The organism is Pseudomonas sp. D2002 (assembly GCF_013385735.1).
Taxonomy (GTDB): domain Bacteria; phylum Pseudomonadota; class Gammaproteobacteria; order Pseudomonadales; family Pseudomonadaceae; genus Aquipseudomonas.
This window is the reverse complement of the sequence record NZ_JACAPL010000003.1, coordinates 204,476-262,146: the sequence shown is the minus strand read 5'-3', so window position 1 is coordinate 262,146 and position 57,671 is coordinate 204,476. Positions and strand designations below refer to the sequence as shown.

Sequence of the window (57,671 nt, the reverse complement as noted above, 5' to 3'; positions counted from 1 at the left end):
CCGACAACGAAAACTGGACCCGCTACGAACCGGGCCAATGGAGCCTGTGGCGACGCGGTGAATGCGTCAGCCAGGGCATTACCGAGTAAGGATATCGACCATGCTGCTCAGTTATCTGCGGTTGGTGCTGTTTGCGATTGGCTTGTTGGTCGGTGTGCAAGTGCCGGGGTTTATCAACGACTACGCCAAGCGCGTCGAAGCCCACCTGATCGAGGCCCAGACCGGCCTCAGCGGGTTTGAAACCACCGCGCGGCAGTTCTTCAATGGTGATTTGAAGGCGCTGGTGGCGCATTACCGCGCCAGCGATGACCCGGTGTTCCAGAGCGACGCCAACAGCCTGGGCAGCATGCTTGATCGCCAGGTCGCGTTGGACAAGCAGTTCCAGGCCATGCAAGGCCCGTGGTACATCCGCGCGTTGCAAGTGGCGGTGGCCGCCGACCCGGCGATTCGCCTGGAAACCTGGAATGGCTACAGCTACCAGATTCTGCTGACGCCTGAGGCCATGGGCTGGGGCTTGGGCGGGGCGATGCTGTTGTCGTTCGGCATTGAATGCCTGTTCCGCTTGATCGACTGGGTGGTGTTGGGCGGCAAGCGCCTGCGTCAGAGCCGGCCGATTGAAGAGCGAGACCTCAAAGGCCTTTGATGATGATCGTTCCCACGCTCCGCGTGGGGATGCCTCTTGTGACGCTCCGCGTCACGTTTTGGGACGCGGAGCGTCCTGGGCCGCATTCCCACGCAGAGCGTGGGAACGATCAATCCGGTTTCGTCAGTAGCATGTGCTCTTCGCCGACCTCTTCGGCATACCTTGCCACCACCTTCTGGCACAGCCCGACAATCTCCTCCACCAACTCCACGCCCACACGCCATGACACCACCACCTGCAAATTCGGCAGTTTCTGCGCCATCGGCAACATCACCAATTCCCCGCGCGCCAATTCCTCCATCACCAGCACCGGCGGCAGGGCGCCGATGCCGAAGCCATCACGCAGCAAGCGCGTAATCGCCGACACCGAATTCACACAGTTCATGCGCGGCGCGGCAACGCCGTTGGCCTGCATCAGGCTCAGCACGTCCTGGTGCGGGTGGGAGTTTTTCGAATAGGTGATGATGCGCTCACGGGCCACTTCGGCGAGGGAGGCGTAGTCGCGGTTGTAGATCGAATGGCTGGCGACGATCCAGGCCATCGGGTGGCTGGCCAGCTCCAGGCTGCGCACGGTTTCGAGGCGCAGCAGGTCGGTTTGCAGGATCAGGTCGAGGAAGCCTTTTTGCAGTTGATCGCTCAAGTTCAGCGCGGTATCGGCGACCAACTCGATTTCTACCAGTGGGAAGTGGTCCATCAATTCGGCGACCAGCGGGCTGAGCCAGGTGTGAATCACGGTGTCCATCGCCCCGATGCGGATCCGCCCGACCTTGCTGCTGGTGGTCTCCAGGGACTGCTTCAAACCCTGCATAGTCACCATCATCTGCTCGGCATAATCGAGCACCTTCAAGCCTTCCGGGGTCAGGCTCACCCCACGTGAGTCGCGCAGAAACAGCTTCACACCCAACTCGCTTTCCAGCACCGCAATGCGGCTGGAAATCGAGGCCTGGGTGGTGAACAGCTTCTCGGCGGTCAGGCGAAAGCTCTTGAGCTTGGCCACCCAGACGAAGGTTTCGAGGAACTTCAAATTCATGGGATCAACTTTTCTTATGCATGGATCGGTTTTTATTAGTTGGACGCCGCACCGGGCAAACGCCAAAAATCGAGGCATTCCACGATAAGCGTCGTTGGGGTGTCAGGACAAGTTGCCAGTTCTGTGCGAAAAATCCCACACTACAAAAAAATACAACGCCTGGAGGTACACCGACCGTGAACCGTCTTCTATTGAATTGCGACATTGGCGAAAGTTTTGGCAATTGGACCATGGGTCTGGACGCCGAGGTTATGCCGTTCATTGATTGCGCCAACGTCGCCTGCGGCTTTCATGCCGGTGACCCGAGCATCATGCGCAAGACCGTCACCCTGGCCTTGAAGCACGGCGTGCAAGTGGGCGCACACCCGGCGTACCAGGACCTGCAAGGGTTCGGCCGCCGCTCCATGGCCTACACGCCGCAGGAAATCCAGGACCTGTTGCACTATCAGATCGGCGCCCTCGACGGCATCTGCCGCGCGCAAGGCGCGCGGGTCAGCTACGTCAAACCCCATGGCGCGATGTACAACGACATGATGGCCAACCCCACGCAATTGCGCGCGGTGATCCAGGCCGTCGCCGCTTATGGCGACCTGCCGTTGATGCTGCTGGCCACCCGCGACAACAGCGCGGCCCAGGCCTTGGGCGATGAATACGGGGTGACGCTGTGGTTCGAGGCCTTCGCCGACCGCGCCTACGACCACAAAGGGCACCTGGTGTCGCGCCAGTTGCCGGGTGCCGTGCACCATGACTCCGAAACCATCGTGCAACAGGCCCTGACTATTTCCCGTGGTGAAGCCCTGACCGCCAGCGACGGCAGCGCCTTGGTGTTGCAGGCCAACACCCTGTGTGTGCATGGCGACAACGCCAGTTCGATTGCCGCCGTGCAGCGTATCCGCGAGGCGTTGAAGCCAGCATGAAGCCACGCATTGAAGTGGTAGCGATCGACTGCCTGATGGTGCGTCTGTTTGATCTGATTGCCGAAGCCAACATGCCGTGGATGCTCGCCGCCACTCAACGCCTGCGCGAAGGCTTTGGCTCGGCACTGGTGGATTTGGTGCCGTCCTACACCACGCTGATGGTGCATTACGACCTCACCGTGTTGAGCCCGGCCCAGGCCAGGGAGTTGATCGGCCAGGTGCTGGCCGACCTGCAGCCTCAGGCCCAGGGCAGCGGCCAGTGTCACGTGTTGCCGGTGTGGTACGACCTGAGTGTCGGCCCGGAGCTGACATTGCTCAGCCAGCGCAGCGGCCTGTCGGTAGACGAAGTGATCCGCCGCCACAGCGCCCACGAATACCAAGTGTTCGCCCTGGGTTTCGCCCCCGGCTTTGCCTTTATGGGGCTGGTGGATGAAGCCCTCGCCACGCCACGCCTGAATACCCCGCGCAAACGCGTGGCGGCCGGCAGCGTCGGCATCGCCGAACGGCAAACCGCCGCGTACCCGGTGGTCTCGCCGGGCGGCTGGAACCTGATCGGTCGCACCCCGGCCAAACCGTTCGACCGTCAACGCGACGGCTACAGCCTGATGCAGCCCGGCGATACGGTGCGGTTCGAAGCCGTTGATCACGCTGAATTTATTCACTTGGGTGGCGATGACACGCCGTTGGAGGCGCACGCATGAGCCGCTTGTTGATCGAGGCCAGCACGCCGCTGTGCCTGTTGCAGGACGCCGGTCGCTTTGGCGTGCGGCACCTGGGCGTGACTCAGGGCGGCGCGCTGGATTGGGTGTCGATGTCGTGGGCCAACTGGCTGCTGGACAATGCGCTGGACGCGCCGGTGGTGGAAATCACCTTGGGCGGGTTTACCGTCCAGGCTGAAGATTATTGCTTGCTGGCGCTGGCCGGTGCGGATTTGGGCGCCTACATCGATGAGCGCGCGATCAGCCCGGGGCGCAGTTTTATCCTGCAAAAGGGCCAGCGGCTGCGCTTTACCCAGCCGTTCAGTGGTGCGCGGGCTTACCTGGCGGCGCCGGGCGGCTTTGATGCGCCGGCGGTGCTGGGCAGTTGTGCCACGGTGGTGCGTGAAGCGTTGGGTGGGCTGGACGGTTTCGGCAAAGCCTTGGTCGAAGGCGGGCGCCTGGCGTATTCCGGGGTGGGCGGTGCGATGAAGGTGCTGAGCGCGCCACACTTGCCTGCCAAGGCTCCCTTGGACGTGATTGTCGGTGCACAGATCGGCCAGTTCAGCGGGCAGAGTTTGTTTGATGCGTTCAACACCGAATGGGCGCTGGACAGCCGCGCCGACCGCATGGGCATGCGCCTGCTGGGCACGCCGTTGCAATACCAGGGGCCATCGTTGATCTCCGAAGGCATTCCGCTGGGAGCGATCCAGGTGCCGCCGGATGGGCAGCCGATTGTATTGCTCAATGATCGGCAGACCATCGGCGGTTACCCACGCTTGGGCGCGTTGACGCCCTTGGCGCTGGCGCGGCTGGCGCAGTGTTTGCCGGGAGAGAAGGTCAGGTTGGCGCCGGTGGTGCAGGAGACGGCGCATCGGCAGCATTTCGACTTTTTGCAGCGGTTCTGATCGTTCCCACGCTCTGCGTGGGAACGCCTCTTGTGACGCTCTGCGTCACGCTTTGGGACGCAGAGCGTCCTGGGCTGCATTCCCACGCGAAGCGTGGGAACGATCTATTTACTTGGAGAGAAAGCGCATCCCTTCTTCCAACCCACGCAGCGTCAGCGGATACATCTGGTCTTCCACCAACTCGCGCACTATCCCCGTCGACGCCGTGTAGCCCCAGGTGTCCTTCGGGTACGGGTTAATCCAGATCAGCTTTTTGTACTTGGCCATGAAGCGCTGCATCCACACATACCCAGGCTCTTCATTCCAGTGCTCAACACTGCCGCCGGCCTGGGTGATCTCGTACGGCGCCATTGACGCATCGCCGATAAAGATCACTTTGTAGTCGGCGCCGTACTTGTGCAGTAAATCCTGGGTGGAGGTGCGTTCCGAGGTGCGGCGTTGGTTGTTCTTCCATACCGACTCGTACACAAAGTTGTGGAAGTAGAAATACTCCAGGTGCTTGAACTCGGTCTTGCACGCAGAAAACAGCTCTTCGCAGATCTTCACATGGGCGTCCATCGAGCCGCCAATGTCGAACAGCAGCAACAGCTTGATGGTGTTACGCCGCTCCGGACGCATCTGGATGTTCAGCAGCCCGGCATCCCGTGCCGTGTGGTCGATGGTGCCGTCGATGTCCAGCTCTTCCGCCGCACCCTGGCGCACGAACTTGCGCAGGCGGCGCAGGGCGATTTTGATGTTGCGCGTGCCCAACTCGACCTGATCGTCGAGGTTTTTGTACTCGCGCTGGTCCCACACTTTCACCGCCTTGCCCTGGCGCTTGCCGGCATCGCCCACGCGAATGCCTTCCGGGTTATAGCCGCCCGAGCCGAACGGGCTGGTGCCGCCGGTGCCAATCCACTTGTTGCCGCCAGCGTGGCGTTCCTTTTGTTCTTCCAGGCGTTTCTTGAATTCTTCGATCAGCTTGTCCAGGCCGCCGAGGGACTGGATCTGCGCACGCTCTTCATCGCTCAGCGAGCGTTCGAATTCCTTGCGCAGCCAGTCTTCGGGGATCAGCGCCTGCAGGTGATCGTCGAGTTTTTCCAGGCCGTTGAAATAGGCACCGAACGCACGGTCGAACTTGTCGAAATGCCGTTCATCCTTGACCAGGATCGCGCGGGCCAAGTAGTAAAACTCGTCCATGTCGGCGAAGACCACGCGCTGTTTCAGCGCGTTGATCAGGTCGAGCAGTTCACGCACCGACACCGGCACCTTGGCGGCGCGCATCTCGTTGAACAGGTTGAGCAACATTATCGATTACCGCGACGGCTCATGAATGCCAGGCGTTCCAGCAACTGAACGTCTTGTTCATTCTTCACCAGAGCGCCAGCCAGCGGCGGGATGGCCTTGGTCGGGTCGCGTTCGCGCAGCACGGCTTCGCCGATGTTGTCGGCCATCAGCAATTTGAGCCAGTCGACCAGCTCGGACGTGGAGGGCTTTTTCTTCAGGCCCGGCACTTTGCGCACGTCGAAGAACACGTCCAGCGCTTCGCTGACCAAGTCTTTCTTGATGTCGGGGTAGTGCACATCGACGATCTTTTGCAGGGTGGTGCGGTCGGGGAAGGCGATGTAGTGGAAGAAGCAGCGGCGCAGGAACGCGTCCGGCAGCTCTTTTTCGTTGTTGGAGGTAATGATGATGATCGGGCGCTTCTTGGCCTTGATGGTCTCGTCGATTTCGTAGACGTAGAACTCCATCTTGTCGAGTTCTTGCAGCAAGTCGTTGGGGAACTCGATGTCGGCCTTGTCGATTTCATCGATCAGCAGAATCACCCGTTCCTCGGACTCGAAAGCCTCCCAGAGCTTGCCCTTCTTCAGGTAATTGCGCACGTCGTGGACCTTGTCCACGCCCAGCTGCGAGTCGCGCAGGCGGCTGACGGCGTCGTACTCGTAAAGGCCTTGATGCGCCTTGGTGGTGGACTTGATGTGCCAGGTGATCAACTTGGCGCCAAAGGATTCGGCCAGTTGCTCGGCGAGCATGGTCTTGCCGGTGCCGGGCTCGCCCTTGACCAGCAGCGGCCGCTCCAGGGTGATGGCGGCGTTGACGGCCAGTTTCAGGTCATCGGTAGCCACATAGGCCTGGGTGCCTTCGAACTTCATCGGTCATTCCTCGAATTCATCAATGCCCGGACTATACCGCGCAGCCCCGGCGACTGTGAACGCAGACGGGTTATTCAGTCTCTGAATGGCCGGTCACATCGCCGTCCAGCTGCGGGGGCATACTTATGCTTATGTGGGAGCTGGCTCCCACACTAATCTGCGGAAGGCTTGGGCTGCTCATACCGTGCATTGAACGCCTGGATAAACCCATTACGCAAAATCGACAAAAACGCCGAAAACGCGCTGACATTTTGCTGATGCACGCTGCCGCTGAGTTCGACGCGGGTGGCAAACTGGTTTTTGTTCTGGTTCTTCAGCACGGTCTCGCTGGTACCGACCACGGCTTCCCAGATCGAGCGGAAGATGTTTTTGTCTTTGTTCTCAACGTCTTGCTTCCAATCAAAGACTTCCACGTCGCGCAGCAGCGGCTTGATGTAGCCGCTCAACTGGCCTTTTTCGGCCTGGGCTTCGATCACCACGGCGCCAGTGCCGGCCTTGAAGTCGAATTTGCCGTAGGCCGAGGCGAAGTCGTTCAGGCGCTTGAGTTGAATATCCTTGGCGCGAAAGCGGAATTCGAAATCTTCAAAGTTGCTCAGCGGGTCGAACGCCGCCGTGGCTTCCAGTGGCGCCTGGCCGAGTAACTGCGCCTTGCCTTCAAAGGTGGCGTCGCGCTTGCCTTTGATGTCCACCACGTTGGTCAGGTTATAGAAGCTGGCGTTGACCTGGGTGGCGTAGATATTCACCGGTGGCTTGGAATTGAAGTTGTGGAAGGCGATCTTGCCGTCCTGAATTCGCACTTCGTTGAGGGTGATCGGCAGTAATTTGCTCAGTTGTTCGCGCCAGTCGGTGCCCTTACCGGTCTGGGATGCCTGCTGGTTGCCGCCGTCGACGAAGTTCAGCTCCGGCTGAAAGAACTGTGCCTCGGCGACCACCGCGTGGTCGTACCACAGCGAATGCCAGCTCACCGACAGGTCGATCACCGGCACTTTGACGAACGGCACCGGCACCTTGCCGTCGACCTTGACGATCTGCAGGCCGTTGATCTTATAGGCGCCACGCCAAAGGGCCACGTCTACATCGGTGATTTGGCCACGGTAGTCGCCCATGTCGGCGAGCTTGTCGTTCAGGTAGTTGCGCACCAGATAGGGCAGGGCGAGGTCCAGGGCAATCAGTACTACCACCAGTACGGCGACGATCCATAGCAGCCCACTGTAGCGACGTTTCATGTTCAGGTTCTCCAACGGTATAGGCGATGGACCGCGCGCGCAGGCGCAACGTTCCTCTGACTGGACGCCCAAAGGCCTGAGGCATACCCTTGGGGCCTTGTTGAAATTGCCTTAAGGACCCGTCATGAGCCGTATCTTTGCAGACAACGCGCACTCCATCGGCAACACGCCCCTGGTGCAGATCAACCGCATCGCACCGCGTGGCGTGACCATCCTGGCCAAGATCGAGGGGCGAAACCCAGGCTATTCGGTGAAGTGCCGCATTGGCGCGAACATGATCTGGGACGCTGAAAGCAGCGGCAAACTCAAACCGGGCATGACCATTGTAGAACCGACCTCCGGCAACACCGGCATCGGCCTTGCTTTTGTTGCCGCCGCCCGTGGCTACAAGCTGCTGCTGACCATGCCGGCGTCGATGAGCATCGAACGGCGTAAAGTGCTCAAGGCCCTGGGCGCCGAGCTGGTGCTGACCGAGCCGGCCAAGGGCATGCCAGGCGCCATCGCCAAAGCTGCTGAGATCGTCGCCAGCGACTCGGCCACCTACTTTATGCCAGGCCAGTTCGAAAACCCGGCCAACCCGGCGATTCACGAAAAAACCACTGGCCCGGAAATCTGGAACGACACCGCCGGCGCCGTGGATGTGCTGGTCGCAGGCGTGGGCACCGGCGGCACCATTACCGGCGTGTCGCGCTATATCAAGAACATTGCCGGCAAGCCGATTCTGTCGGTGGCGGTGGAGCCGATGGTGTCGCCGGTGATCACCCAGGCACTGGCGGGTGAAGAGATCAAGCCGAGCTCGCACAAGATCCAGGGGATTGGCGCCGGGTTTGTGCCGAAAAACCTCGATTTGTCGATGGTTGACCGCGTAGAGCTGGTGACCGATGAAGAATCCAAGGCCATGGCCCTGCGCCTGATGCAGGAAGAAGGCATTTTGTGCGGTATTTCCTGCGGTGCGGCCATGGCCGTGGCCGTGCGTCTGGCCGAGAAGCCGGAAATGCAGGGCAAGACCATCGTGGTGATCCTGCCGGACTCCGGTGAGCGCTACCTGTCGAGCATGCTGTTCAGTGATTTGTTTACCGAGCAGGAAAACCAGGCTTGATTGTTCGCCACAGGCTTTGATGCAGGTCAGCCGGTCGGCCTGGGCCTTCTGCATAATGGCTCAAGTGTTTATCATGGCCGGCTGTTACGTCTGGTTTCCCGTTGATGGGAGGCTGTTGGCCAGGCGCTTATTTCCAGGAGTTGCTGCATGACCTTTTCTTTGGCCGCCAAACTGTCGGTGTTGCTGCTGTTTATCGGCAGCACGCTGTATGTGCACCTGCGTGGCAAGGCCCGTTTGCCGATGCTGCGCCAGTTCGTCAACCATTCGGCGCTGTTCGCCCCGTATAACGCCCTGATGTACCTGTTTTCGGCTGTGCCGTCCAAGCCGTACCTGGACCGCAGCAAGTTCCCGGAACTGGATGTGCTCAAGGACAACTGGGAAGTGATCCGCGAAGAGGCCATGCACCTGTTCGACGAGGGTTACATCCGCGCCGCCGAAAAGAACAACGACGCCGGTTTCGGTTCGTTCTTCAAGAAAGGCTGGAAGCGTTTCTACCTCAAGTGGTACGACAAACCGCTGCCGTCGGCCGAGGCGCTGTGCCCGAAAACCGTGGCCTTGGTCAGCAGCATTCCGAACGTCAAGGGCGCGATGTTCGCGCTGTTGCCGGGTGGCAGCCACCTCAACCCGCACCGTGACCCGTTTGCCGGTTCCCTGCGCTATCACCTGGGCCTGTCCACGCCGAATTCCGACGACTGCCGCATCTTCGTCGACGGCCAGGTCTACGCCTGGCGCGACGGTGAAGACGTGATGTTCGACGAAACCTACGTGCACTGGGTGAAGAATGAAACCGACCAGACCCGCGTGATCCTGTTCTGTGACATCGAACGCCCGTTGAGCAACCGCATCATGACCCGCGTCAACCGCTGGGTCAGCAAGCAACTGGGCCGCGCAACGGCGCCGCAGAACCTGGATGACGAGCGTGTGGGTGGGATTAACCAGGCGTATGCCTGGAGCAAAACCTTCAGCGACAAGTTCAGCGGTGTGGTCAAGCAATGGAAGCGCAAGCATCCCAAGGCCTACCGCATTGCACGGCCGGTGCTGGCTGTAGTCGTGCTGGTGTTGTTGTGGAAGTGGTTGTTCGCCTGATTTGAAATGCAGTCAAAACTGTGGGAGCGGGCTTGCTCGCGAAGGCGAAGTGTCAGTCGATGCATTCTTGACTGATCCACCGCATTCGCGAGCAAGCCCGCTCCCACATTGGTTTTGCAGTGTTGCTTAGGACGCGATCAACTGGCGCAGTACATAGTGCAAGATGCCGCCCGCCTTGAAGTATTCCACTTCATTGAGCGTATCAATCCGGCACAGCACCTCGACCTTCTCGCTGCTGCCATCCTCGCGCGTAATCACCAGCGTCAGGTTCATCCGCGGTTCGATCTCGGCGTGGGTCAGCCCAAGGATGTCGATTTTCTCTTTGCCGGTGAGTTTGAGCGCCTTGCGGTTCTGGTCCAGCTTGAACTGCAACGGCAGCACGCCCATGCCCACCAGGTTGGAACGGTGGATGCGCTCGAAGCTCTCGGCGATCACCGCCTTGACCCCCAGCAGGTTAGTGCCCTTGGCCGCCCAGTCGCGGCTTGAGCCGGTGCCGTATTCCTGGCCTGCAATCACCACCAGCGGCGTGCCCGACGCCTGGTATTTCATGGCGGCGTCGTAGATCGGCATTTTCTCGCCGGTGGGAATGTACAGCGTGTTGCCGCCTTCTTCGCCGCCGAGCATTTCATTGCGGATACGGATATTGGCAAAGGTGCCGCGCATCATCACTTCATGGTTGCCCCGGCGTGAGCCGTAGGAGTTGAAGTCACGCGGTTCCACGCCTTGCTCGCGCAGGTAACGGCCGGCGGGGCTGTCGGCCTTGATGTTGCCGGCCGGGGAGATGTGGTCGGTAGTCACCGAGTCGCCCAGCAAGGCCAGCACGTTGGCGCCCTGGACGTCTTTGATCACCGGCAATGGCCCGGCAATGTCATCGAAGAACGGTGGGTGCTGGATGTAAGTGGAATCCTTCTGCCACACATAAGTCGCCGCCTGCGGCACTTCAATTGCTTGCCACTGCTCGTCACCGGCAAATACCTCGGCGTATTCCTTGTGGAACATGCCGGTGCTGACCTGCGCCACGGCGTCGGCGATTTCCTGGCTGCTTGGCCAGATGTCTTTCAGGTACACCGGCTTGCCGTCTTTGCCTTCGCCCAGCGGCTCGCTGCTGATATCGATGCGCACGGTGCCGGCCAGCGCATAGGCGACCACCAGTGGTGGCGAGGCCAGCCAGTTGGTTTTCACCAGCGGGTGCACGCGGCCTTCAAAGTTGCGGTTGCCGGACAGCACCGAGGCCACGGCGAGGTCGGCTTTCTGGATGGCTTTTTCGATGGGCTCCGGCAGTGGGCCGGAGTTGCCGATGCACGTGGTGCAGCCATAGCCGACCAGGTCGAAGCCGAGCTGGTCGAGGTATTGCGTCAGGCCTGCGGCCTTGTAGTAGTCGGTAACCACTTTGGAGCCGGGCGCCAGCGAGGTTTTCACCCAAGGTTTGCTGGTAAGGCCCTTTTCCACGGCTTTTTTCGCCACCAGGCCTGCGGCCATCATCACGCTGGGGTTGGAGGTGTTGGTGCACGAGGTAATCGCGGCGATCACCACCGCGCCGTTTTTCAGGCGATAGGTGTGGCCGTCGTATTCATAATCGGTTTCGCCGACCAGGTCGGCATTGCCCACGGCCACACCGCCGCCACCTTCGCTTTCCAGGCGGCCTTCTTCTTTGTTGGTCGGTTTGAATTGCAGGTCGAGGAAGTCGCTGAAGGCTTGGCCGACGTTTGGCAGCGAAACACGGTCCTGCGGGCGTTTTGGCCCGGCGAGGCTGGCTTCGACACTGCCCATGTCCAGGGCCAGGGTGTCAGTGAACACCGGTTCCTGGCCGGCGTTACGCCACAAACCCTGCGCCTTGGTGTAGGCCTCCACCAGCTTGACGGTTTCTGCCGGGCGACCGGACAGGCGCAGGTAGTCCAGCGTCACCTCATCCACCGGGAAGAACCCGCAGGTGGCGCCGTATTCCGGGGCCATGTTGGCGATGGTGGCTCGGTCGGCCAACGGCAAGTCGGCCAGGCCGTCGCCGTAGAACTCGACGAATTTGCCCACCACGCCTTTCTTACGCAGCATCTGCGTGACGGTCAGCACCAGGTCGGTGGCGGTAATCCCTTCTTTCAATTTGCCGGTGAGCTTGAAGCCGATCACTTCCGGGATCAGCATCGACACCGGCTGGCCGAGCATCGCCGCTTCCGCTTCGATCCCGCCCACGCCCCAGCCGAGTACGCCGAGGCCGTTGATCATGGTGGTGTGCGAGTCGGTGCCGACCAAGGTGTCGGGGAAGGCGTAAGTGCGGCCGTCTTCGTCCTTGGTCCAGACGGTGCGGCCGAGGTATTCGAGGTTGACCTGGTGGCAGATGCCGGTGCCCGGTGGCACCACGCTGAAGTTGTCGAAGGCGCTCTGGCCCCAACGCAGGAAGGCGTAGCGCTCGCCGTTGCGCTGCATTTCGATGTCGACGTTCTGCTCGAAGGCGCTGGTGGTGCCGAACTTGTCGACCATCACCGAGTGGTCGATCACCAAGTCCACGGGGGAGAGTGGGTTGATGCGCTGCGGGTCGCCACCGGCCTTGGCCACGGCGGCGCGCATGGCGGCCAGGTCGACCACGGCGGGTACGCCGGTAAAGTCTTGCATCAGCACGCGGGCCGGGCGGTATTGGATCTCACGGTCAGACTGGCGTTCTTTGAGCCAGGCGGCGATGGCCTTGAGGTCGGTGCCGGTGACGGTCTTGTTGTCTTCCCAGCGCAGCAGGTTTTCCAGCAGCACCTTGAGGGACATCGGCAGCTTGTCCAGGTCACCGAGGCTCTTGGCGGCTTCGGGCAAGCTGAAGTAATGGTAGGTTTTGGCGTCGATTTGCAGGGTTTTAAGGGTTCTCAGGCTATCAAGGGATGACATTACATGACTCCTTATGGTCCGCACGGCTACGGACCTGACGGGACGAACAGAGCTTTCAACTTAGCCCTGTTTTCATTAGCAGGCTAATAACTGGACTCTATCGTTAAGTCCAAGGTTCCGAACTCGGCTATCATGCGCGCGTTTTCATGACAGGCATTGCGCTACAGCAAGCCAGTTGCCAGGAGATTCAATGAACACCCTTTTTATGCACTGCCGCCCGGGTTTTGAAGGCGAAGTCTGTTCCGAGATCGCGGAACACGCCGCGCGCCTGAACGTTTCCGGCTATGCCAAGACCAAGACCGGCAGCGCCTGCGCCGAATTTGTCTGCACCGAAGAAGACGGCGCCCAGCGCCTGATGCACGGCCAGCGCTTTGCCGAGCTTATCTTCCCGCGGCAGTGGGCGCGCGGGGTGTTTATCGACCTGCCGGAAACCGACCGTATCAGCGTGATCCTTGCGCACCTGCAAGGCTTCCCGGTGTGCGGCAGCCTGTGGCTGGAAATGGTCGACACCAACGACGGCAAGGAGCTGTCGAACTTCTGCAAAAAATTCGAAGTGCACCTGCGCAAAGCCTTGTTGAACGCCGGCAAGCTGGTCGACGACCCAAGCAAGCCGCGCCTGCTGCTGACCTTCAAGAGCGGCCGCGAGGTGTTCATGGGCCTTGCCGAGTCGAACAACTCGGCGATGTGGCCGATGGGCATCCCGCGTCTCAAGTTTCCGCGTGAAGCGCCCAGCCGTTCGACCCTGAAGCTGGAAGAAGCCTGGCATCACTTTATCCCCCGCGACCAGTGGGACGAGCGCCTGCACAGCGACATGACCGGCGTCGATCTCGGCGCAGCGCCGGGCGGCTGGACCTGGCAGCTGGTCAACCGTGGCATGCTGGTGACCGCCATCGACAACGGCCCGATGGCTGAAAGCCTGATGGACACCGGCCTGGTGCAGCACTTGATGGCCGATGGTTTTACCTTCGTGCCCAAGCAGCCGGTGGACTGGATGGTCTGCGATATCGTGGAGAAACCCGCGCGCAACGCGGCGCTGCTGGAAACCTGGATCGGCGAAGGTTATTGCCGTGAAGCGGTGGTGAACCTGAAGTTGCCGATGAAACAGCGTTACGCCGAAGTGAAGCGTTTGCTGGAGCGCATCGAAGACGGCTTCAAGGCGCGCGGTATTCGTGTTGAGATCGGCTGCAAGCAGCTGTACCACGACCGTGAGGAAGTGACCTGCCATTTGCGCCGGTTGGTGGATGTGAAGAAATCGAAATCACGCTGACACCTTGAGGTATCCACAGGACCAATGTGGGAGCGGGCTTGCTCGCGAAAGCGGTATAACAGTCAAAATTTATGTTGAATGTGCTTGCGTCTTCGCGAGCAAGTCGAACCGCCGCTCCCACATTTTGAGCGGTGCACGTTTCAGGAGTCATGTATGAATCAGCCCCTCGATTTGCCTACAGACGCGGTGCTCGACGCCACCGGCCTCAATTGCCCCGAGCCCGTGATGATGCTGCACCAGCACATCCGTGACCTGCCGCCCGGCGGCTTGCTCAAGGTGATTGCGACCGACCCGTCGACCCGCCGCGATATCCCCAAGTTCTGCGTGTTTCTTGACCACGAACTGGTGGATCAGCAGGAGCAGGCCGGTACGTACCTGTACTGGATTCGCAAGAAGGCCGTTTAAACCAGGCGAATCCGCCGGCGCGCGCTGCGTGTCAGGCGGATCACCAGCATCGCGGCGGCGCAGCTCAGGCCCACGATCAGCCCCTGCCACAGGCCGCTCGGCCCGCTGGCTGCGCCCAGCCAGTCGGTCAGCCCCAGGGCGTAACCCACCGGCAAGCCCACGCCCCAGTAAGCAAACAAGGTCAGCACCATGGTCACCCGCGTGTCCTGGTAGCCGCGCAATGCGCCGGCGGCCGTGACCTGGATCGCGTCGGAGAACTGGAACAACGCCGCAAACACAATCAGCATCGACGCCACGTGGATCACTGACGGGTCAGGCGTATAGATCGTGGCAATCTGTTCGCGAAACAGCAGCATCAGGCTGCAGGACAGGCAGGCGTACGTCAGCGCCGTGCCCATGCCGACCCCGGCGGCAAAGCGTGCTTCACGCGGTTCGCCACGGCCCAGGGCCTGGCCGACACGTACGGTGACGGCCATGCTCAGCGAGTAAGGGATCATGAACACCAGCGAGCTGAAGTTCAGCGCAATCTGGTGCCCGGCCACCACGTTGGCGCCCAGGCTGCCGATCAGCAGCGCGATCACCGCAAAAATGCTCGATTCGGCAAATACCGCGATGCCAATCGGCAGGCCGATGCCCAACACGCGCTTGATCACCGACCATTTTGGCCAGTCGAATCGCTTGAACAACTCGCTGCTCTGGTAGGCCGGTGCCCAGCGGGTCCAGGCGGCCAGGCCGAGCATCATCACCCACATCACAATGGCCGTGGCCCAGCCACAGCCCACACCGCCCATGGCCGGCACGCCGAAATGGCCATAAATGAACACGTAGTTCAGCGGAATGTTCAACGCCAGGCCGCACAGGCCCATGACCATGCTCGGCCGCGTACGGCCCAGGCCATCGCTGAAGCAGCGCAGCACGTAATACAGGGCGATGGCCGGCATGCCCGAGGCGATGCCGTGCAGGTAGGCCATGCACGGCTTGATCAGCTCGGGGTCGACCTTCATCGCATGCAGGATCGGCTCGGCGCTGACCAGCATCAGCAGCGCGGTGAGCCCCACCACCACGGCCAGCCACAAGGATTGGCGCACCAGCGGGCCGATCTCGGTGTGGTTGCCGGCGCCGAAGCGCTGGGCGACTTTAGGTGTGGTGGCCAGCAAGGTGCCGGTCATCAGCAGGTACACCGGAATCCAGATCGAGTTGCCCAGCGCCACCGCCGCCAGGTCTCGCGGGCTCACACGCCCGGCCATCACCGCATCGACGAAGCCCATGGCCGTGGTCGCCAATTGGCCGATCATGATCGGCAGGGCCAGGGTCAGCAGGCTGCGCACCTCACGGCTGACGCGGGCGGGGCGGGAGAGGGCGGTGGTGGCGGTGTTCACGTGCGGGTGTCCATTTAAAAGCATCACAAAGGACGGCGCAGTCTACGCGCTGACGCAACGGTCAGGAAAAAACCTGTGTTGCTGATTTGTAATGCAATCGCCACTGGCGACCGATGTCCCCTGTGGGAGCTGGAACCCAGATCGCATCCCTGTACACTGCTGGTCCGCGAAAGGAGCCTGCCATGCTGATTGTTGCCGACGAAAATATCCCGCTGCTCGATGCATTCTTCGAAGGGTTTGGCGAGATTCGCCGGGTGCCCGGCCGTTCCATCGATCGCGCCACGGTCGAGCAGGCCGATGTGCTGCTGGTGCGCTCGGTGACCAACGTCAACCGCGCCTTGCTGGAAGGCACACAGGTACGTTTTGTCGGCACCTGCACCATCGGCACCGATCACCTGGACCTCGACTATTTCAAGCAGGCCGGGATCAGCTGGTCCAGCGCACCCGGCTGCAATGCGCGCGGCGTGGTCGACTATGTGCTGGGCAGCCTGCAGACCCTGGCCGAAATCGAAGGCGCCGACCTCAATCAGCGCACCTACGGCGTCGTCGGTGCCGGTGAAGTCGGTGGGCGGCTGGTCAAGGTGCTCAAGGGCCTGGGCTGGAACGTGCTGGTCTGCGACCCGCCACGCCAGATCGTCGAAGACGGTGACTACGTCAGCCTGGAGCAGATCATCCAGCAATGCGATGTGATCAGCCTGCACACGCCGCTGACCAAATCCGGCAATGGCTCCACCTGGCACCTGTTTGACCGTGAGCGCCTCAATCGCCTCAAGCCCGGCACTTGGCTGATCAATGCCAGCCGTGGCCCGGTGGTGGATAACGCCGCTCTGCGCGAGGTGCTGCTGGAACGCGAGGACCTGCAGGCGGTGTTGGACGTGTGGGAAGGTGAGCCCGAAGTGGACGTCGACCTGGCCGACCTGTGCGTGCTGGCGACCCCGCATATCGCCGGTTACAGCCTTGACGGCAAACAACGCGGCACCGCGCAGATTTACCAGGCGTTCTGCGCCCACCTGGGCCAGGAACCCGGCATCCATTTAAGTGACCTGCTGCCGCAACCGTGGTTGGCCGAGGTGCACTTGAACGCGTCCACCGATCCGGCCTGGGCGCTGGCGACCCTGTGTCGCAGCGTGTACGACCCGCGCCGCGATGACGCGGATTTCCGCCGCAGCCTGGTAGGCACCGTGCAAGAGCAGCGCAAGGCATTCGACCTGCTGCGCAAGCATTACCCGCAGCGCCGTGAGATTGATGGCTTGAAGGTGCGCATCCATGGCGAGTCGGCGGTGTTGTCGACTATTGTCTCGGCATTGGGCGCGGTCACCCTCTAAGCCGGCATAAAAAAACCGGCCATCAAGGCCGGTTTTAAACGAGCTTAGGCGCTTCAGCCTTGCTTGGCAGGCTTGACCAGTCGCTGTTCCAGTTCGCTGCACGCTTGCTGGATCATCTCTTCGGTAATCTGCACTTCGCGGCCCTTTGCATCGAAGTACGAGCAAGGCAACTGCTGCGGCTGGCGGATTACTTCAATCTTGGCTTCGCTGCTATGTTGCAAGGTCATGGCCTGTCTCCTCATCAGGTTGTGTACCTACTATTCTTTCTACTCTAAGCCGCCCGCGTGACCGAGCTATTACAACTCCTTACAAAGTCACCGGTTCGAACACCCAGTCCACCAGAAACCGATACAAATTTCCAGCCGGGGGTTAGACCGATAGCCTCTAGGGGTCAGCATCGGCGGGCATAATTAACCTGACTCATTGTTATTTACCCAAGTTCCCCCAATGTTGGGTGTAGATATCTATCTTCCCCTACCTATCTTCCCCTGTGCAGGTGATGCCCTCCATGTTCTCAGTCCGACAACGCCGTGCGATTCGCCTGGCCAGCCGCTTCATCGCGCCCTACCGTTGGCAGGCGCTGGGCGCCTTGTTGGCGTTGATCGTCACGGCGGGCATCACCTTGTCCATGGGGCAGGGCATTCGCCTGTTGGTGGATCAGGGTTTCATGACCCAGTCGCCGCACCTGCTCAACCAGTCTATCGGCCTGTTCATGATTCTGGTGCTGGGCCTGGCGGTGGGTACATTTGCGCGGTTTTACCTGGTGTCGTGGATCGGCGAGCGGGTCGTAGCGGACATCCGCCGGCAAGTGTTCAACCACCTGATCTACCTGCACCCCGGCTTTTACGAAAACAACCGCAGCTCGGAAATCCAGTCACGCCTGACCACCGACACCACCTTGCTGCAATCGGTGATCGGCTCGTCACTGTCGCTGTTCCTGCGCAACGCCTTGATGGTCATCGGCGGCATCGTGTTGCTGTTTGTCACCAACCCCAAACTCACCAGCATCGTGGTGATTGCGCTGCCGCTGGTGCTGGCGCCGATCCTGATCTTCGGGCGTCGCGTACGCAGCCTGTCGCGCCTGAGCCAGGACCGTATCGCCGACGTCGGCAGTTATGTGTCCGAGACCCTCGGCCAGATCAAGACCGTACAGGCCTACAACCATCAGGTGCAGGACGAACAGCGTTTCGCTGTCACCGTGGAAGAAGCCTTTGCCACCGCGCGCAAACGTATCGTGCAGCGCGCCTGGCTGATTACCCTGGTGATCATGCTGGTGCTCGGCGCTGTCGGCGTGATGCTGTGGGTCGGTGGGATGGACGTGATCGGCGGGCGCATTTCCGGTGGTGAGCTCGCCGCGTTCGTGTTTTACAGCTTGATCGTCGGCAGCGCCGTCGGCACCTTGAGCGAAGTGCTCGGCGAACTGCAGCGCGCTGCCGGCGCCGCCGAACGGATTGGCGAGTTGCTGCAGTCGAGCAACGAAATCCAGGCGCCCGTTGCCGGCACCGTGCAGTTGCCGGCGCGGGTCAGTGGTCGCATGGAACTGCAAGACCTGCGCTTTTCCTACCCGTCGAGGCCGGACAGCTACGCCATCGACGGCCTGAGCCTGACCATCAATCCCGGCGAAACCCTGGCATTGGTCGGCCCGTCCGGCGCGGGTAAATCGACAATCTTTGACCTGCTGCTGCGTTTCTACGACCCCCAGCAAGGCCGCATCCTGCTGGAAGGCCACGCGCTGACCGATCTCGACCCCATGGACCTGCGCCGCCACTTCGCCCTGGTGTCCCAAAGCCCGGCGCTATTTTTTGGCAGCGTTGAAGAGAACATCCGCTACGGCAACCCGTCCGCCACGCGCGAACAGGTGGAAGCCGCCGCGCGTATCGCCCACGCCCACGACTTCATCCTGCAAATGCCCGACGGCTACCAAACCCACCTGGGAGACGGCGGCATGGGCCTTTCCGGCGGCCAGCGCCAACGCCTGGCCATCGCCCGCGCGTTGCTGGTGGACGCGCCGATCCTGCTGCTGGACGAAGCCACCAGCGCCCTCGATGCCCAGAGCGAACACTTGATCCAGCAGGCGTTGCCGCAGTTGATGCAGGGCCGTACCACGCTGGTGATTGCGCACAGGTTGGCGACGGTGAAGAACGCCGACCGCATTGCGGTGATGGACCAGGGCAAGCTGGTGGCGGTGGGCACGCACCAGCAGTTGATTGCGAGCAACCCGCTGTATGCGCGGTTGGCGGCGTTGCAGTTCAGTGATGGAGTGGACATTGAATGAAGCTGCGGTAGGCCTGCTCCTTAAGGCATTATGTGATCTTTCGTTATTGATCTGGATGAGGACATGAGCCGTTATCAACCCCCGTTGACGCTGACTACAAAAATGCTGGCCTTGGTCGCTGACATTAGTGAGCAGATCGGTCAGCTTTCAGTCGGTGGCGATAATCGGCAAACGCCCCAGCTAAGGCGCGGCAATCGTATCCGTACAATCCAGGCTTCGCTGGCTATCGAGAACAATACCCTCAGCGTCGAGCAAGTGACCGCCGTTCTAGAGGGTAAGCGAGTGTTAGGCTTGCCTCGGGAAATCCAGGAAGTGCGTAATGCATTTACGGCTTACGAGGCGATGCCGCAATGGGCGCCGGGTGATCGGGCGGACTTGCTGAAAGCACACGACCTCCTGATGTTCGGTTTGATTGATGATGCAGGACGGTTTCGCCAGGCGGGCGTCGGAATTTATCGTGGGGAGCAGTTGGTCCATATGGCTCCTCCTGCAAGTCGCGTGACGCATCTGGTGGATGACTTGCTGCAATGGCTGTCGGTTTCTGATTGGCACCCGCTGATCGCCAGCTGTGTATTCCATTACGAATTTGAATTTATCCACCCCTTCGCAGACGGCAATGGGCGGATGGGGCGCCTTTGGCAAACCTTGATCCTTAGCCAATGGCGCCCTGTGTTGGCTTATCTACCGGTAGAAGCGGTGATACGCGAACAACAGGATGCCTATTACGCGGCGCTGTCGGCTGCTGACAAGCAGGCGGAGGCGACGCCCTTCGTCGAGTTCATGTTGCAAGCCTTGAGTCTGGCCTTGGCTGAGGCTGTGCAAAGCGAGCGCCCGAGCGCCCCATAAAAAATGCCCGCATCTCTCAATGCGGGCATTTTCATCTCTGCTTCAAACCTTACTGATCATCAAAATACCGCTCATGCCAATCCACCAGCGGCTGCGGTGAGTTGAGCTTCTGTCCATAGATCACCGAATAAGACAGCACGTTCTGCACGTACTGACGGGTTTCGTCGAACGGGATGCTTTCCACCCACACGTCGAAACTCAGGTGGTCGGCACCGCGCAGCCACTGGCGTACGCGGCCGGGGCCGGCGTTGTAGGCGGCCGAGGCGAGTACGCGGTTGCCGTTGAACTGGCTGTGCACCTGGCTCAGGTAGGCGGCGCCGAGTTGGATGTTTTTGTCCGGGTCCAGCACCTGGGCCGGGGAGGCCAGCGGGATGCTGAATTTGCGCGCGGTTTCCTTGGCGGTGCCGGGCATCAATTGCATCAGGCCACTGGCGCCAACGCCGGAGCGGGCGTCGTCCATGAACGCACTTTCCTGGCGGGTGATGGCGAATACCCAGCTCGAATGCAGGCCACGCACCTTGGCTTCGCGCACCAGAGTGTCGCGGTGCGCCATCGGGAAGCGGATATCCAAGTCATCCCAATACTGCGCCTGGCTGATGGTACGGATCGCCGGGAAGTACCACTTCATGTCATAGGCCAGTTTGGCCTGGGCGACCATTTCATCACGGTTGAAGTGGCGGCTGACGTGATACCACTCGCGCCGGCCATCGACGATCTGGCCACGTGCATAGAACTCCAGCGCACGGCGTACACCGGGGGTGTTGCGGACCTTGTTGACCAGCGCCTGGCTCATCACCAGCGGTTTGTTTTTCAGCTGATACGGCGCTTTGGAGCGATCCGCCGCCAGGAAACCGTAGAAATCACGTTCCTGGGCGAGGTTTTTGTACAGCGCCAGCGGTTGCGGGTTCTTCGGCTCAGCCAGTTCCAGGCTGCGCGCCTGCCAGTAACGCCAGCGGTTGGTGGTCGCCAGGTCTTGTGGGAGTTTGCGGGTCAACTGGTAGGCATCTTCCCAGCGCGCCAGGCGCAACAGCAGGCGCAGGCGCCATTCAGAAACGGTGTTGTCACGCAGCTCGGGATCGTATTGGGTCATTACGTCCAATGCGCGCGGGTCATAGCGGCGAGCCAGGGTCAGGCCGATTTCGCGGGCGATCGACACTTTTTCGTCACGGGAGAAGTGCATGCTGCTGGCGTAACCGTCGAGCAGGGCCATGGCCTTGTCCGGGTCCTGGCGTGCCAGGCGGCGCAGACCCAGGCCGACGGCGTCGGACATGGCCTCGTTGGCCGGCAGGAAGCGCGACGGGTCGCTGAGCATGTCGGGCTTTTGCGCCACGTCAACCATCAGGCGGCCTTGGGCGCCGAGGGTTGGCAGGGTTTTTACCAGGCTGTTGGCCAGCGCGTAGTTGCGCGCTTCGGCGGCGAGTTTGGCGCGGTCCCAGATTTTCTGTTCGGTGAGTTGGCCATCGGCGGCCCACTGGCCGAAGGTGGCGTCGCACGCGGCAGGCTGGGATTTACCGGTCAGCCAGAGTTTTTCGGTGGTCTTGTAGCCTTCGGCTTTGAGGTTGTGGGTGAGCTGGTATTGACCATGCAGGCAGTCCAGTTCGACGAAATTGAGTTTGGCATCGTAGTACTTTTCAAATGTCTGCCAGTCGCCACGGTCGGCCAGCCAGCGCAGCCAACGCAGTTTCATCCAGTTGGCCTGGGGCAGGTCGCCGTTTTTGGCGAGGAACTGTTCGATTTCCTCGTTGCTTGCGGTTTTCAGGCGCGCGGTCAGTTCGTCATAGGCCAGGTAGGGCGTCAGCGGGTAGTCGGCCAGGGCCTGGCTGTATTGCATGTACGGGCCGCTGTCGCCCTTGGCGAGGGCGCGTTTGGCTTCATCGTAATATTGACGTTGGGTGGTGAGGTCCACGGCCTGGGCGGATTGAACGGCGGTGGCGGAAAGAAGCAGGCAAGATAAAAAGTTGAAAAGGCGACTGCGCATGAGACGTCCGTGCAGAGAAATCACGACTAGCACCGGCTCTGCCGACACTGATTGCCCCTAGCTTAGCCTTTTGCCAGCGACTGGTGAAAGGTTTGCCGGCCGGTTGGCAGAAGTTCATTGGAAATGTCCTTCAGAACGTGTCCATGGCGAAAATGCCGACCGCATCCCACCCTCAAGTCAGGTAGAATGCGCGCCCAGTTTTTGGAGAAGCGTATGACCCTGCTCAAATTCAGCGATGTGTCCCTTGCTTTCGGCGCTATGCCGTTGTTGGACAAGGTGTCCTGGCAGATCGCCCGTGGTGAGCGGGTGTGCATCATCGGCCGCAACGGCACCGGCAAGTCCAGCATGATGAAGCTGGTCAAAGGCGACCAGAAGCCCGATGACGGCTCTGTTTGGCGCGCCCCGGGCCTGAAGATCGGCGAATTGCCGCAAGAATTGCCGGTGGCCGACGGACGGACAGTGTTCGACGTGGTCGCCGAAGGCCTCGACGGCGTTGGCGAGTTGCTCGCGCAATACCATCACCTGGCGCAGAACTGCGTTACCGAGGAAGACCTGGACAAGCTGATGCACGTCCAGCAAGACCTCGAAGCCCGTGATGGCTGGCGCTTGCAGCAACTGGTCGACAGCACCCTGAGCCGCCTGCAACTGCCGGCCGACAAGACCCTCGCCGAGTTGTCCGGCGGCTGGCGTCGTCGCGTGCTGCTGGCCCAGGCGCTGGTGTCCGAGCCGGACCTGCTGCTGCTCGACGAACCAACCAACCACCTGGACATCGGCGCAATCGCCTGGCTTGAAGAAGCCCTCAAGGATTTCCAGGGCGCCGTGCTGTTCATCACGCACGACCGTTCCTTCCTGCAGAACCTGGCCACGCGCATCCTCGAACTGGACCGTGGCGGCCTGATCGACTGGAACGGCGACTACGCCAGCTTCCTGGTGCACAAAGAGGCCACGCTGGCCGCTGAAGAAACCGCCAACGCGCTGTTCGACAAAAAGCTGGCCCAGGAAGAAGTCTGGATCCGCCAGGGCATCAAGGCCCGTCGCACCCGTAACGAAGGCCGTGTACGCGCGCTGAAAGCCCTTCGGGTTGAGCGCAGCGAACGTCGCGAGCGCACCGGCAAGGCCAATATCCAGCTGGATACCGCCGATAAGTCGGGCAAGCAGGTGATGGTGCTGGAGAACGTCAGCTTCCATCACCCGGACGGTCCGTTCCTGATCAAGGACTTCTCGATGGTCCTGCAGCGCGGCGACCGGATCGGCCTGCTGGGCGCCAACGGCACCGGCAAGACCACCTTGCTCAAGCTGATGCTCAATGGTCTGCAACCGACCAGCGGCACTGTGGAAGAGGGCACGCGCATCGACGTGGCGTACTTCGACCAGTTGCGCCACCAGCTGGACCTGGAAAAAACCGTGATCGACAACGTCGCCGAAGGTCGCGACTTTATCGACATCGACGGCCAGAGCCGCCACGTGCTGAGCTACCTGGGCGACTTCCTGTTCAGCCCGCAGCGTGCGCGGACGCCGGTCAAAGCCTTGTCTGGTGGTGAGCGTGCGCGCCTGCTGCTGGCCAAGCTGTTCAGCAAACCAGCCAACCTGCTGGTACTCGACGAACCGACCAACGACCTCGACGTGGAAACCCTCGAGCTGCTGGAAGAGGTCTTGCTGACCTTCAACGGCACCGTGCTGATGGTCAGCCACGACCGGGCATTCCTCGACAACGTGGTCACCAGCACCCTGGTCTTCGAAGGCGAAGGCAAGGTGCGTGAATACGTCGGTGGTTATCAGGACTGGCTGCGCCAGGGCGGCTCGCCGCGCCTGCTGGGCGTGACCGAGAGCAAGTCCGGCAAGGCCGACCTGACCTCGGCAGTGGTGGCGCCGGTTGCCGCTGCCGCGGCACCGGTCCAGGAAGCTGCGCCGTCTGCGAAGAAGAAGCTCAGCTACAAACTGCAGCGTGAACTGGAAGCCTTGCCGGGTGATATCGACGCCAAGGAACAGCAGATCGCGGCCGTAGAAGCAGAAATGGCTGACGCGGGTTTCTACCTGCGTCCGGCGGCGGAAACCGCCAAGGTCATCGCTTCCCTGGAAACGTTGAACCAGGAGCTGGAAGTGTTGGTTGAGCGTTGGGCTGAGCTGGATGCCTGAGTGATTCAAGCGCATTAAAAAACCCGGTGTTCATCTGATGAATACCGGGTTTTTTATATGAAATGCGATTCAAAATGTGCTTAAGAGGATTTGACCAGCTTCACCGCCAGCACATCACACGGCGCGCCGTGCAGCACATCATTGGCGGTAGAACCCAGCAGCAGCGCCAGGCCGTGTCGGCCATGGCTGCCAACCACGATCAGGTCGCAAGCCTTTTCCTTGGCAAGATGGTGGATCTCCTGGCGCGGTTGGCCGTACGTGAGGTGGCAGTCGTCTTTTTGCAGATGCGGGTACTTGAGGATCAAGCGATCCAGGCGCTCTTTGGCCTGATCAAATTGTTGTTGCTGCAACTGGGAAAGGTCCATGGGCACGTCGCCACCAAAGGCCATCGCCATAGGCTCGACGATATGCACGAGTGACAGCTTGGCGCCGTTAGCGATTGCTGAAGCCTGCGCGCGCTTGATCACTGGGTCGCACTCTTCGGTCAGATCGACAGCGACCAGGATATGTTTGTAGGAATGTTCGTTGGGCATGGCGCGTTCCTCCAGGGGACTGCAATAGGTTCAGTATGGCTGGTTTCAAGCGGATGGGGTTGCGTCAGCTCAAACCCGCTCATCTAGAAATTCGGGAGTACACATATGACGGTCTGGATAGTGGTGTCAATCCTTCTGGTGGTTCTGAGCCCTCTGGCCTGGCTGCGCCCGTCGCGCCATCAGAGCGGGCGCATGGCCCTGCGGATGGAGGCACGCCGCATCGGCCTGGCCATGCAACTGGCGCCGCAGGAGTGGCCGCACTGGCTCAAGCAGGAGCCGCCAAGCCCGTGCGCGCAGTATTGCCGGCCGCGACGCGGGAGTACGCCGGCCCTCTGGTGTTACTGGCAGTCGGAACCGGGGGTTTGGCTCAATCAGTGGCGCGAAGTGTGCGTCGATGAAAAGTTGTTGCCGCATTTTGCGACGCTGCCGGACAACGTCTACAAGGTCGAGGCCGACAAGCAAATGATCGCCCTGTACTGGGGCGAGAAGGGCGAGGCGAGCGTCTTGCAAGCCATCGATAAATTACTCAAAGCCCTAGCCTGACGCCGGGTGGTAAAAGCCAGGCAATAAAAAGCCCGATATCATCATCGGGCTGGAGTTGGCCAGGCAGGCCGGTAATTCTGTGATTCACGCGTCGGATGTTCATCCAGGCGCATCAAGCTTGTCGCTAGCCTAGCGGCATATCCCGTTCTGTACAGCCTTTTCCCACAAATTTTCCATTATTGATTTCGTGAATAATTCAATATTGATGAATCACGGGCAATGGGTGGGGGTTCTGAAATGACTGGAAAGTCGCGTTTTCCCTAGCCTTTCGAGCGATTGACAATTGCCCGGAATTGGATGAAGGTGGCGTACCCAAATCAAACGGGCGTATGAATTGAGCGTTTGTCTGTCAGACCGCTCATACAGAACCCCGACTAGCGCATTGGCGGGTGTGCCTGGCGGATTGGCGTGAACATTGAGCAAATCTTCAATGTCCAACCAGAGGCCAGCGTCCAGTGTGTACTGTTCAGCTTCCATATCGTGGAGATCAGTTGATGATTTACGAAGGTAAAGCCATCACGGTTAAGGCTCTTGAAAGTGGCATCGTCGAATTGAAATTCGACCTCAAGGGTGAGTCCGTCAACAAGTTCAACCGTCTAACCCTGAACGAACTGCGTCAGGCCGTAGACACCATCAAAGCAGATGCATCGGTCAAGGGCGTGATCGTCTCCAGCGGCAAGGACGTGTTTATCGTCGGCGCTGACATCACCGAATTCGTCGACAACTTCAAGCTGCCCGATGCCGAGCTGGTGGCTGGCAACCTCGAAGCCAACAAGATCTTCAGCGATTTCGAAGACCTCAACGTGCCGACCGTTGCCGCAATCAACGGTATCGCGTTGGGCGGCGGCCTGGAAATGTGCCTGGCCGCAGACTTCCGTGTGATGTCTGCCACCGCCAAAATCGGCCTGCCTGAAGTCAAGCTGGGCATCTACCCAGGTTTCGGCGGCACTGTTCGCCTGCCGCGCATCATCGGGGCCGACAACGCCATCGAGTGGATTGCCGCCGGCAAGGAAAACAAAGCGGAAGACGCGCTGAAAGTCGGCGCCGTCGATGCTGTGGTTGCCCCGGACAAACTCGCCGAAGCTGCACTGAACCTGATCAAGGGCGCCATCAGCGGCGAATTTGACTACAAGGCCAAGCGTCAGCCGAAGCTGGAAAAACTCAAGCTCAACGCCATCGAACAAATGATGTCGTTCGAAACCGCCAAAGGTTTCGTGGCTGGCCAAGCCGGCCCGAACTACCCGGCGCCGGTTGAAGCGATCAAGACTATCCAGAAGGCCGCGAACTTCGGTCGCGACAAAGCCCTGGAAGTGGAAGCTGCAGGCTTCGTCAAACTGGCGAAAACCTCGGCAGCCCAAAGCCTGATCGGCCTGTTCCTGAACGATCAGGAACTGAAGAAAAAGGCCAAGGCCTACGACGAAATCGCCAAAGACGTGAAACAGGCTGCCGTACTCGGCGCCGGTATCATGGGCGGCGGTATCGCCTATCAGTCGGCGTCCAAAGGCACGCCGATCCTGATGAAAGACATCAACGAGCACGGCATCGAGCAAGGCCTGGCGGAAGCCGCCAAGCTGCTGGTGGGCCGCGTTGATAAAGGTCGCATGACCGCTGCGAAAATGGCTGAAGTGCTTAACGGCATTCGTCCTACGCTGTCCTACGGCGATTTCGGCCACGTCGACCTGGTGGTCGAAGCCGTTGTCGAGAACCCGAAGGTCAAGCAAGCCGTACTGGCTGAAGTGGAAGCCCAGGTTAAAGAAGACACCATCCTGGCCTCGAACACCTCGACCATTTCCATCAGCTTGCTGGCCAAAGCCCTCAAGCGTCCGGAAAACTTCGTCGGCATGCACTTCTTCAACCCGGTGCACATGATGCCGCTGGTGGAAGTGATCCGTGGCGAGAAGTCCAGCGAGCTGGCCATTGCCACCACCGTTGCCTACGCCAAGAAAATGGGCAAGAACCCGATTGTCGTTAACGACTGCCCGGGCTTCCTGGTCAACCGCGTGCTGTTCCCGTACTTCGGCGGTTTCGCCAAGTTGGTCAGCGCCGGTGTGGATTTTGTGCGTATCGACAAGGTCATGGAAAAATTCGGCTGGCCAATGGGCCCGGCGTACCTGATGGACGTGGTCGGCATCGACACCGGTCACCACGGTCGCGACGTGATGGCTGAAGGCTTCCCGGACCGCATGAAAGACGACCGCCGTTCGGCGATCGATGCGCTGTACGAGGCCAAGCGTCTGGGCCAGAAGAATGGCAAAGGCTTCTACGCCTACGAGGCCGACAAGAAGGGCAAGCAGAAGAAAGTGGCCGACCCGTCGGTTCACGAAGTACTCGCGCCGGTCATCTACGAACAGCGTGAGGTGTCCGACGAGGACATCATCAACTGGATGATGATCGCCCTGTGCCTGGAAACCGTACGTTGCCTGGAAGACGGCATCGTTGAAACCGCCGCCGAAGCCGATATGGGCCTGGTGTACGGTATTGGTTTCCCTCCATTCCGTGGTGGTGCGCTGCGTTACATCGACTCGATCGGTGTGGCCGAGTTCGTTGCCCTGGCTGACAAATACGCTGATCTGGGCCCGCTGTACCACCCGACCGCGAAGCTGCGTGAGATGGCCAAAAACGGCCAGAGCTTCTTCGGTTAAGCGCCCCTGACACTTGAGCGAGAATATTTATGAGCTTGAATCCAAGAGACGTGGTGATTGTCGACTTCGGTCGCACACCAATGGGCCGCTCCAAGGGCGGCATGCACCGCAACACCCGTGCCGAAGACATGTCCGCGCACCTGATCAGCAAGCTGCTGGAGCGCAACGTCAAGGTCGACCCGAACGAAGTCGAAGACGTGATCTGGGGCTGCGTCAACCAGACCCTGGAGCAGGGCTGGAACATCGCGCGCATGGCGTCGTTGATGACCCAGATCCCGCACACGGCTGCTGGCCAGACCGTCAGCCGCCTGTGTGGCTCGTCGATGAGCGCACTGCACACCGCTGCGCAAGCGATCATGACCGGTAACGGTGATGTATTCGTAGTCGGCGGCGTGGAGCACATGGGCCACGTCAGCATGATGCACGGCGTGGACCCTAACCCGCACATGTCGCTGTACGCGGCTAAAGCCTCGGGCATGATGGGCCTCACCGCAGAAATGCTTGGCAAAATGCACGGCATTACCCGCGAAGCTCAGGACGCGTTCGGCCTGCGTTCCCACCAGTTGGCCCACAAGGCGACCGTGGAAGGCAAGTTCAAGGATGAAATCATCCCGATGAACGGCTACGACGAGAACGGTTTCCTGAAACTGTTCGACTACGACGAAACCATTCGTCCGGACACCACCCTGGAAAGCCTGGCGGCCCTCAAGCCTGCCTTCAATCCAAAGGGCGGCACCGTGACAGCCGGTACTTCGTCGCAAATCACCGACGGTGCCTCGTGCATGATCGTGATGTCGGCGCAGCGTGCCCAGGACCTGGGTATCCAGCCACTGGCCGTGATCCGTTCGATGGCCGTGGCGGGTGTGGACCCGGCAATCATGGGCTATGGTCCAGTACCGGCCACACAAAAAGCCTTGAAGCGCGCAGGCCTGACCATCTCTGATATCGACTTCTTCGAGCTCAACGAAGCTTTCGCCGCACAGGCCCTGCCCGTGCTGAAAGATTTGAAAGTACTCGACAAGATGAACGAGAAGGTTAACCTGCACGGCGGTGCGATTGCCCTGGGCCACCCATTTGGTTGCTCCGGTGCACGTATTTCCGGCACTTTGCTTAACGTGATGAAGCAAAATGGCGGTAACCTTGGGGTTGCAACCATGTGCATTGGTCTCGGCCAAGGCATTTCCACCGTCTTCGAACGCGTCTAAGCGTTGAGTTGACGGAAGCCGGGGCCCAGTGCCCCGGTTTTTGTTTTTTGGAATTTTTAATATTTTTTTTTAACAAATTTTGTAAGAGGGCCAGAGCATGAAAGTCGAACCAGGGCTCTACCAACATTATAAGGGGCCGCAGTACCGCGTTTTTAACGTGGCACGGCACTCTGAAACGGAAGAAGAAGTGGTGTTTTACCAAGCACTGTATGGCGATTACGGCTTTTGGGTGCGCCCTTTGAGCATGTTCCTGGAGACCGTCGAAGTTGACGGCGAGCAGGTCCCGCGCTTTGCTTTGGTCCAGGTCGAACCCAGTCTTTTTTCAGGGCAATAACGGCGGGCCGCGCAGAATGCTGCGCTTGACCTCACCTTGTTGCCACTATATATAGCGTTGCCGCGACAGGCGCCAACTGCCTTTCACTTCTCGAATTCAGGAATTTTCCGATCCATGGGCAAATCGCTGGTCATTGTGGAATCCCCGGCTAAGGCCAAGACCATCAACAAGTACTTGGGTAATGAGTACGTGGTGAAGTCGAGTATCGGCCATATCCGAGACCTGCCCACCAGCGGTTCGGCTAGCGCCAGCAAGGAGCCTGCCGCCAAGCGCGGCAAGGCGGCTGCGGGCGAAGGTCCGGTGCTCACCCCTAAAGAGAAAGCGCGCAAGCAGCTGGTCTCGCGTATGGGTGTGGACCCGGAACATGGCTGGAAGGCCAAGTACGAAATCCTTCCCGGCAAGGAAAAGGTCATCGAAGAGCTGCGTCGGCTCGCCAAAGATGCTGACACCATCTATCTCGCGACGGACTTGGACCGCGAAGGGGAAGCCATTGCCTGGCACCTGCGGGAAGCCATCGGCGGTGATGACAGCCGCTACAAGCGCGTGGTGTTCAACGAAATCACCAAGAAAGCCATCCAGGAAGCCTTCTCCAAGCCGGGCGAGCTGGACATTGACCGTGTAAACGCCCAACAGGCCCGTCGTTTCCTCGACCGCGTCGTGGGCTACATGGTTTCGCCACTGCTGTGGGCGAAGATCGCCCGTGGCTTGTCCGCCGGCCGTGTGCAATCGGTTGCGGTAAAACTGGTGGTGGAGCGCGAGCGCGAGATTCGTGCGTTCAACCCCGAAGAATATTGGGAAGTCCACGCTGACCTCGGCACTGCCAAGGGCGCCAACGTGCGCTTTGAAGTGGCCCGCGAAAAAGGCGAGGCCTTCAAGCCGCTGAACGAAGCCCAGGCCATGGCCGCGCTGGAAAAGCTCAAGGCTTCCAGCTACAGCATCGTCAAGCGCGAAGACAAACCGACCAGCAGCAAGCCGTCGGCACCGTTCATCACCTCCACCCTGCAGCAGGCCGCGAGCAACCGCCTGGGCTTCGGGGTGAAGAAAACCATGATGATGGCCCAGCGTCTGTACGAAGCCGGCTACATCACTTATATGCGTACCGACTCCACCAACCTGTCGCAAGACGCGGTGGCGATGGCGCGTACGTATATTGAAAGCGAATTCGGCAAGAAGTACCTGCCGGAGAAGCCGAACGTCTACAGCAGCAAAGAAGGCGCGCAGGAGGCTCACGAAGCGATTCGTCCTTCCGACGCCAACACCGAGCCAAGCAAGCTGAGCGGCATGGAGCGCGACGCTGAGCGCCTCTATGAGCTGATCTGGCGCCAATTCCTGGCCTGCCAGATGCTGCCGGCGCAATACCTGTCTACCACCGTCAGCGTGGGCGCTGGCGACTTCGAGCTGCGTGCCAAGGGCCGTATCCTCAAGTTCGACGGCTACACCCGCGTGATGCCGCAAATCGCCAGGCCTGGCGATGACGATGTGCTGCCGGACATGGCCCAGGGCGACACGCTGAAGCTGATCAAGCTCGACCCGTCCCAGCACTTCACCAAGCCTCCGGCGCGTTATTCGGAAGCGAGCCTGGTGAAAGAGATGGAAAAACGCGGTATCGGTCGTCCTTCGACCTACGCGGCGATCATTTCCACCATCCAGGACCGCGGCTACGTTGCGCTGCACAACCGTCGTTTCTACTCGGAAAAGATGGGCGACATCGTCACCGAGCGCCTGTCCGAGAGCTTCTCCAACCTGATGGACTACGGCTTCACCGCCGGCATGGAAGAGAACCTCGATGACGTAGCCCAGGGCGAGCGCGACTGGAAAAACGTGCTGGATGAGTTCTACGGCGACTTCAAAAAGAAACTCGAAGTGGCCGAAAGCCCTGAGAGCGGCATGCGTGCCAACCAGCCGGTGATGACTGACATCCCGTGCCTGACCTGCGGCCGCCCGATGCAGATTCGTACCGCGTCCACCGGCGTGTTCCTGGGTTGCTCGGGCTACAGCCTGCCGCCGAAAGAGCGCTGCAAGGCCACCGTCAACCTGGTGCCGGGCGACGAAATCGCTGCTGACGACGAGGGTGAATCCGAGTCGCTGGTACTGCGTGGCAAGCACCGTTGCCCGATCTGCAGCACGGCGATGGACGCCTACTTGCTCGACGAGAAGCACAAGTTGCACATCTGCGGTAACAACCCGGATTGCGACGGCTACGAGATCGAAGAGGGCAGCTACCGCATCAAGGGCTATGAAGGCCCGAGCCTGGAATGCGACAAGTGCGGCAGTGAGATGCAGCTCAAGACCGGCCGCTTCGGCAAGTTCTTCGGTTGCACCAACCCGACGTGCAAGAACACCCGCAAACTGCTCAAAAGCGGTGACGCGGCGCCGCCGAAGATGGACCCGGTGAAGATGCCTGAGCTCAAGTGCGAGAAGGTCAACGACACCTACATCCTGCGTGACGGCGCTTCGGGCTTGTTCCTGGCAGCCAGCCAGTTCCCGAAAAACCGCGAGACCCGTGCGCCGTTGGTGCTGGAAATCGTGCCGCACAAGGACGAGATCGATCCGAAGTACCACTTCCTGTGTGAAGCGCCGAAGAAGGATCCTGACGGTCGCCCGGCCGTGATCCGCTACAGCCGCAAAACCAAGGAGCAGTACGTGCAAACCGAAGTGGACGGCAAGCCTACGGGCTGGAAAGCCTTCTACGACGGCGGCAAGTGGAAGGTCGAGGACAAGCGCCAGGGCGCTTGATTGGCTAATCTTTCCGAGGTCTAGGGGCGGGCTTGCTGTGGCGAGGGAGCTTGCTCCCGCTGGACTGCGCAGCAGGCCCCTGCTTTTGGGGGCGCTGCGCACTGGAGCGCCAGCCCGGCCCAGCGGGAGCAAGCTCCCTCGCCACAATGTTCAGCCAGCATCACGCTTATTTCGTTGTGGAGACTGCCGTTATGGCCAACGAACTCTATACCCGTACCAACCAGAAAATTTACTTCGCGGGTTTGTCCCTGGAAGCCCTTGGCCGCGCCGAGGAAGGGAAAGAGATGAATGCCATCGCGCTGGTGCAGGCGGGACGTGAGGCTGCATTGTTCCATCTCTATGGCGCCCTGTTGGGGCTGTGCCATGAAATCGCCGGGTTCTACCGTTTACCCCAGGCTGGCTCGCCGCGTGCGGAAATGATCATGAACCGCGAAGTGCTCGACAGCATGGCGATTCCCGAGTTGGCTGAGCTGGTGGAAATGGCCCAGAGCCCCGACAGCTGGGTCGCCCGCTTGCTCAAGGCGCATGCCGACATGTTCCAGCCGCCACGCGTGCCGCATGTGCCCAAGGGTGATGTGACACAGCCGCTGATCGTCGCTGTTGCACTGGAAGAGGATGAGCCCAAGCCCTTGAGCCGTGAAGAGCTGGAGAGCTGGCGCCAGGAGCTGAAGAAGATGGCGTTGCGGTTTCGTGAAGGCTTGAACGAGTGTTGAGGCGGTGTCGCTGACTGAACACGGTCAAAAATGTGGGAGCGGGCTTGCTCGCGAAAGCGGAGTGTCAGTCGACGGATTCATTGCTGATCTACCGCATTCGCGAGCAAGCCCGCTCCCACATTTGAACGAGTTAGATCGAAAGTCCGGTGCGGGGCTCAAAAGGCACCATTCATCAAGCCGTAAAGAAACCCGTGCAGATCCTCAACGAGGCTGGGTGGATGACTGATATAATCCCGGCCTTTCGTGGAGAACAGACTTTTATGCCAACGTCCTTTCTGGAAATTGTTGAACTGCCTGACGGCCGAATCGAGCTACGCCGGGCTGAGGACGAGGGTTCTCTGGTTATCCTGGATTTTTCCGAAGACGCAAAAGCGTTCCTGCAAGGCCAGCACGTGGAAGTGGCAAAAGCCATGTTGAGCGTCGGTGTGCAGATGGCGGGTCGCCTGGCAGAAGGCGAGCCGGAGAAGGACGAGGGGCCGCGGGTTCTTCACTGAGTATCAGCAAACCCGCCGCATCCCATTACCCCAAACGAATATTCAAACTCTGCGCATCGCCCGTACGCGCCGCGCTGATCAACTGTTGCTTGGCCGTAGCATTCAACGGATTCAACCAGCTCACCACCGTATGGCTACGCCCCAGGCGCAGCGCTTCGCAGGTCAACTGCTGGGCGCTTTGGGTGCCGCGTGGTTGCAGCAGCAGAATACGCTCGCGGTTGAGGCCGGCATCCCGCAACCAGGCCTGGGTCAGGCTGGCGGGCGGGGCGATCAGCGTCAGCCAGCGCGCGTCCTGTTCTTCGCTCAATTCGCGAAGGATCGGCGCCAGCAGGCTCAGGCAGCTCCCAGCTGCACCGCGCAACGACAGTTCACTGAACGCCTCAGGTTCGGAGCCCCAAGGGGCCTCGACCGTTTCCTTGAGGATGGGCGCGAGGGGTTGGGCCATAAAGGCCTCGAACAGCGACAGTTGTGTGTGTTGTGGGGTGTGCACGAGCTGCATGGTGCCTCCTTTAGCGGCGAATGACGCCGACGCTCAAGCCTTCGATCACCAAGTCCTGATCTTTCAGGTTCACTTCAATCGGGGCGAACTCAGGGTTTTCGGCCATCAGCCAAACCTTGCTGCCTTCACGCTTGAAGCGTTTTACGGTGACTTCATCGCCGATACGGGCGACGACGATCTGGCCATTACGGGCTTCACGAGTGGTATGGACGGCCAGCAGGTCGCCATCGAAGATGCCCACGTCCTTCATGCTCATGCCGTGTACGCGCAACAGGTAGTCGGCACGCGGATGGAAGAAGGTCGGGTTGATGTTGCAGGACTCTTCGACGTGCTGCTGCGCCAGGATCGGCGCACCGGCGGCGACGCGGCCGATGATCGGCAGGGTCGATTCGTCGGCCTTGGCTTCGAAACCAGGGATGCGAATACCGCGTGAAGCACCGGGGGTCATCTCGATCGCGCCTTTGCGAGCGAGGGCCTTGAGGTGTTCTTCGGCGGCGTTGGGGGATTTGAACCCCAGCTCCAGCGCAATTTCCGCTCGCGTCGGCGGGTAGCCGTTGTCATCGAGGCAGCGCTTGATAAAAGCCAGAATCTCAGCTTGGCGTGGCGTCAGTTTTAGCATGTTGATCGCTCTGTCTTTTTATACAGTGACTGGGATTATATACAGTGAACTGCGCTTGGCAATCATCCTTTTCCGGCACTCCGCTGGACGGTCATTCGTCACCCGTCCCACGAGGCAGAGACAGCGCTGCCTACAGACCCTTAAGGATGTGATTAAATAGCGATGAAATAGATGACTGCCCGGCCGGAAAACGGACTCGCAGGCTTGACAAGACACACCCTGAAACGTATGTTTCAAACAAGTGTTTGTCAGGCGGAGTAGCCATGGCCCAGTCGGAAACCGTTGAACGCATTCTCGATGCTGCCGAGCAATTGTTCGCGGAAAAAGGATTTGCTGAAACTTCATTGCGGCTGATCACCAGCAAGGCTGGGGTCAACCTCGCTGCCGTGAACTACCATTTCGGCTCGAAAAAAGCCCTGATCCAGGCGGTATTCTCGCGCTTCCTGGGGCCGTTCTGCGCCAGCCTCGACCGTGAGCTGGAGCGTCGCCAGACCAAGCCGGAAAACAAGCCAAGCCTGGAAGAACTGCTGGAAATCCTGGTTGAGCAAGCCCTGGTGGTTCAACCACGCAGCGGCAACGACCTGTCGATTTTCATGCGTTTGCTGGGCTTGGCCTTCAGCCAGAGCCAGGGCCACCTGCGACGTTACCTGGAAGACATGTACGGCAAGGTTTTCCGTCGCTACATGTTGCTGGTCAACGAAGCTGCCCCGCGTATTCCGCCGATCGAACTGTTCTGGCGCGTGCACTTCATGCTCGGCGCTGCGGCATTCAGCATGTCCGGCATCAAGGCATTGCGTGCGATTGCCGAGACCGATTTCGGCGTCAACACCTCGATCGAACAGGTCATGCGCCTGATGGTGCCGTTCCTCGCCGCCGGCATGCGTGCCGAAACCGGCGTGACCGACCCTGCCATGGCGGCCGCGCAATTGCGCCCACGCAGCAAATCCACGCCGGCCGTCGCCAAGGCGTGACCGCCCTGGGTGTGCGCGGCCGCTTGCATCCGCTAAGCTAGCCGCCATGCCGATTTCAGCTATTTACTCGCAACCCGTTGTGCTCACTGCGCTTATTGCGCCAGGTGAGGGCAACGGGTTGTGTGCGTTATTTAAGGAAGGTTTATGACTGCTGCCCTGCAAGGTTCGTTAATGGTCGATGTGGCCGGTACTTGGCTGACGGCCGAGGATCGCCACCTGTTGCGCCAGCCTGAAGTGGGCGGCCTGATCATTTTTGCGCGCAATATCGAGCATCCACGCCAAGTGCGTGAATTGAGCGCGGCGATCCGCGCCGTGCGCCCGGACTTGCTGTTGGCCGTCGACCAGGAAGGCGGGCGTGTGCAGCGTTTGCGCCAGGGTTTTGTACGTCTGCCCGCCATGCGCTTGTTGGCGGATAAGCCGAACGCCGAATACCTTGCCGAACAGTGCGGCTGGATCATGGCCACTGAAGTGCTGGCGGTCGGCCTGGACCTGAGCTTCGCCCCGGTGCTGGACTTGGATTACCAGCGCAGTGCCGTGGTCGGCACCCGCTCGTTCGAAGGCGACCCCGAGCGCGCCGCTGTGCTCGCCGGTGCCTTCATTCGCGGCATGAACAGCGCCGGCATGGCCGCTACGGGTAAACACTTCCCAGGCCACGGTTGGGCCGAGGCGGATTCCCACGTGGCGATTCCCAATGACGAGCGCAGCCTGGAACAGATTCGCGCCAATGACCTGGTGCCTTTCGCACGCCTGAGCAAGCAGTTGGCGGCGGTAATGCCTGCACACGTCATTTACCCGCAGGTGGACGCCCAGCCGGCTGGCTTCTCGCGCCGCTGGTTGCAGGAGATTTTGCGTGGCGAGTTGCAGTTTGATGGGGTGATTTTCAGTGATGACCTGTCCATGGCCGGGGCGCATGTGGTCGGTGATGCGGCCAGCCGGATTGAAGCGGCGCTGACGGCCGGTTGCGATATGGGGCTGGTGTGTAACGATCGTGCGGCTGCTGAGCTGGCACTGACTGCGGCGCAGCGCATGAAAGTTACGCCGTCGGCGCGGATTGCACGGATGCGTGGGCAGGCGATTGCGTCTACGGACTACAAGCAGGATCCGCGCTGGCTGACGGCACTTACCGCGTTGCGGGATGCTCAGTTGATCGGCTGATAACCGTGGCGCGCCCTTCGCGAGCAAGCCCGCTCCCACATTCGACCGCATTCCAAAGGGATGTACGCGATTAAATGTGGGAGCGGGCTTGCTCGCGAAGGCAGTCTGTCAGTCAGCGCTTCTCTTGCTTGTGGGGCAACGGCGCAAACAACGCCTCGATATCCTCATTGCCCAACTGCCAATCCCCGGTCGTACGCCCGTCCAGCACGCCTGCCGCCAGGTCGGATTTTTCCTTTTGCAGGTGCTGGATTTTCTCCTCCACTGTGCCCCGCGCAATCATCTTGTACACGAACACCGGCTTCTCCTGCCCGATGCGATACGCGCGGTCGGTGGCTTGGTTCTCCGTGGCCGGGTTCCACCACGGGTCATAGTGAATCACCGTGTCGGCTTCGGTCAGGTTCAAGCCCACGCCGCCCGCCTTCAGGCTGATCAGAAAAATCTGCAGCTTGCCGCTCTGGAAGTCCTTCACCGGCGTGCGCCGGTCGCGGGTCTGGCCGGTCAGCAGCGCGTAAGCGACCCCACGCTTCTTCAGTTCGGCTTCAATCAGGCTCAGCATCGAGGTGAACTGCGAGAACAGCAAAATCCGCCGCCCTTCGGCAAACAGCTCTTCGAGCATTTCCATCAGGCTGTCGAGTTTGCCCGAGCTGCTGCCGCGCGCGGGCAGGGTGGCGTCGTTGACCAGGCGCAGGTCGCAGCACACCTGGCGTAGCTTGAGCAGCGCTTCAAGAATAATGATCTGGCTGCGCGCCACGCCTTTGCGGGTGATTTCGTCGCGGACTTTTTTGTCCATGGCCAGGCGCATGGTTTCGTACACATCACGCTGGGCCTCGTTGAGGTCGACCCAATGGATGATCTCGGTCTTGGGCGGTAGCTCCGTCGCCACCTGCTCTTTGGTGCGGCGCAGCAGGAAGGGTTTGATCCGACCGTTGAGGTGCTGCAATCGCACATCACTGGCGCGCTTTTCGATGGGCACGCGGTAATCGCGGTTGAAGCTTTTCACGTCGCCCAGCCATCCCGGCAGCAGGAAGTGGAACAGCGACCACAACTCGCCCAGGTGGTTTTCCAGCGGTGTGCCACTCAGGCACAGGCGCTGGCGCGCATTCAGCTCGCGCGCGGCCTGGGCTGCCTTGCTGTTGGGGTTCTTGATGTACTGGGCTTCATCGAGGATCAGCACATGCAAGGGCAGGGCGGCGAGTTGCTCGATGTCTTTGGGCAGTAGCGCATACGTCGTCAGCAGCAGGTCGTAGTCCTGCAAATTGGCGAAGTGCTTTTTGCGTGTCGCACCATACAGCGCCAGCACCTTGAGCTGCGGGGTGAAGTGCGCCGCTTCGTCGAGCCAATTGGGAATCAGGCTGGTGGGCATCACCACCATGCACGGCCGATCCAGGCGCCCGGCGATTTTTTCGCTGAGAATATGCGCCAGGGTCTGCAGGGTTTTGCCCAGGCCCATGTCATCCGCAAGAATCCCGCCGACGTCGAGTTGGCGCAGCGACTGCATCCAGCTCAAGCCTTCCAGTTGGTACGGGCGCAAGGTCGCGTTCAAGCCCTCGGGCGCCACACAGGTGAAGTCCTTGATGTCGCGCAGGCGCTGGGCGAAGTTGCGGATCTTCTCGCCGCCTTCCCATTGCAGCGGCAGGTCTTCCAACGGATTGAGGCGAATCGCGTCGGCCTTGGCCAGGCGCAACGTGGTGGTGCCGGATTCCTGCAGGTAAAACTCGCCGAGGGTGGCCAGCACCGGTTTCAATCGCCCATAAGGCAGCGCCACTTGCAGCGGGCCGTGGCCGTTGGGCAGGCCGGGGATGTTCACCAGGATCAGCTCTTCATCGCGGCGCCGGGCGAGTTTTTCCGGGTTGAGGATTTCGGTGTGGGAACGCATCAGGTTAAGCAGGATCGGTAACAGGCTCAGCCGCTCACCGTTGACGATGATCCCCAGTTCCAAGTCAAACCAATCGCGTTCCGGCCCTTCATCGACGGTGGCGTACCAGTCATCGACGGCGCTCAGGTCAAAGCCGAAATCCTCATCGATCTGCAGCTCCCAACCCTCGGCGCGCAAGGTGGGCGAGGCGTTGAGCGTGAAGTTCAGCCAGGCGCTGTCATTGACCATCTCGAACAATTCACCGGCACTCTCCGGCAGCGCCTTGCTCTGGCGCGTGGCGATCTTGAAGCCGAGCAGGCGCAGTTGCTCGCGGTACGGCTGCTCCAGCTCCGGGTGACGCTTGATGCGCAGGCTCTGGGTTTCCTGGCGCACGATGATGTCGGCGTTCTTTTGCCCGCTGACATAGTTGCCCAGGTAATTAAACGACAGTGCGGCGCGGTGCTGGATATAGCGCTGCATCTTGCCATTGCGCGGTTCAAACGCACTGAACTCGACACTCGCCAGCCACAGGCGCGGCACTGGCCGCACATCCTCCATCACCACTTGTGGCAACACCACGCGGTTATCCAGCACGGCCTGGAGCTTCTCCAGCAGCTCGGCATCCTGCGCGGCTGCCGGGTAGGCCAGGGTTTCCTGGACCTTGAGCAGCACTGCCGCGATGTGTTTGCAGTTGGTGTGCACCGGGCAGGTACAGCGGCTGTCCACCAGGATCAGCGTGCCCTTGGCCGATTCGCGCAGCGAAATGGTCTGGCGGTAAACGTTGCCGCCCGAGCCTTCGCAGCTGGCAACAATGGTGCTGTCGCCGGACTCGACGATGCGCACACGGTTTTCCAGGGCATAGCGCCGCCCGCGCTCAAGGCTTTGCTCTTTAAAGCGATTGGCCCACGAAGGGGCCAGGGGTTTGGTCAACGACGACGTCAGGGGCATGGCGCTGGATCAGTCCTGAATGTCGGGCGGTGGTGCGCTGGGAGGTTTGGCGGTCAGCGAAGTGATCTTGATCAGCAGCGCCAAGTGGCCGCCGTCCAGGTAGTTGAGCTGGTTGTTCTTGGTGCGTACATCCTGCTGGCTCAGGTGTTCGCTGGCAACGACGCTGCCGTTGGCGTCGAACTGGTTGATGTAGAAGTCCGCGTCGATATCGGTAAAGCGCCCCAGTTGCAGGTTCAGCGTGCCTTCGATGGGGAACTGGCCAAATTGCTCCTGGCCATCGCTGATGGCCAATTTCACCGGCTGGTCGCCCAGGTTCTGGTCCCAGGCCCGGTGCAGCAGCACGGTGTAGCTGTTGTCGGCCTTGAGTTTGTCGACGATGTTGCCCAAGCGCGGCGGGCTCATTTTGTCGGTTGGCAGGCGTAAAGCGCCGGCGTCCCAGTTTTCCGGCGCCGCGCGGCTATTGATCACCGGCTCGGCGTTCTGGCGCACCAGGATCATTTCGATCAAGTACGGGCTGTCGGCAAACGCCGAAGGGGCAACCACCACCAACAACAAGCTCAAAATGCGGAACAGGCGCATTGGGGCGTCCTTCAAGCTGATTTCGGGATGAGGCGCTCAAATAGCGCCTCTAATGTATTAAAGCGTTCTTCGGCGCGTTCCATCGGCACCATGAATTTGAACAGCGTAGCCCCTTCGAACTTGTAGCGGTTGGGCTGGCCCTGAATCAGCTTGATCAGCACCAGTGGGTCCACCGGCGTTTGCGCTTCGAACTCGATGCGCCCGCCCTGCGGCCCGGCGTCGACCTTCTTGATGCCCAGCTGCTCGGCCTGCAATTTGAGCAGAGTCAGGCGCACCAGGTTCTTGGTCGGTTCGGGCAACAGACCGAAACGGTCGATCATTTCGACTTGCAGGTCCTTGAGGCCTTCTTCGTCGGTGGCCGAGGCGATGCGCTTGTACAGGATCAACCGCGCGTGCACATCCGGCAGGTAGTCTTCGGGAATCAACGCCGGCAAGCGCAGGTTGATTTCCGGGCCGCCGCCCAAGGGTTGATCAAGGTTTGGTTGTTCGCCTTTGCGGATGGCTTTTACCGCGCGCTCGAGCATCTCCATATACAGGGTGAAACCCACCGCCTGGATCTGCCCGCTCTGGCCGTCGCCGAGCAGTTCGCCGGCGCCACGGATTTCCAGGTCGTTGGTGGCCAGGACAAAACCGGCACCGAGGTCTTGGGTGTTGGCGATGGCTTCCAGGCGCTTTTCAGCGTCGCCGGTAATCTGCTGGCGCGGAGGCGTCAGCAAGTAGGCATAGGCCTGGTGGTGACTGCGCCCGACCCGGCCGCGCAATTGGTGCAGCTGCGCAAGGCCGAACTTGTCGGCGCGCTCGATAATAATGGTGTTGGCGCTCGGCACGTCGATGCCGGTCTCGATGATGGTCGAGGCGATCAGCACGTTGAAGCGCTTGTGGTAGAAATCGCTCATCACCTGTTCGAGTTCGCGCTCGCGCATCTGCCCGTGGCCGATGGCGATACGCGCTTCCGGCACCAGCTCGGCGAGGTCGGCGGCGCATTTCTCGATGGTCTTCACGTCGTTGTGCAGGTAATACACCTGGCCGCCGCGCAGCAGTTCGCGCAGCAGTGCCTCTTTGACCGTGCTTTTGTTTTGCTCCATCACGAAGGTGCGCACCGACAAGCGCCGCGCTGGCGGCGTGGCGATGATCGACAGGTCACGCATGCCCGACACGGCCATGTTCAGCGTACGCGGAATCGGCGTGGCGGTGAGCGTGAGGATATCGACTTCGCTGCGCAGCGCCTTGAGCTGTTCTTTCTGGCGCACGCCAAAGCGGTGTTCTTCGTCGATGATCACCAGGCCCAGGTTCTTGATCTTCACGTCGTCCGACAGCAGCTTGTGCGTGCCGATCACGATATCGATCTTGCCTTCGGCCAGGTCGGCGACGGCGGCATTCACTTCCTTGGCGGACTTGAAGCGGCTCATCACCTCCACGGTCACCGGCCAGTCGGCGAAGCGGTCGCGGAAGCTGTTGTAGTGCTGCTGGGCGAGCAGGGTGGTGGGCACCAGAATCGCCACTTGCTTGCCACCGTGCACGGCAATGAAGGCGGCGCGCATGGCCACTTCGGTTTTGCCGAAGCCCACGTCGCCACACACCAGGCGGTCCATCGGCTTGGGCGCGAGCATGTCGGCGCGCACGGCTTCGATGGTGGTTTGCTGGTCCGGGGTTTCTTCGAAGGCAAAACCGGCGCTGAAGGTGGCGTAGTCGGCTTTCGGGTCGGCGAAGGCATAACCCTCGCGGGCCGCGCGACGGGCATAGATGTCGAGCAATTCGGCGGCCACATCGCGCACCTGTTCGGCGGCTTTGCGCTTGGCCTTCTGCCAGGTCTCGGAGCCCAGGCGGTGCAACGGCGCCAGGGCGTCGTCGCTGCCGGTGTAGCGCGCGATCAGGTGCAGGCTGGCCACGGGCACGTAAAGCTTGGCGCCCTCGGCGTATTCCATGGTGAGGAATTCGGCGGCCTGGTTGTCGATTTCCAGGGTTTGCAGGCCCAGGTAGCGGCCCACACCGTGGTCGATATGCACCACCGGCGCGCCTTCGCGCAGCTCGGTGAGGTTTTTGATCACCGCGTCGTTATTGGCGTCGGCGCGTTTTTCACGGCGACGGCGCTGCATCACACGCTGGCCGAACAGCGGGCTCTCGGCGATCAGCGCCAAGGCCGGGTCATCCAGCAGCAAACCTTCGTCGAGCGGCGCGATGGTGATCGCCAGGCGCTCTTTGCTTTTTACGAAATCCGGCCAGCTGTCGACGGTTTTCGGGCGCAGCTTCAGGCGTTCCAGCAACTCCAGCAGCACTTCGCGACGGCCGGCGGATTCGGCGGTAAACAGCACGCGGCCGGGGAAGTCGCCGAGGAAGTTGGACAACGCTTCCAGCGGCTGCGTGGCCTTGGCCTGGATCGCCAGGTCCGGCAGCGTGCCGGCCGGGAAGCGCTCGCGGCCGCTGCCGGCGTCCACGTCCTGTTGGCTGGCGACCACGCGCGGCCAGTTTTTCAAGCGGGCGAAGCAGTCTTCCACCGGCAGGAACAGCTCGGCAGGCGGCAATAAAGGCCGCGATGGATCGACGCGGCGCTCTTCATAGCGGTTGCGCACGTCGTTCCAGAAGTTTTCCGCCGCTTGCTCGATGCCTGGCAGCGAGAACACTTGGGTGTCTTGCGGCAGGTAGTCGAACAGCGTGGAGGTTTCGTCGAAGAACAGCGGCAGGTAGTACTCGATACCCGCCGGTGTAATCCCGCTGCTCAAATCCTGAAAGATCGGGCAGCGGCGGAAGTCGACGTCGAAGCGTTCGCGAAAGCGTGCCTTGAAGCGCGTGACCGCGTCTTTTTGCAGCGGGAATTCCCGCGCCGGCAGCAGCTTGATCGACTCGACTTTATCAATCGAGCGCTGGTTCTCCGGGTCGAAGGTGCGCAGGGTTTCGATTTCGTCGTCGAACAGGTCGATGCGGTACGGCAACTTGCTGCCCATCGGGAACAGGTCGATCAACGCCCCGCGCACGGCGAACTCGCCGTGTTCGTACACCGTGTCGACGCAGCGGTAGCCACTGGCTTCCAGGCGCGTGCGCATCTGTTCCACATCGAGCTTCTGGCCGATATCCAGCACCAGGCTGCTGCCCAGCAGGAACTTGGTCGGCGCCAGGCGATGCAAGGCCGTGGTGATCGGCACCACCAGCACGCCATGAGCCAGTTCCGGCAAGCGGTAGAGGCTGGCGATGCGCTGGGAAATGATGTCCTGGTGCGGCGAGAACAGGTCGTAGGGCAGGGTTTCCCAGTCGGGAAAATGCAGCACCGGCAAATCGGGGGCGAAGAAGCTCAGCTCCTGCTCCAGCCGCTCGGCGCTTTGGCTGTCGGCGGTGAGCAGCAGGGTAAAGCGCTTGGCTGCGCTGGCAGCCTCGGCAATCGCCAGGCTGAGGGCGGCACCGGGCAGGTTGCCCCAGTGCTGTTTACCTGCCGCGGCAGGGAGAAGCGGTAGACGCAGAACGGGCACGGAAGGTTGAGCTCCAAGCGTTGCGACAAAGTCGGTAATTGTAACGGCCCGAGGTGCCGCCTGTCAGTTGCTGACTGAGCCTATTACGGTTTGTAGGAAATGTAGTGGCTAAGACAAACAATGGCGTGTTTTGACTCAATATGTAGTGCCATTTTGTGCGGATGTTTCGGAGGGTTACGGACAAGTCGGCGTCGTCGCTCAACTAGTGGCCTTCTGGAACCCGCGTGTTTCCTGGCTTGTAGCGGGGTGGTATTTTTTTGCAAGTGCTTTTTGTTGGGGTTGGCGCATTGCTCAACGTGCGGTCGGACGACATAATGTAGCCCCTTTTTTCTGCCCCTACATGTGGAAGGTTCCCGTGACTCAGAAGCCCGACCAGTGTCTTGGTGAATGGATCGACCGTGAAGCACTCGCTGAAGCGATGATTCCGCTTATCGGTCAGCTGTACCGCAATAACAATGTGGTGAGCTCGATCTATGGCCGCAGCCTGATCAACCAATCAGTCATCGCGATTCTCAAAGCCCACCGCTTTGCTCGCCATCGCTCCGCCGACGACAGCGAACTCTCCGTCCACGAAACATTCCCTCTGCTTAAAGCCATGAGCGAGCTCAAGCTCGGCGCGGCCTCGGTAGACCTGGGCAAGCTGGCTTACAAATTCCGCAAAGAAGGTGCCGGCCGCAGCGCCGAGCAGTTCGTGCGTGAAGAGATGGCCGATGTGGTGGGCCAGCAAAACGCCGCTGCCCGCAAAGGCACCGACGTTGTGCTCTACGGCTTCGGTCGTATCGGCCGCCTGCTGGCGCGCATCCTGATCGAAAAAACCGGTGGCGGCGACGGCCTGCGCCTGCGTGCCATCGTGGTGCGCAAAGGCGCCGAGAACGACCTGACCAAACGCGCCAGCCTGCTGCGCCGCGACTCGGTACACGGCCCGTTCAACGGCACCATCGTCATCGACGAAGAAAACAACACCATCACCGCCAACGGTAACCTGATCCAGGTGATCTACGCGAAGAACCCGACTGAGGTGGATTACACCCAGTACGGCATCAAGGACGCCCTGCTGGTGGACAACACCGGCGTATGGCGTGATGCCGAGGGCCTGGGCCAGCACCTGGCCTGCCCGGGTATCGACCGTGTTGTGCTGACTGCGCCTGGCAAGGGCAAGCTGAAGAACATCGTTCACGGCATCAACCACGGCGAAATCACCGCTGACGACAAGATCGTGTCCGCCGCGTCCTGCACCACCAACGCCATCGTGCCGGTGCTGAAGGCTGTGAATGACAAGTTCGGCATCGTTAACGGTCACGTTGAAACGGTTCACTCGTACACCAACGACCAGAACCTGATCGACAACTTCCACAAGGGCGATCGCCGTGGCCGTAGCGCCGCGTTGAACATGGTCATCACCGAGACCGGTGCTGCTACCGCTGCTGCCAAGGCCCTGCCTGAGCTGGCCGGCAAGCTGACCGGTAACGCGATCCGTGTGCCGACGCCAAACGTGTCGATGGCTATTCTCAACCTGAACCTTGAGAAAGCCGCCACCCGCGAAGAAATGAACGAGTACCTGCGCTACATGGCGCTGCACTCCGACCTGCATAAGCAGATCGACTTCGTTAACTCGCAGGAAGTGGTGTCCACCGACTTCGTGGGCTCGCGCCACGCCGGTGTGGTGGACGCCGAGGCGACCATTACCCAGGACAACCGCGTTGTACTGTACGTTTGGTACGACAACGAGTTCGGTTACAGCTGCCAGGTGGTTCGTGTGATGGAAGACATGGCCGGGGTTAACCCGCCTGCGTTCCCGCGCTAAGCCTTAGCGGTAAATAAAAAGCCCCGACTGGTTCGGGGCTTTTTTATGGCTGCTGTTTTTGGGGTGAGTGTTAGGGCCTCTTCGCGAGCAAGCCCGCTCCCACATTCGACCGCATTTCTTCAGGCTGTACGCGGTTAAATGTGGGAGCTGGCTTAGCTGCGATAGCGATCTATCGGGCACCACCAACCACTGAGGCCTGCGCAGTGCGCAGTTCATGCCGATTGCCCTTGAACAGCACCAAAGTAGCAATCAACCCCAGAATCGCCGCCCCGCTGAGCCAAATCCCCGGCGCCGCCTTGTTATCCAGCACATGAATCAGATAGGTACAGGCCGCCGGCGTAAACCCGCCAAACGTCGCCGTCGCCAGGCTGTAGGCCAGTGAGAAACCGGTAGTACGCACTTCCACCGGCATGATCTCGGTGAGCGCCACCACCATCGCGCCGTTGTACGAGCCGTACAGGAGCGACAGCCACAACAGCACCATCAGCAAATGGCTGAAGCTCGGGTTCGCCACCAGCCACGACAACGCCGGATACGCGGTGAGAATCGCCAGAATCGTCGCACCGAGCAGTAGCGGTTTACGCCCGATCTTGTCGGACACCGCGCCCATCACCGGCAGCCAGATGAAGTTGGAGATGCCCACGCACACGGTCACCAGCAACGCGTCGAAATCGGACAGGTGCAGTTCGGCTTTACCGAAGGTCGGGGTGTAGGCGGTGATCAGGTAGAAGGACACGGTGGTCATCACCACCAGTGCCATGCCGGCGATGACGATGCCGAAGTTCTGACCGATCGAGCGTACGATTTCCTGCAGGGTAGGGCGATGTTTACGCGCCTGGAACTCAGGGGTTTCTTCGAGCGAGCGGCGAATCACGAAGATCACCGGCACGATCAGGCAACCGATCAGGAACGGCACGCGCCAGCCCCAGTCACCCATTTCTTCCGGGCTGAGCCAGTGGTTCAGGCCCACGCCAAGCAAACCGGCGAACACCACGGCGGCCTGTTGGCTGGCGGACTGCCAACTGACGAAGAAGCCCTTGCGGCCCGGTGTGGCGATTTCCGCCAGGTACACCGACACACCGCCAAGCTCGACGCCGGCAGAGAAACCTTGCAACAGACGACCCAACAGCACCAGCAGCGGCGCCGCGACGCCCAGGGTCGCGTAACCGGGCACGCAGGCGATCAAGACCGTGCCGGCAGCCATCAAGGCCAGGGTGATGACCAGGCCTTTCTTACGACCATGACGGTCGATGTAGGCACCGAGGAAAATCGCGCCTAGAGGACGCATCAGGAAGCCGGCGCCGAAGGTCGCCAGGGACAGCATCAAGGAAGCAAAGGCGCTGTCGGTGGGAAAGAAGGTTTTGGCGATGGCCGTGGCGTAGAAGCCATAGACCATGAAGTCGAACATCTCGAGGAAGTTACCGCTGACAACGCGAAAAATCGCCCTGCCTTTGCCCGTAGAAGTGGACATGTCATTCACTCATTTTGGCTATCTTATTAGTGATCCCTGGTCATCACTCGTCCTTGCTGCGCTTTTGTAACCATATGTGTATTGGCCACTACCCGCAATAGAAACTGATAGCTAGCTGACTAAATGCGCAGGCGCTGAGAACAATGAAAGATTCAATGTGGGAGCGGGCTTGCTCGCGAAGACGGTGTGTCAGCTACTCATATGTTGACTGATACACCGCATTCGCGAGCAAGCCCGCTCCCACAGGGGATTTGGGTTTAATTCAAGAGGGAGTTGCGCAAGCTATCCGACAAGCCCTTCGGCGCCAGCCAGATACCGAGATAGGCTTTCGCTAATTCCTCATCGCGGCTGCTGAACACCACCTTGTCGTTGATCTCCAAGTTCAAGCCGCGCCCAGGGCGAAAGTCCAGAGCGTAACGATCGCCGCTGCGGATATCGCGGAAACTGGCATGCAGTCGATCCAGTTCCGGGTTCAAACGGGCCAGGGCGGCGCTGGTTTGCTGGCGTTCCAGGGCGGTGGTGGCGGCCTTGATCACATCGCTACGGTCGATGTCGCGAAAGTAATACAGCGTCAGGCGCAAATCCTTCTGCTGGTCCCACGCCTGTTTCGCGCGCATGTCAGCCGGTGCGTACAGCGCGGCGGCATACACATCGGCCCAGAGATAGACCAGCACCGCCTGGTTTTTCAGCGCCAGTTCATGGGACTGCGCGGGGAAATCGGCCTGCTTGAGCCGATCAGCCTCACTGGCCAGCACTGCAACCGAAAAAATCATCATTAAACAGAAAACCACATGCCGCATAATGGCTCGTCCTGCAAAGGTGCGTGTCAGTAGTGTAATGCCAGTTTCCTGCTTCTGTAGTAAAGGCAAGACTGGCCTACGACGCGACCAAGGGTTAATGTTCGCGGCGTTGAGCCTTATATAGACTGTGCCCCGGCTCACACACTTGAGCCAAATTGTCCTTCATGCCCGCTGGCCGCGGCATGATTTAGCCAGGCGTCCAACCGTACGCCTGGCCTGTTCTGAGGAGTACGCATGGCTGTCTACAACTACGACGTGGTGGTACTGGGTTCCGGCCCGGCTGGAGAAGGTGCGGCGATGAACGCCGCCAAAGCGGGGCGCAAGGTGGCGATGGTCGATAGCCGTCGCCAAGTCGGCGGTAACTGCACCCACCTGGGGACCATCCCGTCCAAGGCCTTGCGTCACTCGGTGCGCCAGATCATGCAGTTCAACACCAACCCGATGTTCCGGGCCATTGGTGAGCCGCGCTGGTTCTCGTTCCCGGACGTGTTGAAAAGCGCCGAAAAAGTTATCTCCAAGCAAGTCGCCTCGCGTACCGGCTACTACGCCCGCAACCGCGTCGACCTGTTCTTCGGCACCGGCAGCTTTGCCGACGAGCAAACCGTCGAAGTGGTCTGCGCCAACGGCGTGGTCGAGAAGCTGGTGGCCAAGCACATCATCATCGCCACCGGTTCGCGCCCGTATCGCCCGGCCGATATCGATTTCCACCACCCGCGCATCTACGATAGCGACACCATCCTGAGCCTGGGTCACACCCCGCGCAAACTGATCATCTACGGCGCCGGCGTAATCGGCTGTGAATACGCCTCGATCTTCAGCGGCCTGGGTGTATTGGTTGAGCTGGTGGATAACCGTGACCAGTTGCTGAGCTTCCTCGACTCGGAAATTTCCCAGGCGTTGAGCTACCACTTCAGCAACAACAACATCACCGTGCGTCACAACGAAGAGTACGAGCGCGTCGAAGGCCTGGACAACGGTGTGATCCTGCACCTCAAGTCCGGCAAGAAGATCAAGGCCGACGCCTTGCTGTGGTGCAACGGCCGTACCGGCAACACCGACAAACTGGGCATGGAAAACATCGGCGTCAAGGTCAACAGCCGTGGCCAGATCGAAGTCGACGAAAACTACCGCACCTGCGTGACCAACATCTACGGCGCCGGTGACGTGATCGGCTGGCCAAGCCTGGCGAGTGCCGCGCATGACCAGGGCCGTTCGGCGGCGGGCAGCATTGTTGACAACGGCAGCTGGCGTTATGTGAACGACGTGCCGACCGGCATCTACACGATTCCGGAGATCAGCTCGATCGGCAAGAACGAGCACGAACTGACCAAGGCCAAGGTGCCTTACGAAGTCGGCAAGGCGTTCTTCAAGAGCATGGCGCGTGCGCAGATCGCCGGTGAGCCGCAAGGCATGCTGAAGATTCTGTTCCACCGCGAGACTCTGGAAGTCCTCGGCGTGCATTGCTTCGGCTACCAGGCCTCGGAGATCGTGCACATCGGCCAGGCCATCATGAACCAGCCGGGCGAGCAAAATACCCTGAAGTATTTTGTGAACACCACGTTCAACTACCCGACCATGGCCGAAGCCTATCGGGTCGCGGCCTACGACGGCCTCAACCGGCTTTTTTGAGCGGCTCCGGCCGGTGGCCTGAGCCGGCCGGGGAGACCGATTTCAGTAATTCTCGAGGGTGGCAGTGGCCAAACCGGGAAAGTCTGTAATCAGGCTATCTACGCCGAAGTCGGCGAGCCTGCGCATCAGCGCGGGTTCGTTGACCGTCCACACGGACACGTGCAAACCCTGGCGCTGGGCTTTTTCCAGACGCTCGGGGGTGCACAGCGTCCAGTTCAATGCCAGGTATTCACAGCCGTAGTTCTGCGCGACCTTCAGCGGGTCGAGCCAGGCGTATTCGGCGACCAGGCCGCGTGACAGGTCCGGGGTGAGTTCCACCGCCGCTTTCAACACCTCCCGCGAACTTGAGGTCACTGTGACCTTGTCCATCAGGCCATGACGCACAGCCATCTCACGGATTGCCAGCACGGTCGTTGCGGCGCGGGTGCGCGAAGCGCTTTTGACTTCCAGTTGCCAGTGGTCGAAGTCGCATTTTTCGAACAGCTCTTCCAGGCGTGGGATCGGGCACGGCTGTACCCAACCCGGGCCGCCTTTGCGCGCGTCCATCTTCACCAGGTCGGCCGCCGAGTACTCGACGACTTTGCCGCGCCGGTCGGTGGTGCGTTTCAGGGTCGGGTCGTGGATCACCATCAACTCGCCGTCCATGGACAGGTGCAAATCCAGTTCGCAGCGGCGTACACCGTGCTTGAGGCATTCCTGGAAGCTGGTCAGGGTGTTTTCCGGTGCTTCGCCTTTGGCACCGCGGTGGCCGTAAATCAGGGTCACAGTTGCTCCTTTGCGCCAGATAGCCCGGCGGGGTCATACGAAATTCAGGTGTCTTGGGCGTCGCTCTGTTCCCGCGCCAGGCGTCGTTCCTGGGCTTGTTTCTGCAGGATGTAGCGCGCCAGCAATTGGCGTTGGGCGTCGGTCATGGACTCGAATTCCGTGCCCACATCAAAACCGTCGCCCTTGGCATCGCAATGCGTCACGCGGGCACGCAGCAGCAAGCCGAGCGCCTGGGGCATCAATACCAGCTTGACTGCCAGGTGTGTGTCGGGCGCCAGCGGCGTTGGGTGCTGGAAGTCGATACCGCCTTCGGACAGGATTACCGGCTGCGGCGCACCGACCTCATCGAGCAGGCCGCGCGCCATGATCTGGCTGAGCAGGTCCATGCGTTTGTTCTGGACTTTGAGGAAGGCGGCGAGGCTGCGATCCTTCTCGTTGATCTGGCGCAGCAGGTGCTGGGCTTCGAATTCGCTGAGGTGCAATTCGCTGAGCAGATTGAATAGCGGCGAATCATCCAGCAACACTTCCTTGCTCGCCGCTTCGGGGGCGGAGAGGGTGCTGATTTGAAGTGCGATCATGTCGTCGATACGGTAGTATTCGCGGCGTTCTTCTTCATCTAATGTCGACATGGCGAACCCAAAGTAGCGGTAATGGTCTGAGTGTAAAGCTGCTTACCTGACCCCGCCACCGGGACGTCTTCTTTTCCTCCGAACAAGCCCCGACATGTTCAGACCTCTCTTCGTATTTATCGGCACGCGTTATACCCGTGCAAAGCGTCGCAATCATTTTGTGTCGTTCATTTCCTTGACCTCGATTATCGGGCTCGCCTTGGGCGTGGTCGTGATGATCGTGGTGCTGTCGGTGATGAACGGCTTCGATCATGAGATGCGCACCCGCGTGCTGGGCATGGTGCCCCACGCGACCATCGAGGGCGATTCGCCTATCAGCGACTGGCCGAGCCTGGCCGACAAGGTCAAGCAGAACCCCAAGGTGGTGGCCGTTGCGCCGTTTACCCAGATGCAGGGGCTGCTGACCAACGACGGCAAGGTGCAGAAAATCCTGCTCAATGGCATCGATCCGGCCCAGGAACGCAACGTCTCGATCATCGACAAGTTCATGCTGCAGGGCAAACTCGACGATCTGGCGCCCGGCAGTTTCGGCATCGTGATCGGTGACAAGGCCGCGGCCAAGCTCGGCGTGGGCGTCGGCGACAGGCTGACCTTCGTCGCGCCGGAAGTCACCGTGACCCCGGCCGGCATGTTCCCGCGCATGAAGCGCTTTACCGTGGTCGGCACCTTCCACGTCGGCGCCGGCGAGATCGACGGCTACCTTGGCCTGACCAACCTCACCGACCTGGCCCGCCTGCATCGCTGGAAGCCGGATCAGGTGCAGGGCCTGCGCCTCAAGTTCAGCGACCTGTTCGACGCGCCGCGTACCGCGTGGGAAATCGCCCAGCACCTGGGTGAATCCCAGTACTACGCCCGCGACTGGACCCGCACCCACGGCAACCTCTACCAGGCCATCCGCATGGAAAAAGCCATGATCGGCCTGCTGTTGCTGCTGATTGTCGCCGTCGCCGCCTTCAACATCATTTCTACGCTGGTGATGGTGGTGAACGACAAGAAGGGCGATATCGCCATCCTGCGTACCCTGGGCGCCACGCCGGGGCAGATCATGGCGATCTTCATGGTGCAGGGCACCGTGATCGGCGTTGTCGGCACCTTGATCGGTACCGCCGTCGGCATCCTCGCCGCGCTGAATGTAAGCGCCGCCATCGCCGCGCTGGAAAAAGTCATCGGCCACAAGTTTCTCAACGCCGACGTCTACTTCATCGACTACTTGCCGTCCCAGGTTCAGGCCCAGGACGTGTTGATGGTGGGCGGCGCTGCGTTGCTCCTGAGTTTCCTTGCCACCCTGTATCCAGCCTGGCGCGCGGCACGTACCCAGCCAGCACAGGCCTTACGTTATGAGTGAATCGGGCATGAGTGAAAAAGCAATCTTGAGCTGCCGCAACCTGGGCAAATCCTACGAGGAAGGCCCGGAGTCCGTGGTGGTGCTGTCCAACCTGCAGCTTGAACTTCATCCTGGCGAGCGCGTGGCGATCGTCGGCAGTTCCGGTTCCGGCAAAAGTACCTTGCTCAACCTGTTGGGCGGCCTGGATACGCCGTCCCAGGGCAGCGTGTGGCTGGCGGGTGAAGAACTTTCGGCCCTCGGTGAGAAGGCGCGTGGCCAACTGCGTAACCGCTCGTTGGGCTTTGTGTACCAGTTCCACCACTTGCTGCCGGAATTCACCGCGCTGGAAAACGTGTGCATGCCGCTGCTGATCGGCAAAACCGCGATCCCGCAAGCGCGCCAGCGTGCCAAGGCGTTGCTGGAACGCGTCGGCCTCGGCCATCGCCTGGAGCACAAACCGGCCGAACTGTCCGGTGGCGAGCGCCAGCGTGTGGCCATCGCCCGTGCCCTGGTCAACAACCCAGGCCTGGTGATGCTCGACGAGCCCACCGGCAACCTCGACTCCCACACCGCCCAGGGCATCAAGGACTTGATGCTGGAACTGAGCACCCAGATGCGCACCGCGTTCCTGGTGGTCACCCATGACATGAGCATGGCCCGCCAGATGGACCGTGTGCTGCACCTGCAGGAAGGTCACTTGGTCGCCATCTGACCCGTTTCAAGCCCGGCGCCTGGTGCTGGGCTTTTTCATTTTTTTAAACGGTGCCCGCGAATGTTCAGACCGTTATCGATTTTCATCGGCACGCGCTATACCCGCGCCAAGCGCCGCAACCGTTTTGTTTCGTTTATCTCGATGACCTCGATGATCGGCCTCGCCCTGGGCGTGCTGGCGATGATCGTGGTGCTGTCGGTGATGAACGGCTTTCAGCGTGAGATGAGCTCGCGCATCCTCGGCATGGTGCCTCACGCCACCATCGTCGGCGTGAACCCGATTGACGACTGGCAGCCCGTGGCCGCTGCGGCGATGAAGAACCCGCAAGTCACCGCTGCGGTGCCGTTCACGCAGATGGACGGCATGTTCTCCTACAAGGGCGCGATGCAGCCGATCGAAATCAGCGGTGTCGACCCGGCCCAGGAAGGCAAGGTCTCGATCGTGGCCCAGCACATCGTGCGTGGCAAACTGGAAGACCTGAAAGCCGGCGAATTCGGCGTGGTCATCGGCGACATCACCGCACGGCGTTTCCGCCTGAACGTGGGCGACAAGCTGACCCTGATCGTGCCGGAAATCAGCAGCGCACCGGGCGGCATCACCCCACGCATGCAGCGTTTGAACGTGGTCGGTATCTTCAAGGTTGGCGCCGAACTGGATGGCTCGATGGCCCTGATCAACATGGCCGACGCCGCCGAGATACAGCATTGGCAGCCCAACCAGGTGCAAAGCGTGCGCCTGGCGGTGAAAGACCTGTACGCAGCGCCCAAGGTATCGGCGGATATCGCCGCCAGCCTGGGCACGGCCTACAAGCCGGACGACTGGACCCACACCCAGGGCAGCCTGTTCAGCGCGATGAAGATGGAAAAGACCATGATCGGCCTGCTGTTGCTGATGATCGTCGCCGTCGCCGCGTTCAACATCATCGCCACCTTGATCATGGTGGTGAACGACAAGGGCGCTGACATCGCGATCCTGCGCACTATCGGCGCCACGCCACGGCAGATCATGGCGATCTTTATGGTGCAAGGCACGGTGATCGGCGTTGTCGGCACCCTGATCGGCGGCGTGCTGGGCGTGATCGCGGCGCTGAACGTGAGTGAGCTGGTGGGCTGGCTGGAGCGCGTGAGCGGGCAGCATATCTTCAGTTCGGACGTGTATTTCGTCAGTAACCTGCCTTCGGAACTGCAGGGCGGCGATGTGCTGCTGATTTGCACGGCCGGGTTTGTGTTGAGCTTTTTGGCGACGATCTACCCGGCGTATCGGGCGGCGAAGATTGAGCCGGCGCATGCCCTCAGGTATTCCTGACTTGATCGTTCCCACGCTCTGCGTGGGAACGCCTCACTGGGCGCTCTGCGTCCGCTCTTGGTGACGCGGAGCGTCACGGGCTGCATTCCCACGCGGAGCGTGGGGACGATCAGCGATCAGGCAGGCAACTCAATCACAAACCGCGTCCACCCCGCCCCAGACTCACAATAAATCCTCCCCCCATGCGCCCGCACAATCGACTGGGTAATCGCCAACCCCAGCCCCGCATGCTCGCTGCTGCCTTCACGGCGCGCCGGGTCGGCCCGGTAGAACCGATCAAACAGCCTGGGTAGCAACGCCGCCGGGATACCTTCCCCGGTGTTTTCCACTGAAAGTTTCACGCCGTCTTCCAGTCGCACCCGCACTTCACCTCCTGGCGGGGTAAACCTCAGCGCATTATCGAGCAAATTCGACAGCGCCCGGCGCAACATGCCGCGATCGCCCGACGTATGCGCCGTGCCCTCGCGCACCAGGCTGACCTGGGCGTCTTCCGCCAGCAACGTGAAGAACTCCAGCAGCGCGTCCACATCATTTTCCAGCGCCAAGGCTTCGCGCTTGGGCATCAGCAAACCGTGGTCGGCCTTGGCCAGGTACAACATGTCGTTCACCAACTGCGCCATCCATTGCAGCTCTTCGAGGTTGCTGTGCAGCGCCTCGCGGTAATCCTCCAGCGGGCGCGGCTGGGTGAGGATCACTTGGGTGTGGGTCAGCAGGTTCGACAGCGGCGTGCGCAGTTCGTGGGCAATGTCGGCGGAGAAGGCCGAGAGACGCTGGAATGCGTCGTCCAGGCGCCCGAGCATGGCGTTGAAGGCCTGGGCCAGTTCGGCCAGCTCCACCGGCATGTGCTGCTGGGGTAGACGTTGAGTGAGCGAATGCGCCGACACGCTGGCGGCCACTTCGCCCATGCGCCGCAACGGTCGCAAGCCACTGCGCGCAGCCCAGGCGCCGAGCAGTGCGGTGGCCAGGGCCGAGAGGCCGACGGTCAGCCAGATCAAATGCTGCATGCGTTGCAGGAAATGTTGGTGATGGGTGATGTCGAGCATCAGCGTCAGATGGGGCGAGCCGGGTTGGCCTTCGACCAACGGCGCGTTGTACACGCGGTAGTCGGTGCCCGCGTTTTGCAGGCTGTGCAGGCCCGGCGCTTCGGGCAGATTGACGCCCGGCGCAGCGTCAAACCAGCGCTGGCCGTGCGCGGTGATGCGTAACGCCAATTCGGGTTGGCGATTGAGCTCGGCGCGCAGTTGCGCTTCACGTTGCGCGAACAGTTGCGGCGAGTCGACACCCTGCAGCGTGCTGCGCAGCGCCACCAGTTGGCCGTCGAGTTGCTGCTGATCCAACTCGATAAAGTGCGCCTCGCTGGCATGGTTGAACAGCACACCGGCAAGCAGCGAAACCACCGCCGTACACGCGGCAAACAATAGCGCCAGACGGCTGGCCAGAGACAGGCGCTTGATCAATTGAGGCGTTCCTCCAGCACATACCCCATGCCGCGCACGGTGTGGATCAGTTTGTTGGGGAAGTTGTCGTCGACTTTGAGGCGCAAACGGCGGATCGCCACTTCGATGATGTTGGTGTCACTGTCGAAGTTCATGTCCCACACCTGTGAGGCGATCAGCGACTTGGGCAGCACCTCGCCCTGACGGCGCAGCAGCAGTTCGAGCAGGGAAAACTCCTTGGCGGTGAGGTCGATGCGCTGGCCGTCGCGTTCGACGCGGCGGCGGATCAGGTCCAGGCGCAGGTCGGCCAATTGCAGCGCGGTTTCTTGCGGTGCGCTGCTGCCACGGCGCAACAGGCTGCGCACCCGGGCCAATAGTTCGGAAAAGGCGAAGGGCTTGACCAGGTAATCGTCGGCGCCCAGTTCCAGGCCGTGTACGCGATCTTCCACTGCATCACGGGCCGTCAGGAACAGCACCGGGATGTCCAGGCCGGCGCTGCGCACGGCTTGCAGGATCTGCCAGCCGTCGCGGCCGGGGAGCATCACGTCGAGGATCAGCAGGTCGTAATCACCGGTCAACGCCAAGTGCTGCCCGGTAGTGCCGTCGGCCACTAATTCGGTGGTAAAGCCAGCCTCAGTCAGGCCCTGGCGCAGGTAATGGCCGGTTTTCGGTTGGTCTTCGACGATCAGCAGTTTCATGGGCGACTCTTGGCAGCGGGGAGCAACGGGCTTTATACCGTGGGTGCCAGGGCAGGGGCGCAACCTGACAAAGTTGTAATCTAGCAGTCAGCTGGCTGGCAGCGGCGCCATCTTAGAGTGCTGGCCAAGCTGTTCACAGACTTTTGGAGAATCGACATGGCGTTGCGTACACCTCTGATATTGGCGGGTTGCCTGTTGGCGCTGAGCTTTGATGCGCTGGCTGACGCGGCCCACACGTTCGCCTTCGGCCAGCCGGCAGCGGCCGATAAAGCCACGCGCACCGTGGAAGTGGTGCTGCAGGACATTTCCTTTTCGCCCAAGTCGTTGGACGTAAAAGCCGGTGAGACTGTGCGCTTTGTGTTGGTCAACAAAGGCCAGTTGCTCCACGAGTTCAACCTGGGCGATGCGGCGATGCACGCCGAACACCAGAAAGAAATGCTTAAGATGCAGGCCAGCGGCATGCTCACCGCAACCGGCATGGGCAACATGGACCACAGCGCCATGGGCCATGGCGCGATGAAGCATGATGACCCCAACAGCGTATTGGTCGAGCCCGGCAAGACTGCCGAGCTGACCTGGACCTTCGCCAAGGCCACGGGCCTTGAGTTTGCCTGCAATATTCCGGGGCATTATCAGGCGGGCATGGTCGGCAAGCTGACCGTTGAGTGAGGCGATTCTTAAGGGCGGGGGCAAAGGCTGGTAGACTGGCGCGGTTTATTTAGCCAGGTTTCCGCCATGCATCCCGCAGCCGAACATTCGCCGCTGGGCAAGTCCAGTGAATACATCTCCACCTACACGCCATCGTTGCTGTTCCCGATCCCTCGCGCCGCCAAGTGGGCCGAACTGGGCCTGAGCGCCGAAACCCTGCCTTACCAGGGTGTGGATTTCTGGAACTGCTTCGAACTGTCCTGGCTGCTGCCGTCGGGCAAGCCAGTGGTGGCCATCGGTGAGTTCAGCATCCCGGCCGACTCGCCGAACATCATCGAGTCCAAGTCCTTCAAGCTGTACCTCAACTCGCTGAACCAGACCGCGTTTGCCGACACGGCCAGCCTGGAAGCGACGTTGCGCACCGACCTCAGCGCCGCTGCCGGCAAGCCGGTGAGCGTGCGCATCCGCAGCCTCGCCGAGGTTGAAGCCGAAGGTGTGCAGGCCCTGCCGGGGGTGTGTATTGACGACCTGGATATCAGCGTCAGCAACTACGAACACCCGCGCCCGGAACTGCTGCGCTGCGATGACTCGCGCATTGTCGAGGAGAGCGTGCACAGCCATCTGCTCAAATCCAACTGCCCGGTCACCAGCCAGCCGGATTGGGGCAGCGTGGCGGTGGAGTACCGGGGTTCGGCGCTGGATCACGCCAGCCTGCTGGAATACCTGGTGAGCTTTCGCCAGCACTCGGACTTCCATGAGCAGTGTGTGGAGCGGATCTTTCTTGACCTGCAACGTTTGCTCAAGCCTGAGAAATTGACGGTGTATGCGCGGTATGTGCGCCGGGGTGGGTTGGATATCAACCCGTATCGCAGCACTGAGGCTGTGCAGTTCCAGAACCTGCGCCTGGCCCGCCAGTAAATCTCACACAAAATAAATGTGGGAGCGGGC

48 protein-coding genes and 1 pseudogene (1 of these 49 cut by a window edge) are annotated in these 57,671 nt (G+C 60.7%); 29 read left to right on the top strand and 20 right to left on the bottom strand.

Going from position 1 to position 57,671, the window contains the following annotated elements; genetic code table 11:
* Positions 1-89, top strand: partial view of a class II glutamine amidotransferase gene (locus HX783_RS04450; protein WP_177016093.1) — the 3' end only. It extends 688 nt beyond the left edge of the window; only the last 89 of its 777 coding nucleotides appear in the window; the start codon falls outside the window, past its left edge; it ends in the stop codon at positions 87-89.
* An 11-nt stretch (positions 90-100) separates the two neighbouring features.
* The gene (locus HX783_RS04445) at positions 101-643 is read left to right on the top strand and encodes a DUF2937 family protein (protein WP_159954885.1); all 543 of its coding nucleotides are present in this window, start codon (positions 101-103) and stop codon (positions 641-643) included.
* Between the two features lie 109 nt (positions 644-752).
* Here HX783_RS04445 and HX783_RS04440 read toward each other — a convergent pair whose 3' ends face one another.
* Positions 753-1,673 carry a LysR family transcriptional regulator gene (locus HX783_RS04440; protein WP_159954886.1) on the bottom strand — a complete coding sequence of 307 codons (921 nt, stop codon included), beginning with the start codon at positions 1,671-1,673 and terminating at the stop codon, positions 753-755.
* 176 nt (positions 1,674-1,849) lie between these two features.
* Here HX783_RS04440 and HX783_RS04435 point away from each other — a divergent pair, with 176 nt between their 5' ends.
* From HX783_RS04435 to HX783_RS04425, 3 genes are read left to right on the top strand one after another with little or no spacing between them, the layout of a single operon-like run.
* Positions 1,850-2,590 (top strand): 5-oxoprolinase subunit PxpA, encoded by a 741-nt coding sequence (locus tag HX783_RS04435; RefSeq protein ID WP_177016092.1) that lies wholly within the window; start codon positions 1,850-1,852, stop codon positions 2,588-2,590.
* A complete protein-coding gene (locus tag HX783_RS04430) occupies positions 2,587-3,291 on the top strand; it encodes an allophanate hydrolase subunit 1 (protein WP_177016091.1) in 705 nt (234 codons plus the stop codon). Before HX783_RS04435 ends, HX783_RS04430 begins: the two co-directional genes overlap by 4 nt.
* Positions 3,288-4,193, top strand: coding sequence for a biotin-dependent carboxyltransferase family protein (locus HX783_RS04425; protein WP_177016090.1), 906 nt, complete (start codon positions 3,288-3,290; stop codon positions 4,191-4,193). The genes HX783_RS04430 and HX783_RS04425 overlap by 4 nt, the downstream gene beginning before the upstream one ends.
* 108 nt (positions 4,194-4,301) lie before the next feature.
* On the opposite strand, the gene HX783_RS04420 is transcribed toward HX783_RS04425, so the two are convergent.
* The 3 genes from HX783_RS04420 to HX783_RS04410 form a co-directional block, all read right to left on the bottom strand.
* Positions 4,302-5,480, bottom strand: coding sequence for a VWA domain-containing protein (locus tag HX783_RS04420; protein ID WP_177016089.1), 1,179 nt, complete (start codon positions 5,478-5,480; stop codon positions 4,302-4,304).
* Positions 5,480-6,325 carry a MoxR family ATPase gene (locus HX783_RS04415; protein ID WP_003210690.1) on the bottom strand — a complete coding sequence of 282 codons (846 nt, stop codon included), beginning with the start codon at positions 6,323-6,325 and terminating at the stop codon, positions 5,480-5,482. The genes HX783_RS04420 and HX783_RS04415 overlap by 1 nt, the downstream gene beginning before the upstream one ends.
* 152 nt (positions 6,326-6,477) lie before the next feature.
* A complete protein-coding gene (locus tag HX783_RS04410) occupies positions 6,478-7,551 on the bottom strand; it encodes a DUF748 domain-containing protein (protein ID WP_177016088.1) in 1,074 nt (357 codons plus the stop codon).
* 124 nt (positions 7,552-7,675) lie between these two features.
* Here HX783_RS04410 and cysK point away from each other — a divergent pair, with 124 nt between their 5' ends.
* Both cysK and HX783_RS04400 read left to right on the top strand, forming a co-directional pair.
* Entirely contained in the window at positions 7,676-8,650 is a 975-nt protein-coding gene (gene cysK / locus HX783_RS04405; RefSeq protein WP_177016087.1) for a cysteine synthase A, read from the top strand.
* Positions 8,651-8,797: 147 nt separating this feature from the next.
* Entirely contained in the window at positions 8,798-9,736 is a 939-nt protein-coding gene (locus tag HX783_RS04400) for an aspartyl/asparaginyl beta-hydroxylase domain-containing protein (RefSeq protein ID WP_159954893.1), read from the top strand.
* Between the two features lie 126 nt (positions 9,737-9,862).
* Here the strand turns inward: HX783_RS04400 and acnA are convergent, their stop codons facing one another.
* Complete coding sequence (gene acnA / locus HX783_RS04395; protein WP_177016086.1) at positions 9,863-12,604, bottom strand: aconitate hydratase AcnA; 2,742 nt, start codon at positions 12,602-12,604, stop codon at positions 9,863-9,865.
* Between the two features lie 190 nt (positions 12,605-12,794).
* Here acnA and rlmM point away from each other — a divergent pair, with 190 nt between their 5' ends.
* Positions 12,795-13,871, top strand: a complete 1,077-nt coding sequence (gene rlmM, locus HX783_RS04390) for a 23S rRNA (cytidine(2498)-2'-O)-methyltransferase RlmM (protein WP_159954895.1) — start codon at positions 12,795-12,797, stop codon at positions 13,869-13,871.
* Between the two features lie 153 nt (positions 13,872-14,024).
* On the top strand, positions 14,025-14,276 hold the full coding sequence (gene tusA / locus HX783_RS04385) for a sulfurtransferase TusA (RefSeq protein ID WP_159954896.1): 252 nt from the start codon (positions 14,025-14,027) through the stop codon (positions 14,274-14,276).
* Here the strand turns inward: tusA and HX783_RS04380 are convergent.
* Positions 14,273-15,655, bottom strand: coding sequence for an MATE family efflux transporter (locus HX783_RS04380; protein ID WP_159954897.1), 1,383 nt, complete (start codon positions 15,653-15,655; stop codon positions 14,273-14,275). The genes tusA and HX783_RS04380 overlap by 4 nt on opposite strands.
* Positions 15,656-15,837: 182 nt before the next feature.
* On the opposite strand from HX783_RS04380, the gene pdxB reads away from it, so the two are divergent.
* Positions 15,838-16,980: a 4-phosphoerythronate dehydrogenase PdxB gene (pdxB, locus tag HX783_RS04375; protein ID WP_177016085.1), complete on the top strand. Its 1,143-nt coding sequence runs from the start codon at positions 15,838-15,840 to the stop codon at positions 16,978-16,980.
* Positions 16,981-17,033: 53 nt separating this feature from the next.
* Here pdxB and HX783_RS04370 read toward each other — a convergent pair whose 3' ends face one another.
* Positions 17,034-17,207 carry a PA1571 family protein gene (locus HX783_RS04370; RefSeq protein ID WP_174245603.1) on the bottom strand — a complete coding sequence of 58 codons (174 nt, stop codon included), beginning with the start codon at positions 17,205-17,207 and terminating at the stop codon, positions 17,034-17,036.
* Positions 17,208-17,479: 272 nt separating this feature from the next.
* Between HX783_RS04370 and HX783_RS04365 the strand changes: the two genes are divergently transcribed.
* Positions 17,480-19,255 (top strand): ABC transporter transmembrane domain-containing protein, encoded by a 1,776-nt coding sequence (locus HX783_RS04365; RefSeq protein WP_162530291.1) that lies wholly within the window; start codon positions 17,480-17,482, stop codon positions 19,253-19,255.
* Between the two features lie 63 nt (positions 19,256-19,318).
* Positions 19,319-20,083 (top strand): annotated as a pseudogene (locus tag HX783_RS04360) (Fic family protein); the annotation flags it as partial.
* A 67-nt stretch (positions 20,084-20,150) separates the two neighbouring features.
* Here HX783_RS04360 and HX783_RS04355 read toward each other — a convergent pair.
* Positions 20,151-22,079, bottom strand: a complete 1,929-nt coding sequence (locus HX783_RS04355) for a transglycosylase SLT domain-containing protein (RefSeq protein WP_177016083.1) — start codon at positions 22,077-22,079, stop codon at positions 20,151-20,153.
* Positions 22,080-22,292: 213 nt separating this feature from the next.
* Between HX783_RS04355 and HX783_RS04350 the strand changes: the two genes are divergently transcribed.
* Entirely contained in the window at positions 22,293-24,215 is a 1,923-nt protein-coding gene (locus HX783_RS04350) for an ATP-binding cassette domain-containing protein (RefSeq protein WP_159954902.1), read from the top strand.
* Positions 24,216-24,295: 80 nt separating this feature from the next.
* Here the strand turns inward: HX783_RS04350 and HX783_RS04345 are convergent, their stop codons facing one another.
* Complete coding sequence (locus tag HX783_RS04345; RefSeq protein ID WP_177016082.1) at positions 24,296-24,748, bottom strand: universal stress protein; 453 nt, start codon at positions 24,746-24,748, stop codon at positions 24,296-24,298.
* A gap of 105 nt (positions 24,749-24,853) precedes the next feature.
* Between HX783_RS04345 and HX783_RS04340 the strand changes: the two genes are divergently transcribed.
* From HX783_RS04340 to HX783_RS04310, 7 genes are all read left to right on the top strand, one after another.
* Positions 24,854-25,291, top strand: a complete 438-nt coding sequence (locus tag HX783_RS04340; protein WP_177016081.1) for a hypothetical protein — start codon at positions 24,854-24,856, stop codon at positions 25,289-25,291.
* Between the two features lie 494 nt (positions 25,292-25,785).
* A complete protein-coding gene (gene fadB, locus HX783_RS04335) occupies positions 25,786-27,933 on the top strand; it encodes a fatty acid oxidation complex subunit alpha FadB (RefSeq protein WP_124416715.1) in 2,148 nt (715 codons plus the stop codon).
* A gap of 29 nt (positions 27,934-27,962) precedes the next feature.
* Positions 27,963-29,138, top strand: a complete 1,176-nt coding sequence (fadA, locus tag HX783_RS04330) for an acetyl-CoA C-acyltransferase FadA (protein ID WP_024074080.1) — start codon at positions 27,963-27,965, stop codon at positions 29,136-29,138.
* 97 nt (positions 29,139-29,235) lie between these two features.
* Complete coding sequence (locus HX783_RS04325; protein WP_017137419.1) at positions 29,236-29,472, top strand: DUF1653 domain-containing protein; 237 nt, start codon at positions 29,236-29,238, stop codon at positions 29,470-29,472.
* Between the two features lie 114 nt (positions 29,473-29,586).
* Positions 29,587-32,208 (top strand): type I DNA topoisomerase, encoded by a 2,622-nt coding sequence (topA, locus tag HX783_RS04320; protein ID WP_177016080.1) that lies wholly within the window; start codon positions 29,587-29,589, stop codon positions 32,206-32,208.
* Between the two features lie 191 nt (positions 32,209-32,399).
* Positions 32,400-32,921 (top strand): DUF6586 family protein, encoded by a 522-nt coding sequence (locus HX783_RS04315; protein WP_159954906.1) that lies wholly within the window; start codon positions 32,400-32,402, stop codon positions 32,919-32,921.
* Positions 32,922-33,181: 260 nt separating this feature from the next.
* Positions 33,182-33,415 carry a hypothetical protein gene (locus HX783_RS04310; protein WP_159954907.1) on the top strand — a complete coding sequence of 78 codons (234 nt, stop codon included), beginning with the start codon at positions 33,182-33,184 and terminating at the stop codon, positions 33,413-33,415.
* 25 nt (positions 33,416-33,440) lie between these two features.
* Here the strand turns inward: HX783_RS04310 and sulA are convergent, their stop codons facing one another.
* Entirely contained in the window at positions 33,441-33,914 is a 474-nt protein-coding gene (gene sulA / locus HX783_RS04305) for an SOS-induced cell division inhibitor SulA (protein WP_064451387.1), read from the bottom strand.
* Positions 33,915-33,924: 10 nt separating this feature from the next.
* Positions 33,925-34,533 (bottom strand): transcriptional repressor LexA, encoded by a 609-nt coding sequence (lexA, locus tag HX783_RS04300; RefSeq protein WP_017137423.1) that lies wholly within the window; start codon positions 34,531-34,533, stop codon positions 33,925-33,927.
* A gap of 263 nt (positions 34,534-34,796) precedes the next feature.
* Here lexA and psrA point away from each other — a divergent pair, with 263 nt between their 5' ends.
* Positions 34,797-35,504 carry a transcriptional regulator PsrA gene (psrA, locus tag HX783_RS04295; RefSeq protein ID WP_159954908.1) on the top strand — a complete coding sequence of 236 codons (708 nt, stop codon included), beginning with the start codon at positions 34,797-34,799 and terminating at the stop codon, positions 35,502-35,504.
* Between the two features lie 144 nt (positions 35,505-35,648).
* Entirely contained in the window at positions 35,649-36,659 is a 1,011-nt protein-coding gene (nagZ, locus tag HX783_RS04290; RefSeq protein ID WP_177016079.1) for a beta-N-acetylhexosaminidase, read from the top strand.
* Positions 36,660-36,771: 112 nt separating this feature from the next.
* Here nagZ and HX783_RS04285 read toward each other — a convergent pair whose 3' ends face one another.
* From HX783_RS04285 to mfd, 3 genes are read right to left on the bottom strand one after another with little or no spacing between them, the layout of a single operon-like run.
* On the bottom strand, positions 36,772-39,462 hold the full coding sequence (locus tag HX783_RS04285; protein ID WP_177016078.1) for a DEAD/DEAH box helicase: 2,691 nt from the start codon (positions 39,460-39,462) through the stop codon (positions 36,772-36,774).
* Between the two features lie 9 nt (positions 39,463-39,471).
* Complete coding sequence (locus HX783_RS04280) at positions 39,472-40,041, bottom strand: CsiV family protein (protein ID WP_159954911.1); 570 nt, start codon at positions 40,039-40,041, stop codon at positions 39,472-39,474.
* A gap of 11 nt (positions 40,042-40,052) precedes the next feature.
* Entirely contained in the window at positions 40,053-43,502 is a 3,450-nt protein-coding gene (gene mfd, locus HX783_RS04275; protein ID WP_177016077.1) for a transcription-repair coupling factor, read from the bottom strand.
* 340 nt (positions 43,503-43,842) lie between these two features.
* On the opposite strand from mfd, the gene HX783_RS04270 reads away from it, so the two are divergent.
* Positions 43,843-45,306 (top strand): glyceraldehyde-3-phosphate dehydrogenase, encoded by a 1,464-nt coding sequence (locus tag HX783_RS04270; protein WP_159954913.1) that lies wholly within the window; start codon positions 43,843-43,845, stop codon positions 45,304-45,306.
* Positions 45,307-45,475: 169 nt separating this feature from the next.
* On the opposite strand, the gene HX783_RS04265 is transcribed toward HX783_RS04270, so the two are convergent.
* Entirely contained in the window at positions 45,476-46,777 is a 1,302-nt protein-coding gene (locus tag HX783_RS04265; protein ID WP_177016076.1) for an MFS transporter, read from the bottom strand.
* A gap of 257 nt (positions 46,778-47,034) precedes the next feature.
* On the bottom strand, positions 47,035-47,577 hold the full coding sequence (locus tag HX783_RS04260) for a chalcone isomerase family protein (protein ID WP_177016075.1): 543 nt from the start codon (positions 47,575-47,577) through the stop codon (positions 47,035-47,037).
* Between the two features lie 234 nt (positions 47,578-47,811).
* On the opposite strand from HX783_RS04260, the gene sthA reads away from it, so the two are divergent.
* Positions 47,812-49,206, top strand: coding sequence for a Si-specific NAD(P)(+) transhydrogenase (sthA, locus tag HX783_RS04255; protein WP_005786183.1), 1,395 nt, complete (start codon positions 47,812-47,814; stop codon positions 49,204-49,206).
* Between the two features lie 42 nt (positions 49,207-49,248).
* On the opposite strand, the gene HX783_RS04250 is transcribed toward sthA, so the two are convergent.
* Entirely contained in the window at positions 49,249-49,971 is a 723-nt protein-coding gene (locus tag HX783_RS04250; RefSeq protein WP_159954916.1) for a glycerophosphodiester phosphodiesterase family protein, read from the bottom strand.
* Between the two features lie 44 nt (positions 49,972-50,015).
* Complete coding sequence (locus HX783_RS04245) at positions 50,016-50,600, bottom strand: PilZ domain-containing protein (RefSeq protein ID WP_177016074.1); 585 nt, start codon at positions 50,598-50,600, stop codon at positions 50,016-50,018.
* Positions 50,601-50,694: 94 nt separating this feature from the next.
* On the opposite strand from HX783_RS04245, the gene HX783_RS04240 reads away from it, so the two are divergent.
* Genes HX783_RS04240 through HX783_RS04230 form a run of 3 tightly spaced genes read left to right on the top strand, consistent with a single transcriptional unit; the run spans position 50,695 to position 53,941 of the window.
* Entirely contained in the window at positions 50,695-51,945 is a 1,251-nt protein-coding gene (locus tag HX783_RS04240; RefSeq protein ID WP_177016073.1) for a lipoprotein-releasing ABC transporter permease subunit, read from the top strand.
* Positions 51,946-51,952: 7 nt separating this feature from the next.
* Positions 51,953-52,636 (top strand): lipoprotein-releasing ABC transporter ATP-binding protein LolD, encoded by a 684-nt coding sequence (gene lolD / locus HX783_RS04235; RefSeq protein ID WP_164487915.1) that lies wholly within the window; start codon positions 51,953-51,955, stop codon positions 52,634-52,636.
* A 60-nt stretch (positions 52,637-52,696) separates the two neighbouring features.
* A complete protein-coding gene (locus HX783_RS04230) occupies positions 52,697-53,941 on the top strand; it encodes a lipoprotein-releasing ABC transporter permease subunit (protein ID WP_159954919.1) in 1,245 nt (414 codons plus the stop codon).
* Between the two features lie 116 nt (positions 53,942-54,057).
* On the opposite strand, the gene HX783_RS04225 is transcribed toward HX783_RS04230, so the two are convergent.
* Both HX783_RS04225 and HX783_RS04220 read right to left on the bottom strand, forming a co-directional pair.
* Positions 54,058-55,398 carry a heavy metal sensor histidine kinase gene (locus HX783_RS04225; protein ID WP_177016072.1) on the bottom strand — a complete coding sequence of 447 codons (1,341 nt, stop codon included), beginning with the start codon at positions 55,396-55,398 and terminating at the stop codon, positions 54,058-54,060.
* Entirely contained in the window at positions 55,395-56,075 is a 681-nt protein-coding gene (locus HX783_RS04220) for a heavy metal response regulator transcription factor (RefSeq protein WP_177016071.1), read from the bottom strand. Before HX783_RS04220 ends, HX783_RS04225 begins: the two co-directional genes overlap by 4 nt.
* A 156-nt stretch (positions 56,076-56,231) precedes the next feature.
* On the opposite strand from HX783_RS04220, the gene HX783_RS04215 reads away from it, so the two are divergent.
* On the top strand, positions 56,232-56,744 hold the full coding sequence (locus HX783_RS04215) for a plastocyanin/azurin family copper-binding protein (RefSeq protein WP_177016070.1): 513 nt from the start codon (positions 56,232-56,234) through the stop codon (positions 56,742-56,744).
* A 66-nt stretch (positions 56,745-56,810) separates the two neighbouring features.
* Positions 56,811-57,641 carry an NADPH-dependent 7-cyano-7-deazaguanine reductase QueF gene (queF, locus tag HX783_RS04210; RefSeq protein ID WP_159954923.1) on the top strand — a complete coding sequence of 277 codons (831 nt, stop codon included), beginning with the start codon at positions 56,811-56,813 and terminating at the stop codon, positions 57,639-57,641.
* The last annotated feature ends 30 nt before the right edge of the window (positions 57,642-57,671 follow it).

What these genes read in the sequence shown, in the direction of transcription:
- HX783_RS04445 (WP_159954885.1), top strand. Translation starts at nt 101, where the DNA reads ATGCTGCTCAGTTATCTGCGGTTGGTGCTGTTTGCGATTGGCTTGTTG.
- HX783_RS04440 (WP_159954886.1), bottom strand. Translation starts at nt 1,673, where the DNA reads ATGAATTTGAAGTTCCTCGAAACCTTCGTCTGGGTGGCCAAGCTCAAG.
- HX783_RS04430 (WP_177016091.1), top strand. Translation starts at nt 2,587, where the DNA reads ATGAAGCCACGCATTGAAGTGGTAGCGATCGACTGCCTGATGGTGCGT.
- HX783_RS04425 (WP_177016090.1), top strand. Translation starts at nt 3,288, where the DNA reads ATGAGCCGCTTGTTGATCGAGGCCAGCACGCCGCTGTGCCTGTTGCAG.
- HX783_RS04420 (WP_177016089.1), bottom strand. Translation starts at nt 5,480, where the DNA reads ATGTTGCTCAACCTGTTCAACGAGATGCGCGCCGCCAAGGTGCCGGTG.
- HX783_RS04415 (WP_003210690.1), bottom strand. Translation starts at nt 6,325, where the DNA reads ATGAAGTTCGAAGGCACCCAGGCCTATGTGGCTACCGATGACCTGAAA.
- HX783_RS04410 (WP_177016088.1), bottom strand. Translation starts at nt 7,551, where the DNA reads ATGAAACGTCGCTACAGTGGGCTGCTATGGATCGTCGCCGTACTGGTG.
- cysK (WP_177016087.1), top strand. Translation starts at nt 7,676, where the DNA reads ATGAGCCGTATCTTTGCAGACAACGCGCACTCCATCGGCAACACGCCC.
- HX783_RS04400 (WP_159954893.1), top strand. Translation starts at nt 8,798, where the DNA reads ATGACCTTTTCTTTGGCCGCCAAACTGTCGGTGTTGCTGCTGTTTATC.
- acnA (WP_177016086.1), bottom strand. Translation starts at nt 12,604, where the DNA reads ATGTCATCCCTTGATAGCCTGAGAACCCTTAAAACCCTGCAAATCGAC.
- rlmM (WP_159954895.1), top strand. Translation starts at nt 12,795, where the DNA reads ATGAACACCCTTTTTATGCACTGCCGCCCGGGTTTTGAAGGCGAAGTC.
- tusA (WP_159954896.1), top strand. Translation starts at nt 14,025, where the DNA reads ATGAATCAGCCCCTCGATTTGCCTACAGACGCGGTGCTCGACGCCACC.
- pdxB (WP_177016085.1), top strand. Translation starts at nt 15,838, where the DNA reads ATGCTGATTGTTGCCGACGAAAATATCCCGCTGCTCGATGCATTCTTC.
- HX783_RS04370 (WP_174245603.1), bottom strand. Translation starts at nt 17,207, where the DNA reads ATGACCTTGCAACATAGCAGCGAAGCCAAGATTGAAGTAATCCGCCAG.
- HX783_RS04365 (WP_162530291.1), top strand. Translation starts at nt 17,480, where the DNA reads ATGCCCTCCATGTTCTCAGTCCGACAACGCCGTGCGATTCGCCTGGCC.
- HX783_RS04355 (WP_177016083.1), bottom strand. Translation starts at nt 22,079, where the DNA reads ATGCGCAGTCGCCTTTTCAACTTTTTATCTTGCCTGCTTCTTTCCGCC.
- HX783_RS04350 (WP_159954902.1), top strand. Translation starts at nt 22,293, where the DNA reads ATGACCCTGCTCAAATTCAGCGATGTGTCCCTTGCTTTCGGCGCTATG.
- HX783_RS04345 (WP_177016082.1), bottom strand. Translation starts at nt 24,748, where the DNA reads ATGCCCAACGAACATTCCTACAAACATATCCTGGTCGCTGTCGATCTG.
- HX783_RS04340 (WP_177016081.1), top strand. Translation starts at nt 24,854, where the DNA reads ATGACGGTCTGGATAGTGGTGTCAATCCTTCTGGTGGTTCTGAGCCCT.
- fadB (WP_124416715.1), top strand. Translation starts at nt 25,786, where the DNA reads ATGATTTACGAAGGTAAAGCCATCACGGTTAAGGCTCTTGAAAGTGGC.
- fadA (WP_024074080.1), top strand. Translation starts at nt 27,963, where the DNA reads ATGAGCTTGAATCCAAGAGACGTGGTGATTGTCGACTTCGGTCGCACA.
- HX783_RS04325 (WP_017137419.1), top strand. Translation starts at nt 29,236, where the DNA reads ATGAAAGTCGAACCAGGGCTCTACCAACATTATAAGGGGCCGCAGTAC.
- topA (WP_177016080.1), top strand. Translation starts at nt 29,587, where the DNA reads ATGGGCAAATCGCTGGTCATTGTGGAATCCCCGGCTAAGGCCAAGACC.
- HX783_RS04315 (WP_159954906.1), top strand. Translation starts at nt 32,400, where the DNA reads ATGGCCAACGAACTCTATACCCGTACCAACCAGAAAATTTACTTCGCG.
- HX783_RS04310 (WP_159954907.1), top strand. Translation starts at nt 33,182, where the DNA reads ATGCCAACGTCCTTTCTGGAAATTGTTGAACTGCCTGACGGCCGAATC.
- sulA (WP_064451387.1), bottom strand. Translation starts at nt 33,914, where the DNA reads ATGCAGCTCGTGCACACCCCACAACACACACAACTGTCGCTGTTCGAG.
- lexA (WP_017137423.1), bottom strand. Translation starts at nt 34,533, where the DNA reads ATGCTAAAACTGACGCCACGCCAAGCTGAGATTCTGGCTTTTATCAAG.
- psrA (WP_159954908.1), top strand. Translation starts at nt 34,797, where the DNA reads ATGGCCCAGTCGGAAACCGTTGAACGCATTCTCGATGCTGCCGAGCAA.
- nagZ (WP_177016079.1), top strand. Translation starts at nt 35,649, where the DNA reads ATGACTGCTGCCCTGCAAGGTTCGTTAATGGTCGATGTGGCCGGTACT.
- HX783_RS04285 (WP_177016078.1), bottom strand. Translation starts at nt 39,462, where the DNA reads ATGCCCCTGACGTCGTCGTTGACCAAACCCCTGGCCCCTTCGTGGGCC.
- HX783_RS04280 (WP_159954911.1), bottom strand. Translation starts at nt 40,041, where the DNA reads ATGCGCCTGTTCCGCATTTTGAGCTTGTTGTTGGTGGTGGTTGCCCCT.
- HX783_RS04270 (WP_159954913.1), top strand. Translation starts at nt 43,843, where the DNA reads ATGTGGAAGGTTCCCGTGACTCAGAAGCCCGACCAGTGTCTTGGTGAA.
- HX783_RS04265 (WP_177016076.1), bottom strand. Translation starts at nt 46,777, where the DNA reads ATGTCCACTTCTACGGGCAAAGGCAGGGCGATTTTTCGCGTTGTCAGC.
- HX783_RS04260 (WP_177016075.1), bottom strand. Translation starts at nt 47,577, where the DNA reads ATGCGGCATGTGGTTTTCTGTTTAATGATGATTTTTTCGGTTGCAGTG.
- sthA (WP_005786183.1), top strand. Translation starts at nt 47,812, where the DNA reads ATGGCTGTCTACAACTACGACGTGGTGGTACTGGGTTCCGGCCCGGCT.
- HX783_RS04245 (WP_177016074.1), bottom strand. Translation starts at nt 50,600, where the DNA reads ATGTCGACATTAGATGAAGAAGAACGCCGCGAATACTACCGTATCGAC.
- HX783_RS04240 (WP_177016073.1), top strand. Translation starts at nt 50,695, where the DNA reads ATGTTCAGACCTCTCTTCGTATTTATCGGCACGCGTTATACCCGTGCA.
- lolD (WP_164487915.1), top strand. Translation starts at nt 51,953, where the DNA reads ATGAGTGAAAAAGCAATCTTGAGCTGCCGCAACCTGGGCAAATCCTAC.
- HX783_RS04230 (WP_159954919.1), top strand. Translation starts at nt 52,697, where the DNA reads ATGTTCAGACCGTTATCGATTTTCATCGGCACGCGCTATACCCGCGCC.
- HX783_RS04220 (WP_177016071.1), bottom strand. Translation starts at nt 56,075, where the DNA reads ATGAAACTGCTGATCGTCGAAGACCAACCGAAAACCGGCCATTACCTG.
- HX783_RS04215 (WP_177016070.1), top strand. Translation starts at nt 56,232, where the DNA reads ATGGCGTTGCGTACACCTCTGATATTGGCGGGTTGCCTGTTGGCGCTG.
- queF (WP_159954923.1), top strand. Translation starts at nt 56,811, where the DNA reads ATGCATCCCGCAGCCGAACATTCGCCGCTGGGCAAGTCCAGTGAATAC.